Below are 57671 nucleotides of genomic sequence, written 5' to 3'. Positions count from 1 at the left end.
TTATCCCTGTGTATACAGGGAACACTGTCTGAAAATAGAGAACAATTAGAACTCAATCGGTTTATCCCTGTGTATACAGGGAACACTCTAAACATAGCTATTTGTTTTATTTATAATTATATCGACTGATAAATTCCACCAAATTTTTTAAATTTTTAAAGAACTTTAACCTATTGATTTTTAACAGGTAAAAAAGAGACCAACCGTAGTCCATCTAGATCTACCGGAACTCTTCTATTTGTACCATAAGTTTGGAAGTCAAATCCGGATTCGGTATTCGTTGCCCAAGCAAGTACTACATTGCCTTCTTCTGCTAATTCCATTATCTGTTGCCATACCATTTCTCTAATTGGTCTGGAGATATCACCAATGTAAACTCCTGCTCTAACTTCTAGCAACCAAATAGCTAAACGCCCCCTTAGTCTGGGCGGTACATTTTCGGTCACAACCACACACATACTCATAATTAGTGACTCCTAAAGCCACTATCGGCAAGCGATTTAGGTTCAGGGATAGCTGGAGGCTGAACATCATCAGGTGGTAATGGCGGTTCAATTCCTCCGGCTGATAAGACATCTTCAATCAGTGGGATTAATTTAGCTAATGTTTTTTGACTTCTAAAAATTTCACGGCATGCAATACGTACTTCGCGATCAGGATCAGGGATTTTTTTAGCGGCTATTTCAAATGCTTTGGGCACAACCGTATCAAATTTAATAATATCTGCTATGTCATAAACAAAAGAGAGTGGCTTTCCGCTATGCACAAAACCAATCGCTGGCGCATAGCCGGCAGCCAAAACCGCAGCTTCAGTGATACCATATAAGCAAGATGTTGCGGCACTAATGCACTGATTGACTTTATCGCCTTTTTCCCAATCTTTAGGATCATACTTTCGACCATGCCATTTCACATGATAGCGTTTAGCTAATAATGAATAGGTTTCGCGTACACGTGCTCCTTCTATACCTCGGAGCTGATCAACCGAACGTCTAGTTGGTGCCGGCTCGCCAAAACGCAGTTCAAACATCCTTTTGACGACTTTTAAACGTAAATCATCATCTAACGCTAATTTTGCTTGATAAAGTAGTTTATCCGATCTCGCTCCGCCGGGCTGTCCAGATGAATACATTCGAACACCGGCTTCACCAACCCAAACAAGCAATGTTCCTACCGTTGCCGCTAATTTGACAGCAGCATGAGAGACCCTTGTGCCAGGTTCGAGCATAATACAAGCAATAGAACCAACGGGAATATGGGTTCTAACGCCTGTTTTATCAATTAATACAAATGCACCATCTAACACATCAATTTGTCCATATTGTAAAAATATCATTGATGTTCTATTTTTGAGAGGGATGGGATTAAGCGGAACATATACCATGTTATGTTCCCTATTGATGCCGTTTAATCAAGAATAATCCACAACCAAACCCTTTACTTTTACCAATTCCTTGATAGAGCGTATCTAAAAACAGTTCAGGATGAGTAACCGTTAAAACGCCTTGAAAATCAACACTACTAAAAGTAATAGGTTTAGCATCTACTTTCTTTTTAAATCGATGTTGATAATAACCAATAATATTACATTTAGGTTGCTTCCCTGTATTTTGCATAAGTGAAAATCCTCTTTTTTCACCTTGATTAACTAACCAATTTAATGCGGCTTGATTCTGTAAACCGTTTATCTCTATTGCCGAGGATAGTCCTTGCTGTTTTGCCAAAAATTTGGCATTCATCATCACATCACTGCGTTTACCATTTTTAAAAATAATAGGATTAGCGCGCAGTGAAAACATTAAATTCATACCGATGGTTAATTGTGGTGCATAGGGTTTTGTTTCAACAATAAATAATTGATGATCTTTTATCGGTGCAACTTCAGATAACAGATAGTAGTATCTACTTTGTCTTGTTGCTTCTTCGCGAAACAAAAATGTCCGTTTTTCTTGATTAGGAAAAAGTTGCCATAACCATTGATGAATCGCATATTGACCAGCATATTGCATCTTTTGCTGCATGACATAAGGGAGGCGATCTAGTTTTAGGGTAACTCGAGAAAAATACATCTATTCGCTCCTTTTTAAATATCCTGAATATTGCAGGCGTGGTTCAAAATACCAATGATTACGGTTTATTGGTTGATCTTGCCGGCGCTGAATTTTTATTATTTCAAAATCGGCATCTTGATCTTTATGTTCCCAATAATATTCATCAGCAACACTGTTTAACAAATCGCTAATGACAGGATCGCGTTGATGATATTGTTGATAATGTTTATCAGCAAAAATAAATGCATCACAAAGCGTTCCTTCGTAGAGAACAGGGGATAAAGGCAGTGCCAATGGCGAGTTTTTTCTACCTACATATAATGGAAAAACTGGCGTTAATAATGCTTGTTGTATTTGCTGCACACTGTAGGGAGCACCTTTGGTTTCTGTCATCACAATTTGATAATAAATGTCGTTATAATATTCACGCTGTGAAAGTAGGGTTTCTAACTCATTAGGATTACGACGAATTTCATCAAAACGGGTATATAATAACTGCTTTTTATTTGCTCTGGGAACTTGGACGGTTTGAAAATCTCTAAACCAACTGCTGTTTGCTTTAAATGGGCGTATCGCAAAATTATAGTGTTGATTAAACGTATCGAGTTTATTGTCTTCACGCCGAATACCTAATGCTGCCGCCACTAGCCCTAATAAAGCCGAGCGAGAAGGAATATCATTACTATGGCGAACCTCGCCAATAGCATGCTCTCCCCACGATGTCAATGGTGCATAAATCTGAAAGATAAGATGTTTTATCATCTCGACGGCTCCTTATTTTTGGGCAACAAAATCTAATGCAGCGGTTAAGGTTCCTTTTCCTGTTTCAGTATTGAGTACGTAGCGACTATCGGCACATTGACCATATACCTTATCAAATTTATCAAGCTGTTGTTCTAAACGCGCAATCGCATCATTAACCATATCGTCGCTACGAATTGGATTAAAATAAGCAACAGCTAACGAGCGTGGTTGCTGAGCACCTTTTTCAATTAGTAAGTAAGAGGTATAAGCCCGTGATGCAAAACTATTTTGCATACCGGCTGGTGCTACTTTAGCCGCAGCTTCGGTTAAGGCTTTTAATGTTTTTTCAACCAATGCCTCATCGCCATTTAGGTTTTCTAACAATAAGTCACGACTAATACAGATGTAAGTATAAAAAAGAGCTGAAGCAAAACCACGTTCACCTAAATGCGCAGAGCCGGCATCTTCCTCATTATTATTTAAATCATCCACTGCGGTAAAAAAGTCATCTTCAACGGTGACAGTACTAACTCCTAAAGCATGAGATACTTGGCAAGCAGCTTCAATATTAAATGCAGGACTATCAGCTAACATTCGTCCAAATAAAGCAATATCAATGCTGCTATTTTCTTTACGGAGTAATTTCACCTCGGCATCGGTCGGCTCACGATTTTCATTAATTAACACGTCTACTAATTGATCAATGGCTTGTTTTTCATTGCTACTAATATGCACCAATTGTTCAATATCTAAATTAGCCAGAGGATCTTTCGGTGATTTTTCATTTTTTACTTTGCCAAATTGTGCAGCAATTTTAATGGCGCTCGCTTTCGCAATTTTTTCGGAAATGCCTTGATCAAGCATATTTTTATAAACCCAATCTCGCGCAAATCGACGCGAACGCACACCTAGATTGTCACTTAATGATTGATAAAAGTAATCCGAAGTTCGCCATGCTCTTTTTAAACTTTGCGATGAGATACGTAATCGGTCACTGTTGCCCATTTTTGCAGTTTTTGGTCGACCAAGTTCATCACGGTTCAAATTAGATGGCGCATAAGCAGTCAATAAGTGTAATTGAATAAATGTTGTCATTGTCGTTATTCCTTAGGTAATTTATTAGTCGAGTAGTAATCCATCGCCCAACGAACAGAAAGGCGTTCAAACGGATTGATAGTTGGAGATAAATTTTGTAGTCGATTATGCCACTCTCGCACCCACAAAAAAATGCCATCAGCAAGTGAAAAAAGATTTACCCCCTGTTCACCACGTAATTTGATAGCACGAATTAATCGTCGACAAAACTCTTCAGGTGTTTCACTGGTTTGTAATTGCTCAAAACGTAAAGGAGACATAATATTACGCTGTCCGCCTTTTGCCTTTTCGCTTAATTGTGCAGCAAAAGGGGCTTTCTCATTATTAGCGCTCGCAAAAGCAGCAACCGAAACAAATATTGCTAATGCCTGCTGATGAACAGGGGTTAGTGTTAATCTGTGAGTATCGTTAAATAGTACGTTGGCTAAACAACAATACCCTTCATGTAACATAACCCCAAAAGGTAATGTCGCTCGACGTAGTTCAGCTCGTAATTTTCGCCCATTATAAGTACTGCCATAAAAAGGATATGATCTTTGTTGCAGCATTGAAAACCATTCATTAATACATTTTTTGTGGCTTTCATTTAATATAATTGTCTTTTTAATAAGATTGTTTGACATACTGTTCTCCCTATCCAAAAACAAGGCTATTTAGTGTTTTTTATCTTTTTTATATACTTTAGTTTATTAAAATCAGTGAGTAACTTTTCTCTAGCACTGATTTTTTGGGATGCAACCAACTGTTCATCAGGATTAGCAAACGCCGCTTTATCATAGGTTTGAGTAATATAATGTAGTAAAGTATTTGCCCAATTTGCTAACAAATGGAATCGACCTTCGGGATTATCTTTTTGGTCTATTAGTTGTTTTATAAATTGGTAAAATGCTGGTTCGGTCTCTTTCCAATAAGCGATGTCTAACAAATTAGATTGTTTATTTATCACTGTCATAGCTTTACGCAGTATTGGCAAGGTCTCTTTACTTAATTCTAATGCCAGTGCAATAAGCTCTTCTAGGTCGCTGTCAGGATCAGCTAAAGCGGGATATACAGGAAAAGTGTGTTCATACCAGCAACGTGCTTTCATATTGTCAAAATCATAACCAAAGCACCATAAGCGATAGTGTTCGTTATCTTTTAGCCTACGCGCTTCATGGATAAAGACCACTTTTGCCGCTTCAACATTATCATGTTTTGTTAGCATACCTAGCCAATCTCGATAAATTAAACCACCGGGTTGACCTTTAATCGCTAATGGTGCGCCTGATTTACTATCAATTCGATATGGCGTTAAAGGATGTCGCCAATGTTGATATTGAATACCATAATTTTTAGTGTGATATTGCGTAATTAATTGTGACGAAGTTGCGCCACACAGATCACATTTCCCTTGCTTAGTCTGTTCAAAATCAAGTTCTATTCGTCGTGGCATTCCCCAAAAAGCTTGGCAATAACTGGCTTGTTGAGGAAATAGACTCAAATTCTTCGGTGGTTCACTGGTTTTAGTCGTATTGAGCCATGGAAAGACAGATTCATCAAATTGGCGTGGTTTATCATCATCTAATGGTATTACGTTTAACCATAATTTCTTCCATAATGGTGTTGGTTTATTTAGTTCTGGCATAATCAACGTCGTTATCGGCCCACCACCACGCAAACTAACTCGATGTCCTTGTCCACCAGATGGTGCATTAGTTTGTAAAGTAAATAGTGCTATTGCTGCACAGTGTGGGCAAATTTCCTTGACAAAATCACGTTTGATAAAGTGGTCGGTGTTCTTCTTTAATGCGTTTTCACCTGGTGCTTCAACTAATAAACCTGATATTGGTAAAGCATTGCCGTCTAATTTCGTGAAATCTTGCATAAAGGCAGGTTTATTTGCACCAAATTGCATAGCCGATTTAACTTGATCAAATGCTTTATCTAAATCAGATTGCGAAATGCCATCATCCCAGTAGTCAAACCACTCCTCATTATCTTCTGGAGAAAAGGTGGTTTGCAATAAACCGATAAGAAACTGATAGGCAGCACCTTGAAAATCAGATCTAAAATAGGCTAAATCAGAAATAGTTTCATCAGCGATTTGACTAGGTTTAATCTTACTAACATGACCATCAAAATGGATAACCGGAATCCATTTTTCGTCTAACAGCGAGAAAGAAGACAAACTATACTCCTTATTTAGAATTTTAATGTAAGCGGAAAGTTAGTTGTTCCGCTTATCGGCATTAACTTAAATTATTTAAGTGTTCGGGGGGCTTGTTTATTGATCTCAATACTTAAACAATAAGATCGCGTTTCTTGATCATCTATTTTCTGTTTGATTTCAACAGCCCAAACTTTTTTGCATTGCTCTTTGTAAATGAATAAAATAATTGATAAAATTCAAAGTTAATTCTTATAAAAACTAATTTAAATTAGCATAAAAAAAAACCAGCATCAATAAAAAGTCTGTAGATAACATAAAAAATTTAGCGATATGTTAAACTGGTACGGTTTAATATGATCGTTCTTTATTTTATAGGGTTAAACCGTCTGTCGACAAAATGTAGTGTAGTTCCCCACACTGAGTGGAGTTTGCCTTCAAAGCATGCTAGTTAAACAAAACTTTTTATTTTTGGCTACTATTTATTGTCAAAAATGAGATCTGCATTTACTCTTTTTCAAGATATAAAAACAATTTAGCAAAATAGCCTATATTTAAAGCTTGATAGATACTGTTCTTCCTGGCACATTATGCGAAACATTATATTAACAATATCCTATATCATAACCAGCCATAAATGAGCGACATAGCACTGGTTAGCCAGTATAATAACGAAATAAAGATTAATCCTACCAAATCATTACCAATATAATGCAATCTAGAGAGATTTATGAATCAACAAAATAACAATAATTACCTTGGTGCTGTTCAAACTGATGTAAAGCCCCCTTTTATAATTGCTATAATGCATAAATTAGTTCCCTTTTCAATGATTTGGATAAGCTTAGTGTTAATGTACGGTGTCGTTTGTATGTACACTAATGCCGTTGGGCAAGATGAGTTTTACCGTTTTATCTTCTTTTTGCGTAGTCCTTTTGTTGTGGTGCTTAATTGTATTGCGTTATTGGTTAGCGTTTTCCATTCAATAAGTTGGTTCAATTTAGTGCCTAAAACGATATTTTCATACCGTACCGATAAAAAAACAAAATCTTATTTATTCATTTTAGGGTCATGGCTGGTAACCATTTTTGTTTCAGCTGGTTTATTATTATTTATATTAAAATAAGTGGTCTTTAATCAATGCAAAATCAACACATGCAAGCTGCAAGGTCTCATGGAAAAATCGCAAAGGGGTTATTTGCCTTAGGTGGCACATGGGCGGCTGTTTTTTCACCCATTGTACTGGCGATTATCACATTTATCATTCCTTTTGGTGACGCAGCAACACGTTCTCATATTCTAAAAATAGCCAATACTGAAATGGGTAAATTGTTTTTATTTTTGGTGATTTCATTACCTATCTGGTGTGGGCTGCAACAAATTTTAACGCTTTTGCACGAGCATAAAATCTATCCAAAACGCGAAAAGTTACTGACTTTTGGCTTAGCATTAGCATGGACACTACATGCTATTTATATATTGTTTATTCGGGTATAGCTGGCATTTTTGGTTATAAGAATATAAAAAGCGTCATAAACAAAATAACGCTTTTTATATTTTCAAAAACTAATAATATGTGAGTTCGCGAGTGATATTAGTTTGTTTATTCTCTTGATTATTTTTAACTTTACTTGCCGTAAGCCAATCATTTTTTTCATTAAACGTTAAAAATTTAGTTAAATAATGTGAAACTTCTTTTCCTGATGATAAGTAAGAAGATTCAATGGTAATTAATCGATGATGATTGTTATCATATTGATACGAAAAATCACTTTCGTTTGTCATATTGTTGCTAAATTGGTACGACACTTTAGCAAGCTGTTGCTCTTGATATCCAAACGTATAGACAGAAGCCCCTTTTTGCTCTGCTCCAGTATATTTACCATTTTCATCAATTTCTTTAAGCTGCCATTGTACATTTTTATTGATAAGACAATAATTACTATCGTATACGTAATTATCAGTTTCGAAAAAAACAAAATCGATAGCTTTTTTAGTCTGCTGTGATACGACAATTTTACCTTGTTCATCAGTATTAAATTGGATGATGCTATTGGTTTTATCTTCTACATCCTCAATAATATTTTCCCAACCAGATTTATTTTTTTGTAAGTGTTCGGAATAAATTCGAAAGTTTTTATCCGAATAAAGATCATAATGGCTTTGTGTGATAAGCCCATTAGGATCATATTCTAACGTGTGCTTAGCTAGCGAACTATTCGCATCAGTACCCAATTTGGTAGTTGAGGTCCGAATCTCTTGCTTTATACCTTTTATAGGTGAATCAATATAATCGAGGATTTGAAAAATATAGTTATTTGCCTCAACGATATTTTGGTTTGGATTATCACTACAGGTTATCGCCATCGCATTTATTGAAATGAGAGATAAACAGGGGGTTAATAAAAAAGGAAGTATTCGTTTTTGCATAATGAAACCTGCTAACTAGATTGATATATTGATTTATTAACAATGGCCTATAGTATAGACCATTGTTATCTATTGCTTTATAAATTTATTTTTTGCGCATTAACAAAGCCTCTTCCCAATTGACCTTTTTGTCTTGCTGTTGCACTTGCTCAGTATCATCTTTATGAGCAAATTTTTCTGTTTTTTCAACTTTATCGACGTGTATTAATGTTTTATTTACTTTACGAGGTGGTTTATCTAAAAATGAGAGTAATGTTTTGGTATACTCAGTTTCGGGGGAATAGAAGATCTTTTCCCGTGAGCCTTGCTCAATAATGCTCCCTTCTTTCATAACAACCACTTGATGACACAGAGAATAAACCAAAGCTAAATCATGGCTAATAAACAAATAACTAAGCTGATACTTTTCTTGTAATGACTTAAGTAAATCAATAATTTGTTTTTGAATAGTATGATCTAATGACGAAGTTGGTTCATCTAAAATCAATAATTCAGGCTTCAAAATTAAGGCACGGGCAATGGCTATTCGCTGGCGTTGCCCCCCTGAAAACTCGCTTGGATAGCGATAACGCATATCAGGATCAAGACCAACTTCTTGCATAATGTCAACAACGGCTTGCTCTCGCTCTGATTGCCTGAGTTTTTTGTGAGTGATTAATCCTTCACTAATAATCTGTTCAACATTAAAACGCGGATTAAGAGATGAAAATGGATCTTGAAACACCACTTGGATACGGCTGCGAAATGGTAACAGCTTTTTGCTGGTGAGATTTTGTATCGGATGGCTGTCAAATACAATGTTACCTTGTGATTTAATCAAACGTAAAATAGCTAAAGCTGTAGTACTTTTGCCCGATCCTGACTCACCAACAATCCCAACTGTTTCGCCTTGATGTACGGCAAAGCCAGTATTGTTGACGATCTTCTTCTTTTGACTACAAAATAAACGTTTTTTGACAATAACTTCAACATTAAGGTGGTTAACATTAAGCAGGATTCCAGGTGTATCAGGCAATGGCACTGGCTCACCATTTGGCTGAGAATTTAATAGTGTTTGTGTATATTTATGCTCTGGACGTAAAAAGATGCGCTGCTTATTATTATATTCAACAATTTCGCCTTGTTGCATCACCGCCACTTTATCGGCAAGTTTTTTAACAATACTAAGATTATGCGAAATAAATAGCATGCTCATATTCAGTTCGTTCTTTAACTCTTTTAATAACTGAATAATTTGTGCCTGCACTGATACATCTAAAGCAGTGGTGGGTTCGTCTGCTATTAATAATTTAGGATGAGTTAAAATTGCCATAGCAATCATCACTCGCTGCCTTTCACCGCCTGATAACTGATGAGGATAAGCCGATAATTTATTTTTTGGATCTTTAATACCCACCCGATCAAGATATTGCAAAATCTCGCAACGCGCATCGTGTCGATGCATGCCTCGATGTAATGCTAGTACTTCATAAAGCTGTTTTTCAACCGTATGTAGAGGGTTTAATGACACCATTGGTTCTTGGAAAATCATGCTAATTTGATTACCGCGTACCTGTCGAAGTTCTTTATCTGGCGCAGATAATAAAGATTTTTCTTCAAATAAAATATCGCCAGTGGGATAAACTACTTGCTCTTTATGTAGCAAACGCAGAATGGACAAAGCGGTAACACTTTTACCTGAACCTGACTCACCAACGAGTGCCAATGTTTCTTGCTCATCAATATCAAAACTGATATTACTCACGACTTGTGATATTGTTTGTGTACCACATTTAAACGCAATACTTAAATCCTGAACGGATAATAAAGGAGAACTCATCGATACACTCCTTTGTTTGGATCGAATGCATCCCTTACTGCCTCACCAATAAAAATAAGTAATGAAAGCAAAGTTGCAATAATTAAAAACGAACTAAGACCAAGCCAAGGGGCTTGCAAATTGTTTTTACCTTGTAGCAACAGGCGACCTAAAGACGGTGAATCAATCGGCAAACCAAAGCCCAGAAAATCTAGTGACGTTAAAGTGGTAATTGAACCACATAAAATAAAAGGTAAAAAGGTTAATGTTGCCACCATTGCATTAGGTAAGATGTGGCGAAACATAATTTTACTGTCGCTCACCCCCATTGCTCTGGCCGCACGGATATAATCAAAATTGCGAGTACGCAAAAATTCGGTACGTACAATTCCTGCTAACCCCATCCAACCAAATAAAACAGTAATGCCCAGCAACCACCAAAAATCAAGTGGCAAAATGCTAGCTAATAAAATAATTACAAATAAACCCGGCAAACCACACCAGATTTCAATAAATCGCTGTCCTAACAGGTCGACTGTTCCACCATAATAACCTTGGATTGCCCCGATGATGATACCAATAAATGAAGTAAACAATGTCAAAAAAATAGCAAAAAACATTGAAATACGAAAACCATATAAGATATTGGCCAGTACATCGAAACCCGCATCAGTTGTACCTAACCAATGCGATGCTGAAGGAGGCGTTGGGAACGTATTTTGCGTATCATAGATTAGCGTACTATAGTTATAGCGAAACGGTGGCCATAAAATCCAGCCATTCGTTTCGATTTGATTTTGCACGGCAGGATCAAGATAATTGGTTTGTGTTTCTAATTGCCCACCAAACTCCGTTTCTGGATAAAAATGAAAAATTGGTGAATAGTAATTATCCTGATATTTAATAAAAATGGGCCTATCGTTAACAATAAAATCAGCAAATAGACTCATTACAAAAAAGATCAAAAATAACCAAAGTGAATAATAGCCACGGCGATTATGTTTAAATCGTTGCCAGCGTTGTTGATTAAAAGAATAATGAGTGGTCATCAGTTTCGAGCCTCAAAGTCAATGCGTGGGTCTATTATCATGTAAGATAAATCAGACAGTAGTTTTGTGATGAGTCCAACTAACGTAAAAATATAAAGCGACCCAAAAATTACAGGGTAATCACGTTGAATAATTGCTTCATAGCCCAATAAACCAAGCCCATTAAGCGAAAAGATGATTTCAATTAGTAACGAACCGGTAAATAAAATACCGACAAAAGCAGCGGGAAAACCCGATATAATCAGTAACGTGGCATTACGAAAAACGTGTTTATACACGATCTTTCTTTCACTTAATCCTTTTGCTCGTGCGGTTATGACATACTGTTTGCGAATTTCATCTAAAAATGAGTTCTTGGTCAACATAGTAAGTGAAGCAAAACCACCAATGACCATTGCAATAGTAGGCAAACAAATGTGCCATGCATAGTCTTTCACTTTTCCCCAAAAATCGAGTTGTTCAAAATGATTCGAAATAAGTCCACGAAGTGGAAAAATATCCCAATAACTACCGCCAGCAAACAATACAATTAACAACACTGCTAATAAAAAAGGCGGTATGGCATAACCAATAATAATTAAGGTACTTGACCAAAAATCAAATGCCGAACCATCTTTTACTGCTTTGCGAATACCTAACGGAATTGAAATCAGATAAACAATTAACGTACTCCATAATCCCAATGAAATTGAAACAGGTAAACTTTTGGCAATCAAGCCTAATACCGATTCACTTTTAAAAAAACTATTGCCAAAATCAAATAAAATATAGTGTTTGAGCGTCTCAACATAACGTTCAAATAGGGGTTTATCAAAACCATACTGTTTTTCAATCATCGCGATAACTTGTGGATCAAGCCCGCGCGCTCCACGATAGTTTGACTCATTTTTATACTGCTGTACTGATGTAGATGAACCACTGCTCCCCAGCAATAGCCCTTGCCCTGCTTGCGGTCCATTTTCAATCATAGCAAGCGCCTGATCGACCGGTCCACCTGGCGCGACTTGCACAATAAAAAAGTTAATTGTTAAAATTACAAACAATGTTGGAATAATCAGTAACAATCGACGAATAAAGTAATTTAGCATATTAATGTTCCCGATTTTTAGGCAGGCTAGCTGCTTTGTCTGCATCATACCACCAGCTATCAACCCCGATTGCATAAGTCGGTTGTATAGCTGGTTGCCCAAATTTGTTCCAGTAAGCATAATATGTTTTACTGTTATACCACATAGGAATCATTGGATATTCTTGCGTTAAAATACGATCAAGTGCTCGCCCAAGTGGCACGAGCTCATCTTGATTATCTACATTCTTGGTGATTTCAGCAATTATGCCATCAATAGCCTTGTTATGTAATCCTGAAGCATTCCATGATGAGTTAAGATACTCGCTACCCCAAAGCACCAGCAAATTCGAACTTGGGTAATTTACGGCATAATAATCACGAGCTACCATATCATAATCACGTTCACGAACGCGGCGTAATTGTTGTGCTGAATCTAACAAGGTAATTTTCATGGTGATCCCCAAACGAGCCAAATTTTGTTGAAAGGGAATGGCATATTTAATATCGCTACCAAGATAACTGATCAGTTCAAATTCAAATGGCTGCTGTGTTTTAGTGTTAATAAGTTTGCCGTCTTTGAGCATCCATCCGGCTTGTTTTAATAATTCTGTCGCCTTTAATAAATTATCGCGATTAAAGCCTTTACCATCACTTTTGGGAATAAAATAAGCATTCTTAAAAACGGTTTCTGGAATAATATGTTTATAAGGATTTAACCACTTCAATTCTTGCTCTGTTGGCTTACCTTTTGCCGCATAAATAGTGTTTTCAAAAAAACTATAAGGTCTTTTGTAACTATCATAATAAAATGCATGATTCAACCATTCAAAATCAAATGCCAATGTGATAGCTTCACGCACTTTGATATCTTTAAATAGATCTTTTTGCAAATTAAACGCTAACCACTTAGTATCAGTTGCCGTTTGAATGGGTTGTTCTTGTTTAATAATATGCTTAGAATCAAAATATTTACCTTGGTATTGAGTAAACCAGTTTTTAGGCTGATCTTCCGCGCGCAAATCATATTCACCCGCTTTAAATGCCTCTAACGAAACATTATTATCCATATAGTAATCAATACGTTTTTCGTCAAAATTATCTAAACCTTTATTTATAGGCAAATCGCGCGCCCAATAATTTGGATTACGCCGATAAACAACATATTGTCCTAATTTATATTCACTAATATAGTAAGAACCACTACCAACGGGCGGTGTACTTAATGGTTCAGAAAGATCATGATTTTGCCAAAAATGTCTAGGAATAACTCGCATACTACCAACAAATGAAAACAGTTTTTCACGATCGGAAGCGGGTATATCAACACGCACACGGTGATCATCTATCGCTTTAACTGTGATTCCTTTGTTATAAACACGATATTGAGGTACCCCTTCGGTCATAAATTTATCAAAGGTAAACTCAACATCATAGGCTGTTATGGGTTGATCGTCTTGAAAACGAGCCTTGGGATTAATTATGACTTCTGCCCAGCGATAACTATCAGAATAGGTGATTGATGTCGCAATTAGTGGATAAAAACTGGTAATATCATCAGCCGTATTGGTAAAAAGCGTATCATATAGCAATCCTGAGTTTCGCTCAGGAGCGCCACGGCTAGCAAAACGATTCAAATTATCAAAAGAACCAACTTCAGCCAGTTTAATTACACCACCTTTAGGTGCATTAGGATTGACGTAATCAAGATGCTTAAAATGATCAGGATACTTGGGGCGACCTGACAGTGAAAACACTGTTTTATGATAAATTTTCTCATAATGTTGGCTAGGACCGACAAGATCAATTTGCTGATCTTCAAGTAACTGAGCTGGGCTATTAGTATCTGCTTCTATCTCAGTTTGAGTTTGATGTACAATTTGTTGCTCTTCATCGGCAAAAGCAGGTGCACAGCAAATGACTATGCCACTTAGGCAACTCAAGATGAATAATGTTTTTATAGGTTGTTTAACTCGACTAACTATCCTCATTCCGTTCCTGCTTTTATTTAACAATAGCATGTTTATATTTCTTTTTATTTATTATTAACAAATCCAAATCATTTAAGACTATCATAATCGCCCTGTCAGGGCGTCTATTTTGCCAAACTTCAACTAAATGAGCAAAACCTAATTAATAAAGTTTATATAAAATGATAATATTAGCTAAAAACATACCTTTATTTTTACATTAGAAATGTCTATATTAAATTAATTGTAAACAATAGGTCTCTTTACGTTTTTCAATATAAATAATTCATATTCTTTTAAATAAATATGCGTTGTATAAAGCATATTTTCCCAAAAGTCATAAAGGGATAAAATTTAATGATCGAATCGTTTTATCAATACTGGGGAAAATGTCGTCAAGGCTCTGATAATAATAACTACCATTTACTCCCATATCATAATTTAGACGTAGCCGCTTGTGGATACCAAATAGTTAAACACAACTATTTCAATTCAGCTGAACTATTTATGCAAATCGGCTTTACTCCACAAGACAATGAAAAGGCAGCCCTCTGGTTTGCCTATTTTTTGACTTGGCATGATATAGGAAAATTCGCCAATGGGTTCCAACAGTTGTTTAAGCACAACAATCCGCAACTCGTTGCTGCTGATCCGGCAAAAAGATACATGTCCAGACATGATTCTCTTGGATTTTGGTTATGGGATACTTTTCTTAAGAATAAAACTGAAATTCAGTTATCTAACTATAATAGAAAGATAGAGCATTTTTTGGATATATGGTTACTCATCATGACAGGCCATCATGGCAAGCCACCAGAATTGCGAGTAAATGGCAACTTATCATTTAATCAACAAGATAAACAAGCAGCATTAGATTATATAAAAGCAATTAATGAGTTTTTTATTAGCGAACATAAATTAGCAGACTATTGCTCTTTCTTTTTTGATAAAGCATTGCAAAAAAAACTTAATCAAATAAGTTGGTTAATTGCTGGTTTAACCGTTATTAGTGATTGGCTAGGATCTAACGAATCGTTTTTTCCTTTTTGTTGCCAAGTAATACCGCTTGCTGAATATTGGCATAAGCATGCTATTATTCAAGCAGAAAAAGCGATATCTACTTTACCCAAAACATCGCCTATTGCCCCTTTTATTGATATCAAAAATTTATTTCCATTTATTGAAAAGCCCACACCACTGCAACAACAAGCTCTATCATGCCAATTGTCTAATGACGGTCCAGAATTATTTATTATGGAAGATGTTACAGGAGCAGGAAAAACCGAAGCCTCAATGGTTTTAGCACATAGATTAATGACAGCTAAAAAAGCTCAAGGTATTTATATTGGCTTACCAACCCAAGCAACAGCAAATGCCATTTATCAACGTACAGCGACAATTTATGGGCAACTCTATCAGGCCGATAGTCACCCTTCGCTAGTATTAGCACATGGTGCTAGCTATATGAACCCTCATTTTAATCACTCAATTATCAGCAGCGAGGATAGCTGCGAGCAACAATATCCTACAGGCGAACAGACCATTAGTGCGGAGTGTCAGGAATGGTTTGTTGATACTCGGAAAAAGGCGCTATTGGCTGAAGTTGGTGTCGGTACCTTGGATCAAGCATTAATGGCGGTTATGCCATTTAAACATCAATCATTACGATTATTAGGTCTAAGGCATAAGTTACTCATATTAGATGAAGTTCATGCTTATGATAGTTACATGGTTAAATTATTAGAATCGTTATTGCATTATCACGCCTTACAAGGTGGTAGTGCCATTATTCTTACCGCCACCCTACCCCATTTTTTACGTGAAAAGTTACTCAATGCATTTTATACAGGCTTAACAAATCATCCTCAAGATCTACTTTTAAACCATAACTTACCTTTCCCTCTCATAACACAACTAAATCATAATGGTTTAGTAGAACAAGCAATAGACACTCGAGATGACGTTAAACGTCAAGTAAACATTGAATGGATAGATGATATTGATGCAGGTATAAATAAAATCCGCCACACGATAGCACAAGGTAAAATTATTTGCTGGATCAAAAACAGTGTTGACGATGCAATTAGTTTGTATCAACAATTGCAATTAAAATTAGAGATAGATAGCAATAATATATTACTTTTTCATAGTCGTTTTGCTTTTTGTGATCGCCTTGAAATTGAACAAAAAACACTAAAATGGGCAGGTAAAACATCTAACCGTAATACTCGCCACGCAAAGGTGATTATTGCTACTCAAGTTATTGAACAATCATTAGATCTTGATTTTGACGAGATGATTAGTGATATTGCCCCAATTGATTTATTGATACAACGTGCCGGCCGTTTAAGACGCCATGTACGAGATCAACAAGGTAATGTTAAACCTTTTGATGAAAAAACTCAGCCTTATGATGATCGTGGACAACCCATTTTAACTGTACTTGCGCCACATTGGCAGGACGATCCCCAAAAAGATTGGCTTGATAATCCAACCTTTCGCAATACCAGTTATGTCTACCCTAACCATGCCTATTTATGGTTTACCCAAAAAATATTACTGACTCAACGCGTTATCAAAATGCCTGAAGATGCCCGATTGTTAATTGAGTCAGTTTATGCACAAGACATTGAACCACCAACGGGATTACAAGAAGCCTTTTATTCTGCACAAGGAAAATCACTTGGCCAAGCTTCGATCGCAAATCAAAGTTTATTACAGCTTAATGATGGATATAATCGAACCTCTTGCAACGGATGGGAAAAGAGTATTGAACTATCAACCCGACTATCAGAAGATAACGTCGATCTGTATTTAGCTTATAAGCTAGAAGATAATATAATACCTTATTGCACCAATAGTGAATATGCGTGGGCACAAAGTCGTGTTCCGCTAAGCATTTCAAAATGGGAAAAAATAAAAAAGACTATCCCACAACTTGACCTGCAAAGGTTAGAAAAGATTAGACTGCAAATACATAGACCTCAAGCCATTATTATCTTAATTGAACAAGGTAAAGACTCAACTTTTTACTCAAAAGAGATAGGATTTTATGCAAGTTAATTACGTATATATTTACTAATAATATGATTAAAAATCAAACTAAAAATTTGGTGAAATTTTACTTTTTTATTTTAATTATAGAACCATTAGCGATAATTAGTCTGCTCCCTATATGTGTTGCAATAAACTGAGTTAGAAAACGGTATTTCCATCGAAATGCCGCTGTTCCTTGAACACTAAAGATAATTAATTTTTGTAAAAAAGTTTCAGGTAACTATACGTTTCAGTATAAATATCTTAAAAATAGATAAGAAACAAAAAAATTGATTATCATTGTTCAATTGAACGGTTGGATGCACTTACCGCCTATACAAGGAATATTAAGTATTGTTAACTAAACTCAAAATATTACTTATTGCCGTTTTTGCTTGATGACTGTTTTTCCAACAAGTTGAACCTGTTAATAACGCACCTTTATTAAGGATTTCATCTAAACTAGCATTACGCAATTTATCGAAAGAATCGAAGTTCATCTCTTCAAGTCTTTCAATAATTTTGGCACCCACAAATTTAAGCTCCATCAATTGCTGTCGTTCTGTTTCTGTAAAGGCCATATTATTCTCCTTACATTATATTGAATATAATTTTAAACTGATGCATTTAGCTTTTTCCACTTTCTGATTTTTGCTCTAAACGATTTAAAAGGCGCCACAGAATTAATATGGATAAATCGAGCAACAGTCCAAGATTCAGGATAAGGTTTAGTCCAATTACGGCTATCTTTTATAAACAAAGTGTCTTCGTTCAAAGATTGAATCCAATCATTCCAAATGGTGATTTGCTGATTAAATGCTTGAATTAATGCCTGTAATGATAGGTATTGATATGTTTTATAAAATTGTTGATACAAATTACCCAATTGATTCCATTTGTATCCAGAAGCCGGTAATTCAGGTGTTTTACCAGCAAGTTCATCATCATCCCAAGATTTCACCAAATTAAGCCAACCGAGTTGATAAGCAATCATTTGTGCAGGAGTACGATCAACGCCCTCTACCAAAGAGTCTTTTTGTGATTCAGATAAAACTATAAACTCATCAATAAATAGCTTGGCCGTTTTGTTTATTTCATCTAATAACTGCTGTTTAGTTGCATAAGCCATGTCACCTACTTCTTATGAGATCATTCATATCTTTAAAGATAACATAAAATCAATATATTATCTAAATATTTTTAATGAAATCTCTGTTTTTATTTTTCTTTGTTTTTGAAATATTTCAATTCTTCATCGATAAAATATCGTACTAGATTTGCATATAGATCTTTGATGATTTCGCCATTAAGTCCTAATTCATTCGACCATTGTTTTCGTTGCTCTAGCATACTGTCAAAACGTTCTTTGGCTTGTACATCAGTGGTATTTTTTTTGAACTTACTGGCAGCTTTGACGTATTCAAAGCGTGTAGCAAGCAATTTAATTATGGAATGGTCAATCTGATCTATTTCGGCACGAATGTGGTTCATATTCTCACATTTGTTTGGCGCTTGGGTAGGTTTATAAGTCACGATTTTATACCTTTTGTTTATTTAACTTTTTATATCCTATCACTATTAGATTATGCACAAAAGTATCACTTAGTAGATGTCATCGTTGCACTATATTTATATATACAAAATTGATTGTGCACTTTTAATAGAATTGAGTTTAATATTTGGATATATTCAATAATTAATTGATTTTTTTTTATTTATTAAATCAATTTTGTTTTACATTGATAACCACTGAATAACACAATAATATAACTAAAATTTTTGTTCATGCACTTGTTAACAAATACTTTGAGGATTTTATATACTTTAAGTGGGTTTTAAAGAATCTTATAGAATATTGATTGGTGGAGCCAAGGGGGATCGAACCCCTGACCTCAACGCTGCCAGCGTTGCGCTCTCCCAGCTGAGCTATGGCCCCAAATAGAAAGGGATAAAACTGTGGCTAATAATATGCAACTAAATAATAAGTGTCAATCGATTTGATATTATTTGTTTGAAAAACAGCCAAATAAAACTCTGCCCATTGATGGCAGAGTTTACATAATTAACGCAATATTGAAGGTTGATCAGCGCCTTCTGCTTCAATTTTAGGTGGCATAAAGTGTTCACGTTTTACGCCCAATTTAAGTGACATATACGCAGCCACATAAATTGATGAGATTGTACCAAGTACAATACCAACGCCTAATGTTTCAGAGAAACCTTTTAACATTGAACCACCAAAAATATACAGAATAACGACCACTGCAAGGGTTGTACCTGATGTCATTAAAGTACGATGCAATGTCTGTGTTAACGAGATATTAATAACATCGTAAGGCTCTGCTCGGCGAATTTTTCTAAAATTCTCACGAATTCGGTCGAAAACAACAATGGTATCGTTAAGAGAATAGCCAATAATCGATAACATCGCAGCAATGATAGTTAAATCAAGTTCTCGTTCAAATAGTGATAAATAACCTGCAGTGATGATAACATCATGCGCTAAGGCAACAACTGCACCTGTACCGAATCGCCACTCAAAACGAAAGGCAATATAGATTAAAATACACACTAATGCGGCACAGATTGCCAAAACACCATCTTGCGCAAGTTCAGCTCCAACTGTTGGACCGACAAATTCAATCCGTTTAATTTGAGCTTCTGCATCAATATCTTTATGGATTAAATTGGAAATTTTTGTGCCTAGTGCATTATCAATCGCGGACGTGGCACTACCATCTTCTTGCTTGGCCGAAGGTAATCTAATGATGATATCTTTACTACTGCCGTAATATTGTACTATCGGCTCGTGATAGCCAGCATTGCGTAAGCTGTTACGAAGGTCATCAAGGTTAACGGCTTTTGTTACGGTGAGCTCGACTGTCGTACCGCCAGTGAAATCTTGTCCTAGATTAAATCCTTTAACAAAAATAACCACAAACGATGCGACAACTAATAACATTGAAATAACAAAAGCAATAAAGCCAAATTTCAAAAAGTCGAGGACTCTGCGGCCATGATTTAATTCTCTAACATCATGATTTTGTTGTTTAGTAATACTCACAATAAACCTCTAAATTGATAACTTATTAACGCGACGACCGCCATAAATAAGATTGGCTAATGCACGAGTACCGACAATCGATGTAAACATCGATGTTACAATACCGATGCCTAGTGTAATGGCAAAACCTTTAATTGATCCTGTACCAACTGCATAAAGAATAACAGCAGTAATTAAAGTGGTCAGGTTGGCATCAAAAATACTGCTCCAAGCGCCTGCGTACCCTTCGTTAATTGCATGCTGAACGCCACGTCCATTACTAAGCTCTTCTTTTATTCGTTCGTTAATCAGTACATTGGCATCAACAGCCATACCTACAGTTAACACAATACCTGCGATACCAGGCATGCTTAGCGTTGCCCCAGGAAGTAAAGACATTGCACCAACAATTAAAATTAAGTTTGCAACTAATGCAAGGCTAGCAAACACGCCAAACAGACGATACATCACTAGCATAAAGATGACAGAAATCGCTAAACCCCATGCGCAAGATTCTAGACCTTGGGTGATATTTTCTTGCCCCATTGATGGTCCAACTGTTCGCTCTTCAATAATTTGAATTGGTGCAATTAATGCCCCTGCACGTAATAATAGTGATAAATTTTTAGCTTCATCAATATTACCAATACCGGTTACTTGAAAACGATCACTAAAAATACCCTGAATAGTCGCGACGTTAATAACACGTTCTTGCTTTTCAAGTATTGGTTTGTCGTTTTCATCACGCTTACCGGTGTCTTTGTATTCAACAAATAAAGTTGCCATCGCTTTATGAAGATTTTTTTGGGTAAAATCAAACATCCTTTTACCGCCTGAACCATCAAGTGTAATAGCTACTTCGGGTTGGCCATATTGATTAACCCGATATGAAGAATCGGTAATATGATCCCCTGTTAATACAATACGTTTATACAGTAGTACAGGACGACCACTTTCCATATACTTAATTTCGGAACCATAAGGAATGCGCATATCGCCATTTAGAATAGCAGGCAAATTAGGCGTACTCTCTTCGTTAACTTGTCTAAATTCTAATGTTGCCGTTGCACCCAAAATACGCTTGGCTAATGCGGTGTCTTGTATGCCGGGTAATTCAACAACAATGCGATCTGCCCCTTGACGTTGAACAATTGGTTCAGCAACACCGAGTTGGTTAACACGATTACGTAAAATGGTCGTGTTTTGTTGTACAGCATCATTTTTCGCTTGTTGTAAACGTTGTTCACTGACATTGATGACGATACTGTTGTCGCGTTGAGAGATCACTTTGTAATCTTGTATCCCATTGATCTTGGTAATGGCTTTATTGCGATCTTCAGTATTATCAAATTGCATTACAATTTGCTGATTACTATCTTTGCTTATCGTTTTATAGTTTAACTTGCTATTAGTAAATTCAGCTTTGATGTTTTCGATAGATTGTTCAGTGAGTTTACTTAATGCAGTGGTCATATCGACTTCCATTAAGAAGTGAACACCACCACGCAAATCAAGACCCAGTTTCATCGGTTCTGCACCTAACACAGTAAGCCATGCAGGCGTTGCTGGTGCTAAATTTAATGCAACAGTATACTCTTCACCCAATGCTTCAGATATAAGTTCTTTCGCTTTAAGCTGGGTATCGTTATCGCCAACACGAATCAAAATTGATTTATTTTCATAAACCAATGATTTCGGTTCGATATGATTATCGGCCAAAAGTTTTTTGACCTTATCTTGCATAGCCACATCAATTTCAGCAGTCTTTGAACCTGAAATTTGTATAGCGGGATCTTCACCATAAATATTTGGAAGTGCATAAAGAAGGCCGAGGCAAATAACAACGACCAACATAATGTACTTCCACAAAGGATAGCGGTTTAACACGACATATTCTCTTGTGGGATTAGGTAATTAATACAATGAACGATAATAGATAACAGCCTATTATAGTGATTTCATTGTTCCTTTTGGTAAAACTGATGTAATAAAGTCACGCTTGATCACAACCTCAGTCGTATCGTTTAATTCTAGCGCGATGTAACCATTTTCGTTAACTTTTGCTACACGACCAATAAGCCCGCCATTGGTTAACACTTCATCACCTTTTGAAATTGATGCCATTAAATCACGATGTGCTTTAGCGCGTTTTTGCTGTGGACGCATAATCATAAAATAGAAAAATAAACCAAACACAACTAACATAATTGGCATAAAATAATCGCCACCTGGTTGGCTACCATCGGCTGCATAAGCATTAGAGATTAAAAAATCCATACTGATCCTCTTATTTCAAACTAAATTTTTAAAGGTCGGAATTATAACACAATAAATAAATCTGTTATTAACTATTTCTTGTCAAAAAGTTTCAGGAAAGTATGCGTTTTAGTATAAAAAGTGTTTTAAGCTACTTTGGTTAATATAACTCCGCCAACCAAGCAATGATGGCGGATAAACGTTAATTACGTGGTTAAATATTGCGCCATGCTAACTAAATTAAATAACCATTTAGGGTAAATTCCACAAAGCAATGTCAATAAGGCACATAATACGATGATTAACTCGCTTATTCTAATATCCTTCCATTTTAATTTAATCGAAGCTCCACTTAACATTTGTCCATCACGACAAGGCGGCCTAATATAAAGATTGATAATTAAACGAGCATAAAAATAAAGCCCCAATGCACTACCAATAACCACGGCAGCAACTAACCACCATAATTCAGCAGTTACGCCTAATAACACTAGTAAAAATCGCCCCACGAAACCCGCAGTTAGTGGTGTCCCTGCTAAAGATAAAAACCCAATGCCCATCGCTAATGCAAGAATTGGTCTGCGCCAAAATAGTCCTGAAAGATCAATTTCGTTTTCATGATCTTGCAGTTCATTAGAATGCGAATCTAAACTGATCGCACCTAATATACAGATATTAGCTAAAATATAGCCAACTAAATAAACACCAATCGTTTCTAATGCAAGTACTTGATATTGGACGGCAATTAAAGCCGTAAATAGATAGCCGAAATGCGCTATTGATGAATAGGCAAGTAATCGCTTTAAGCTACTTTGCTTTAACGCCAATAAATTGCCCCATAAAATAGAACAAAAAGCCATAATCACTAAAATAATACGGATAGTTTCATTATTAACGATCGGTGCCAATAGGAATAACCTTGCGATGGCACAGAAAATCGCAACTTTTCCAACTGTTGATAATAATAAGGCGACAACCGTTGGCGCGCCTTGATAAACATCGGGCAACCAAAGTTGAAATGGCACTAGTGATAATTTAAAACCAATACCAACCAACATTAAGCAAACCCCCATCAGTAATAATGTGCTTAGGTGAGGCATCGTTGAGAGTTGATAACTTAAACCACTAAAAGTGAGCTCTCCAGTAGTTGCATAATAAAAGGCAATGCCCATCAATAGAAATACACTGGCAATAGCAGATAAAATCATGTATTTAACTGCGGCTTCTAATGAATGAGTTTGTGTATATTGATAACCAATTAATCCCACAAAGGGGATAGATAATAGTTCAATTCCAACAAAAAATGCGATTAAATGGCTGGCGTATACCAGTGTTACTCCACCTAATGCCATAAAGAGCAGAATCAAATAAAATAATCCATGATGAATCTGCTCTTGTTTAAACCAGCGATAAGCAAAACATGCAACTGCAATGGATATCATTAAAATCAAACTGGTATAAAGTAAGCCGTAGCCATCACAGGTAAAAAGTGCGGTAATATGGCGCGCTTTCCATTCATCCTTTGAACTACCATCAATTTTTGAATTATCATCAATATTAGAATGGGTATCGACATCTGTCGCTGTATTATCAATTTTACTGTTGTCGATATTACTATCAATACTGGTATCTTCACTGCCACTTGATGATTCTATAGTGTCATTAGGTACAGTATCAATTGCGATTGTTTCTTCACTTGATGGATTTGGTTCTTTAGTTGGTTCAGAAACTGATACCGATATTTGCATATTGTCACTGCTGATATCAGTAATAGTCTGAGTACTAAATGAAATTTTATAGCCAATCACTGCAGAACAGATCAAAGCACAAACTAATCCACATACCGTTAAAATAGTGCAACCTCTGGTGCTTATTTTAAAAACAAATAGTGAAAATAACAAAACAATGATCGAAAAGCTTAATACAAAAATTGGCGATAAAGCTATCATAGATTATTACTCTCCCACTCGCTCTGTGGCTATGTATTGTTGTGTTTGATTCACGACAGAATAAGACATATCTAAAACCACTTGAGGATACAAACCAATAAAAATAAGGACAATTAAGATGCTCGATAATAATAAAAGATCTTTTTTGCTTAGCTGATGTTTTGTTGCAACACCTTTATCAATAGCGCCATAAAAAATTGGCTGCATACGTACAATAAATGATATCGACAGTAATAATAAACCAATGACTAATAAAATTGTATAAAATGAAAAAGTGTTATAACTACCAAGTAACATCATATAATTACCAACAAAATTAGCTGTACCTGGAATACCTAATACCGCTAATATAAAATACAGGGTAAACGAAGATAGATAAGGCACCCGCTCTTTAAGCCCAACAAATTGGCTTATATTTCGTGTTGAATAGCATTCAACTAGCAATCCACTAATGATAAACATGCCAACTATTGCTAAATTGATGGCTATCATTTGAATAACCACGCCTTGATAAGCAATAACAGAACCGCTATAAATAATGGCTGTAACAAATCCCATTAATGCGATATGAATATAAGCAATGAGTTTTTTTATATCCGTTTGATTAAATGCAATTAATGCAGCATAAATAACCGTAAGCAGGGCAAAAGCTAACATAAATGGCATAATCATGATTGAAGCATTAGGAAATAGCGGTATAACAAAACGCAGTAAACCAAATGCAGCAGTATTGAGTAATAAACCACTGATCATCATTGAGCCTGTTGTTGAAGATTCGATATTGGCTTCAATAAACCAGCTATGAAAGGGAACAAAAGGAATACGCACAATAAAAGCCGCTAAAAATCCTAGCATGAGCAAAAATTCGGTATCACTTGAAATTGGCGTTTTTGTTAATACCTGATAATCAAACGTCCAATGCCCTGTTAAGTTCCAGTTAGTTAAGGCTAATGACACAATTGAGATTAACATAAGTAAACTACTCAATTGGGTATAAATCAAAAATTTGCTGGCACCATTAAAACGTAATTGTGAGCTTGAATCTCGTCGTCCCCATAGTGAAATTAAAAAATAGATAGGTATTGCGACCGCTTCCCAAAAGAAGAACATTAAAAATAAGTCAGTGATGACAAATAACATCATAATGGCTGATGTCATAAATAATAAACATAAATAAAATAGACCAAGATTGTTTAGGCTTTCTTTACTAGAATAAACAATTGTCAATAACACAATAAAGAGTGTTGAGGTGATAACAACCATCGATAGACCATCTAAAACAAGATGAAAATGAATACCTAACAAAGGGATCCAGTCTAGGTTCACCTCCTGTACCCAATTTGTTCCTTGATTCAACACATCTATGGCATCTATCCAAAATACTATTGCCATCAATAATGTAATACAAATTGTGATAAACGCTACAATTATTGGTAGTTTTGACCAGCGCATTTGTACATCGACAGAAACAACGCCCCTTTGTAAACATACATGGCATAACCAACCAATAAATCCGCCTATTACAGGTAAAAAAACAAGCCATAATAACATGAATGATTACACCTTTATTAAATAAAAATCAGTAACATTAATATGATAATGCTACCTATAACCATCGAGACCATATACCACCGAATTTGCCCATTTTCGAGATCAACGATGAACGAGTTTAATTTTTTGATTCCTCTCATTATCCAATCATCCCATAATGCTAAAGGGTCTTTTTTTAACAAATGGGCTAAATAGACATAAGGCTTAACAAATAGTGTGTTCAACAAATAATCATAATGCCAATCACTATTACATAAACGTAAAAAGTATTTTACCATTGGTGTATTTATAATTTCGTGTACTTCACTATTTGGGCGTACATATAAAATATAGGCAATAAGAAAACTTAATCCTGTCACCGCCGCTAACAGTAACTGAAAGGGTAACTGGCCATTGGTATCTAACTCAGCGATTGGAATGATGCCGCGAATGGGTAATGGAAAATAGATAAACAATGCTGTGCTAAATATCAATAATATAAAAATTGGGCAAAAACTTATCCATTTAGTTTCTGCAAAATCATGTTTTTTGGGTTTATGATAAAATACCATGGCAATTAAACGCCAAATACCTAAGCTGGAAAGTAAAATACCGAGTAAACCAATAGTTCCGGATATCAATTTATCTTGAGCCATTAAGCCCAATATAATATCCCCCTTGATATAAAATGATGATGAAATCCAAGGCATAGCACTCAGTGACAACATAATTAATAAAAAGACCGCGTATAGCATTGGAAATGATTTAATTAAACCACCAATTTTGCTTATATCACGTTCACCCTGACATCTTTTGATTAAAATTGATGAGGCTAAAATCAGCAATGTGCTTGTTATGGAATAATTAATTAAGCAATTAAGAGACAAGCTCCAACTCTTGGTTGAAAAAGCATAAAATAGATAGCTAATTTGCGCTAAATTGATATAGGTGATAATTCGTTTAATATCATACTGCACTAAAGCGATAGTGCTAGCAAACAATATGGTTAATGATGACATTATCGATATAATAGCAAGGACGTCGCTCGACATCATAAACAAATTACTAAGCCTTAAAACTAAATACACTCCAGCTAAAATCACGGTTGAAGATTGTAACAATGCTACCGCAGGCATTGGTGCTAATGTTGTTTCGGCAAACCATGAATGCATAGGAAATAGTGCGGACTTACTCATTGCGCCAAGGAACAACATTAAAGTTATCCAAAATATGATGTCTGAGTCAACGGCCAAGTTATCATGTGCTTGCGCCAATACATCATGAATATTTAATGTTTCTAATGTTTGATACAATAAAAATATGCCAATAATTAAAAAGATATCAGTTAAATGCATCATGATAAATGCCTTTACAGCCGCATAACCATTACGAGCCTGTTTATAGTAGATACCGATAAGTAAGTAAGTACTTAGACTCACTCCTTCCCAGCCAATTAACATAACAAATAGATTATCAACTAATATGATGGTTAATATACTGGCAATTAATAAATTACTATAAGCATAAAAAGTATAAATATCCTTTCTTGACGTTAAATAGCAAGCCGCAAAAAAGTAAATCAAAAAACCAAAGAACGATATTAAAACTAAAAATGTTAGTGATAAACCATCCAATATTAAAGCAATCGGCACCGAAAACTCACCCACAGAAAACCAATTCCACAATGGTCTAGAATAAACTAAGGCCATGTCAGGTACCGTGTTTGAACTAAAATCAATATAAGAAAATAGAGTAATTAATACGATGATCAGCATCGTAGTAATGCCTATAATCATCACATTAATTGTTCGAATATGCCTCCCTAGCAAAACCAATATTAAAAAAGAGAGCAAGGGAACAATAATAGTTAAATAAAGTAAATTCATCCTTTCATTTCACTCAATGAGTCAATATTAAAGATTTTTCGACGGTAGAATAGTTTCATCATTAATGCAAGACCAACACAAACCTCTGCTAAGGTTGTTATTACCGCTAATATTGCCAGTACTTGCCCATCGGATTGTTGCCAATAACTACTTGCCGCAAATAATGCGACTATCGCACCATTGTTCATAATAATCAGGCTAAGTAATAAAAAATAGAGATGACGCCGAATCATTATTCCTAGCAGTCCAATCACAAATAAAATAGAAGCCAAAATAAGACTGTACATAAGTGGTATCATATTATTTCTCCGACATAAGCCGATGCATAAAATGGTAAGCAATCACAGCTGCACCCAATAATAAAAATATCGCTAATTCAGCCATTAAAATGTAAGCATATACAGACATTTCATGCATTAATTCATGAGACTCTTTCAGTTCTGAATAGTTAGCATTTACTACGCCATAAATAAGAGCCACAAGTAAAATAAAAGCTAAAATTAGTGGCCCCAACCAAATTTTAGGGCTGATACCCCGTTTATTGTTTTCTACATTATCAACGCTAATTTTCAGAACAGATGCGACAAGTAAAAAAAGTGTCACCGAGCCACCAATAAATAATAGGATGTATAAAAAAGTAGAAAAATACGTTGCAAGCAGAATAAATATCAATGCTGATGCAAAAAGTGAAATACCAAGGTATAAGATTGCTTTATCAATCCGTAAACTACTAATCACTTTTACACTGGCAAAAACAGCAATAATCGACGCAATATAAAAAACAGCGATCATTAAATAATCCAATATGTATTGATAATGCTTTAGTATATACCCAAATGATATTAAGATACAGTTTACAAACATAGGGTTCATCGAAAATTAAATTCGTTAAACTGCATTGTCTTGAACATTTCACGATTAAAAGAACATTATTATTTCTTGATTTTTTCATAGTAAATATAATTAAAACAACTAAAAAAAATAAAAACCATAAAATTTTATTATTTAAATTCAAAGCAACATTGTTATAAAGTATATAACTTACGCACATTAACCAACAATTATACCTATCCCATTAATTTATCATTTGGGTCATGCAGCTTAAAGATGCTTAGGCATAATAAAATCGAAGACGAGAAAATCATGAATCATAAATATTCCTCAATGCGAAGTAATGTCAATATGTTAGGCACTTTACTGGGCAATGCGATAAAACGCGCTACTGGCAATGAAACCTTTGATTTAGTTGAAAAAATAAGAAAGCTATCAAAATCAGCTCAACAAGGAAATACCCAAGCACATAATGAGCTACTCAAATTAATTGAAAACCTTAATGATGATGATTTATTACATGTTGCACGGGCATTTAATCAGTTTTTAAATTTAGTCAATACGGCTGCTGAATATTATGGGATTTCTCCCCATGGAGAAGCATCTAGTAGCCCGAAAAAAATGACTGAATTATTTAGTACACTTAAAAATCTCAATTTTTCAAATCAAACTATTACAGAAGCGATTAATGAGTTATCGATTGAATTAGTGCTAACTGCACACCCGACCGAAATTAATCGCCGAACCATGATAAATACTTATACGGCTATTAATAACTGTTTATCTCAACTGGATCATGATGATTTAGCCGACTATGAAATAGAACGAATTATGCGCCGCTTAAAACAGTTAGTTTGTCAGGCATGGTATACCGATGAAATCCGCAAAAAACGCCCTACCCCCATTGATGAAGCCAAATGGGGATTTTCGGTCATTGAAGATAGCTTATGGGAAGGTGTCCCTCTATTTTTGCGTGAGCTTAATGACCAGTTAGTCGATGCCTTTGATGAACAATTACCAGTTGATCATGTGCCTATTAAATTTACCTCATGGATGGGCGGAGATCGTGATGGTAATCCAAATGTGACAGCAAAAGTGACCGAAAAGGTCATGCTACAAGCTAGATTAAAAGCTATTGAGTTATTTTTAGCGGATATTCAAATACTTGTTCGTGAACTTTCAATGACAGAATGTAGTGATTCAGTTATTGATCTGTTAGATGAAAAAAACAAAACCATTTCCGAGCCCTATCGAGCGGTAATGAAACAGTTACGAACACGTTTAATTAACACTCATAATTATATTGAAGCTTTGCTGAATAATGAACGAGTATTACCACCTAGTGATATTTTAATTAAAAATGAACAATTATGGATACCGCTTTATACCTGTTATGAGTCATTAATTGATAATGGCATGTCAACCATAGCCCATGGTCCATTACTTGATACTTTACGACGCATTAAAAGTTTTGGTTTACAATTAGTCAGATTAGATATTCGCCAAGACAGCTCTATACACACCGAGGCGCTTGACGCATTAACTACAGAACTTAATTTAGGTAGCTATGCAAAATGGTCAGAGGAAGAAAAACAAGCCTTTTTATTAACAGAGTTACAATCTAATCGACCATTATTACCTTATAACTGGCAACCAGATCAAATGGTCCAAGAAGTATTAGATACTTGTCGTGTAATAAAAAAAGCGGGCGAAGAATCGATTGCCTCTTACGTAATATCAATGGCTAAAGCCCCTTCTGATATATTAGCCGTTTATTTATTATTGAAAATTGTTGATTGTCAAAAATATATTCCAATAGTGCCATTATTTGAAACATTAGAAGATTTAAATAACGCTAAATCGGTGATGCAAAAACTGCTGGATATTCCTTGGTATCGTGACAAAATTCAAGGAAAGCAAATGGTAATGATAGGTTATTCTGATTCGGCTAAAGATGCGGGAACACTCGCAGCATCTTGGGCACAATATCGATCGCAAGAAGAATTAGTTAGCTTATTTGAAAAATATAATACTAATTTAGTGCTATTCCACGGGCGAGGAGGTTCAATAGGTCGAGGTGGAGCACCAGCGCATGCCGCACTACTTTCGCAACCACCAGGATCATTAAAAGGCGGCCTTAGAGTTACCGAACAAGGCGAAATGATTCGTTTCAAACTTGGTCTGCCAGAAGTGGCACTCAGCAGTTTAATGCTGTATACATCAGCGATTTTACAAGCTAACTTATTGCCACCGCCAGCCCCCAAACAAGCGTGGCGCGATATGATGGATAAAATGTCAGAACTTTCATGCAATTGCTATCGCAGTTATGTACGAGAACGAGCTGAGTTTGTTGATTATTTTAGAGCTGTGACGCCAGAAGCCGAGTTAGGTAGATTACCACTTGGTTCCAGACCTCAAAAACGCCGTACGGGCGGTGGTATTGAAAGTTTACGTGCTATTCCATGGATTTTTGCTTGGACACAAAACCGTTTAATGGTACCGTCTTGGCTTGGTGCTGGTAGTGCACTTAGAGCAGCAATTGCAGAAGGTAAACAAAATATTCTTAAAGAGATGTATCACAATTGGCCTTTTTTTAATTCCCGATTAGGTATGCTTGAAATGGTCTATGCCAAAGCAGCACCAAACATCCACGAATATTATGAACAACGTTTAGTTGATCCTGCTTTATGGCCATTAGGCGAAGAGTTAAGAAATCTGTTAACCCAAGATATCAATACCGTGCTAACCATTACCGATGATATTAGCTTAATGGCTGATTTACCGTGGATAGCACAGTCTGTGGCTTTGCGTAATACTTATATTGAACCATTAAATTTATTGCAGGCTGAGTTATTAAGTCGTTCACGAAAATACAGCGATAACGAAAATATCATCGTAGAACAGGGATTAATGATTACTATTTCTGGAATTGCAGCTGGTATGAGAAACTCAGGATAAAAAGATCAATACTTTTTCTGCTGTTAACAAAGAACTCGCTTTTTAACGAGTTCTTTGATCTGTTTGATGTATAAAATAGCCAAAGCTATTGCTTAATACCAAAAAAACTCAAATATTCTAAATCCAACTACATCAAATATAAGTGCGCTCCGTCTAACAAAAAGCGATCTCATTGTCAATAAAAATTTCAAGTTAACATATTTATTTTATTTGATTTTTAGATAAAAACAATTTATTTATGTAATATAAAAAAAACAAGTTTTAATAATAGATTGATATATCAAGAGGGAAACTAAAAAGAAGTGTATTTATAATAGTCCCAAAAGCACCGATATTTTTACTACTAGACAGGTATAAATTGATAAAACAACTATCCCAAAATATCGACATTATTACTAATCAAATACAGTGCATTATTATCACAATGAACAAAAATATATGTTAGCCGATAGCATATTTTTAAGTATTTGTAATAGCATCCCAATAAAAAATAAACCCCAAATGATATCGAGGTTTGTCAACAATCTAAAAAGCACAATGCTTTTTTATTTTTTAGGTAATAGCTGTTCTAAATAAGCTTTAGCGTCTTGATCCCCTTGCTCGCTAGCTTTAGTAAACCAATAGATAGCACGCTCTTGATCTTTATCAATACCTTCACCTTCCAGATATTTAACGCCCAAATTATATTGAGCATCAACACTGCCTTGCTCTGCCGCTTTTAGATACCATTCAACGGCTTTTTCCTCGTCTTTAACAACACCACCGCCGACATCATACATCACACCAATATTATATTGAGCATCAGCATTGCCAGCTTGTGCAGCTTTAGTAAACCAATAGGCTGCTTGCGTATTATCGGGTTTAGTTCCCGTTCCTGTTGCATACATAATGGCTAAATTATACATAGCTAGCACATGTCCACGTTCTGCCGCTTGTGTATAAAAATAGCTGGCCGCCATATAATCTTGAGTCAAACCATCGCCATTTTCTGACATGAGTCCTAAATAATATTGTGCTTCTGAAATATTATTTTTCGCAGCTTTACTAAACCAGTCCGCCGCGGTCATGCGATCCGCAGAGACGCCATCACCGAAAAAATAGATCATACCCAGATTTAAATAAGCGTCATAAATACCTTCATCACCTGCTTGTGTAAAATAGTCAATTGCAGTTAATGTGTTTTTTTCTACGCCCTCACCTTCTTGATACATTAAAGCTAAATTATATTTAGCCAATGCATAATTTTGATCTGCCGCCAATTTAAAATATTTAACCGCTTCATTTAAATCACGATTGGTTCCCAATCCGCTTTGATACATAAACGCTAAATTATTTTGTGCTTTGGCAAGTCCTTGTTCTGCTGCTTTTTTATACCAAAAAAAAGCACGCACATCACTAGCTTCAACCCCAAACCCTTGTTTATAAACGCCCCCTAATGAGTACTGAGCTTCTGCGTTTCCTTTTTCGGCAGACAAACGTAAAGAAGGAAGCAATGACTCTGACTCTTTAAGTTTCAATTGCGTATCATCAGCTTGGGTTTTATAATTTGCAGCCATTGCACCATAAGAAATAGATAATAATAGTACTAATAATATTCGATTTTTTTTCATATTTTTTAATTATAGTGACATTAATAATAATTATACATAAATGCGTTCAAAGGGAATAGTGTTTGTTTAGTACCTATTCAGTTTGAAATTATATTTTTTATATCAAGCTGTATGCGTTTATGTTCACTTTAATAAACAATATATTAAACTATAAACCAAGTTCATCCCAAATTTCATCAATCCGAGCAACAATTTTAGGGTCTTTCTTGATAATTGTTCCCCATTCACGATTGGTTTCACCTGGCCATTTATTGGTCGCATCCAAGCCCATTTTAGAGCCCAATCCAGAAACCGGCGAAGCAAAGTCTAAATAGTCGATAGGTGTATTATCAATAAAAGTGGTATCACGCTGTGGATCCATGCGTGTTGAAATAGCCCACATAACATCTTTCCAGTCACGGGCATTAATATCATCATCACAGACAATCACAAATTTTGTATACATAAATTGTCTTAGATAAGACCAAACCCCCATCATGACGCGTTTAGCATGGCCTGGATACTGTTTTTTAATTGTCACAATCGCAATACGGTATGAGCATCCTTCGGGGGGTAAATAAAAATCGACAATTTCAGGAAATTGTTTTTGCAAAATTGGTATAAAGACCTCATTCAACGCAAGTCCCATTACCGCGGGTTCATCTGGTGGCCTACCGGTATAGGTTGAATGATAAATCGCATCTTTACGACGAGTTAAATGTGTCACGGTAAATACGGCAAATTGCTCAACTTCATTATAATAACCGGTGTGATCACCATACGGCCCCTCTGATGCTAATTCATTAGGATCGATATAACCTTCAAGCACGATTTCTGCACTAGCTGGAACCTCTAAATCATTTGATAACGATTTCACCACTTCGGTTCGACTACCGCGTAATAATCCAGAAAAAGCATATTCGGGTAAGGTGTCTGGCACGGGTGTCACTGCACCTAAAATAGTTGCCGGATCAGCGCCAATCACAACACTAACGGGGAATTTTTGGTTAGGATTTGCTTGTTGCCACTCGGCAAAATCAAGTGCCCCACCACGATGTGAAAGCCAGCGCATAATTAATTTATTTTTGCCTAAAAGCTGCAAGCGATAAATACCCACATTTTGTCGATCTTTATAAGGACCTTTAGTAATAGTCAGTCCCCAAGATAACAGCGGTGCCACATCATCGGGCCAGCAATGCATAATAGGTAAACGCGTCAAATCCACTTCATCATCCTTAAAAATCACCTCTTGGCAAGGGGCTGATGAACGATGTTTGACAGGCATATTTAGTACTTGTTTATATTTAGGCAATACATTAAAAAATTGCCGTATGCCTTTGGGTGGTTCGGGTTCACGCAAAAATGCCAATAACTCACCAATTTCACGCAAAGCTAAAGTATCTTCACGCCCCATCCCCATCGCAACGCGCTTAGCGGTGCCAAATAGATTACATAAAACAGGCATATCATAACCAATCGGGTTTTCAAATAATAAGGCAGGACCTTCGTTGCGTAATACGCGATCAGCAATTTCGGTCATTTCAAGATAAGGATTAACAGGAAAAGTAATTCGTTTTAATTCACCTTGCTGTTCAAGATAATCTAAAAAATCTCTAAAATTTGAAAAATGCATATATTATTACTCCCTGTTATTGACTGATCTTGGGTTAACCAAATCTAAAAGTCTTTTAATCCTTAATGAAAACCTATCATGCAATTGAATTAGTCAGCATCAAAGTTTTCACTGTAAATAGGTACTTGTTTATTTTGATTACACTCAACAATTTTAGGTAATAGGGTTTCAAACTGTTTTTTGTCGATTTCAATAAATTCATCTTGCTCAACTTGATAAAATAAATATTGTTCAGATTCATCATCGAATAGGAACGAGGCTAGCCAGTCATTGCGATCATCACTATTTTCATTAGCAAATATCTGAATAATACTATTTTCACGCTTTTCGGGTTGGTCATGTAATTTATAATCAATGATCTTCTCAGCGATTTTAGCGTCATATTCATCAAAAATAATATAATCACTTTGATTGGATTGGCACTTTTTTATACTTATTTCAGCATGACTGATTGGTATAAAAAAACATAAACAGGACAACACAAGAGCAGATAGACTCAATTTCATTTTCGACCTCTTAATTAAGATTTAATCAAACTATGAATTTTACCAATAGCCTCACTGTTATTTGGCGATAAAGTAAGACTGGTAGCCTCATCAATCGTTAGCCATTGATAAGCTAAATGTTCAGTAAGCATAGGTGTTATCTCATTAACAAGAGGCAGATAAAACCAATGTTCTTTATTTATCTTAACTTCTGGCGCATATCTATGTCTAAATTGAGGAAAAATCTCAAACTCAACGGTATGCTTTGCATCTATTAACTTAAGATTTTGCCCTATAATATCAATGCCTGTTTCTTCAAAAACTTCACGAATCGCAGTATCTAATGGCGACTCATTAGCTTCCATGCTACCTGTAACTGATTGCCAAAAACAAGGGTCATCTTGACGCTGCAACATAAGACAACGATTTGTTGTCTGGCAGAAAATCACTACCAGAACAGATTTAGGATTTTTAAATTTTTGCATCAAATATCGCTATTTTTTACTTACTTCAATACCCAGTTCAGTTAATGCCGCCGCATTTGCTGGACTTGGTGCATCGGTTAATAAACATGCAGCCGCAGTTGTTTTAGGAAATGCGATCACATCGCGGATATTATCGGTTCCACTTAATAACATGCTTAATCTATCTAATCCAAATGCTAATCCTGCATGTGGTGGTGTGCCATATTTTAATGCATCAAGTAAAAAGCCAAATTTTTCACGTTGATCATGTTCATCAATACCTAAAATTGAAAAAACCGCTTGCTGCATTTCACTACGATGAATACGAACCGATCCCCCTCCCACTTCATAACCATTTATGACCATATCATAAGCATTCGCAACAGCATTTGCAGGTTTTTTGATAAGCTCTTCTGGTGTATAATCTTTTGGTGAGGTAAATGGATGATGCATCGCCGTTAGTCCTTCGTCGGTTTCTTCAAACATAGGGAAATCAACAACCCAAAGTACCGCCCATTTACTTTCATCAGTTAAGCCTAAATCCTTACCAACTTTTAAACGCAATGCGCCGAGAGCATCACTTACAACTTTATAACTATCAGCACCAAATAATAAAATATCGCCATCTTTAGCATTGGCTCGATTAAGTAAGGCTTCCATTTGTAATTCATTAAAGAATTTTGCTACAGGACTTTGTACGCCTTCTAGCCCTTTATGACGTTCATTAACCTTAATCCATGCCATACCTTTAGCACCATAAACCGAAATGAATTGTGTATATTCATCTAACTGCTTGCGCGTTAATTGAGTGCCATTTGGTACACAAAGTAAAGCTACGCGACCTTTAGGATCATTGGCTGGAGTTGAAAATACTTTAAAATCAACATCTTTAACAATATCAGCCACGTCAATAATTTCGAGCGGATTTCGTAAATCGGGTTTATCGCTACCAAAACGACGCATCGCCTCAGCAAAAGTCATGATAGGGAACTGGCCTAAATCGACATTTTTAACATGCAACCAAAGTTCACGAATCATTTGTTCCATAATCTCACGCACTTGTTCGGCCGTCATAAATGACGTTTCAACATCGATTTGGGTAAATTCAGGTTGACGATCAGCTCTCAAATCTTCATCTCGGAAACATTTTACAATTTGATAATAGCGATCAAATCCTGACATCATCAGCAATTGCTTAAATAACTGTGGTGATTGTGGAAGGGCATAAAATTCACCTTTATGAATTCGGCTTGGCACTAAATAGTCTCGAGCTCCCTCAGGTGTTGCTTTGGTTAACATCGGTGTTTCAATATCTAAAAAACCATGCTCGTTCATAAATGAACGAACAAACGCAGTAATTTTGGCACGAGTTTTAAAAATCGTTGCCATTTCAGGGCGACGTAAATCAATATAACGATATTTTAAACGCTGTTCTTCACTATTGTTTTGATTGAAATCAAGAGGTAAAACATCACTACGGTTAAAGATAGTCAGCTCAGAAGCCAAAATTTCAACCTCACCAGTTGCCATCTCTTTGTTGATTTGACCTTCAGGTCGAGCTCTTACTTTCCCTTTGATTTGAATACAAAATTCATTACGTAACTCACCGGCAAGTTGATACGCTTGTTGATAATCAGGGTCGAAAAACACCTGAACAATGCCTTCACGATCGCGCATATCAATAAAAATCATACCGCCTAAATCTCGACGTTTATTGACCCACCCACACAATGTTACTTCTTGATTAATATGAGATGCCGTTAACTGACCGCAATAAATTGAACGCATAAAATATCCTGTTTAAGTATCAATCTTTAAAAATAGTGTTTATTATAAAACAAATAAAACCCTTATAAAGGCATTTATTGAGATTTCTTCTTTAATTGTTTAAATATTTTGTGTTGTTATTACCATATTGTTTACTAACGCGTAATTGATGGAACTTGTTTGTTGACGTAAGTAAATTAGGTTATGTATATTAAATGCACAATGATAATTGTTGCTTATGATTTTAGTGACTATAACTAATTTTATTAACAATAAAATATTCTATGAGGCCATAAGGATGGAAATTTTAAAAGACTATAGAGTACATGCTCTTGCACTAGTCGTTGTTTTAGTATGTGAGTTCATCGGTAAACAATCGATCTGGACTATCTCAGTGTACCCGATGCTATATGCCATGATTATTGGCGGAATAATTAGCTTTCCCAAATTAAAAATATTAAAACTAAAAAATATGAATCATGCCAGTACCATCATGATTGTTACTTTAATGCTGCTTGTTGCCAAGCTTGGCGTCTCGGTTGGTCCTAAAATTGATATGATTTTAGAAGATGCGAAATTAGCCTTAGTTTTTCAAGAGTTAGGTCATTTTGCCGGCACGATTTTATTAGGTTTACCACTGGCAATGATATTAGGCATGAAACGTGAAGCGGTGGGCGCAACGTATTCAGTTGCTCGCGAACCTAATATCGCGATCGTTGCCGATAAATATGGATTAGATTCTGCTGAAGGTCGAGGCGTTATGGCGATGTATGTTTGTGGCACACTTTATGGCGCTATTTGGATGAGCATACTTGCTAGTGTAATGGCAAAATTAGGTATCCTTCATCCTTATGCGTTAGCGATGGGGGCTGGGGTTGGAAGCGGTAGTATGATGGCGGCTTCACTTGCACCAATAAGTGACCTTTATCCTCAAATGGCTAGTGAAATCAAAGCCTATGCAACAACCGCAAACTTAATGTCGAGTATTGTTGGCATTTATATTTATACGCTATTTTCGTTACCTTTTGCCTCTTTCTTATATAACCTTTTTGCCCGCTTACGACGTAACAAAGAAGGATCGCTATCATGAAATGCCTAGAAACAATATTTTTACTGATCTTAGTTGCCATTATTATGGCTGCCGGCAATACTGTAGGTTACAAAATTGATTTTAATCTGTCATTACAAGCATTATCAATCTTAGTTGCTATATCAATAGCCGGCTATTTTGTTGGTAAAATTCCACTATTAAACAAATTTCCAGTTATTTTATGGGTATCAGTCGTAGCCGCAGTGGCTTCATCACCAATATTTCCTTATCACGAACAAGTTGTTTCAATGACTGATCAGGTTTCTTTATTAGCTGTTTGTACCCCAGTACTTGCTTATGCAGGACTAGCTATTGGCAAAGATTTAGCATTATTTAAAAGTATCTCTTGGCGAATCATTCCTGTTTCGTTAGCCGTGTTTTCAGGTACCTTTATTTTTGCGGCAATCATTGCACAAATCACCTTACATTGGGAAGGTGTTATCTAATTTGAATTAGGATTTTACATATGACAAAAGAAGAACTTAAAAAAAAGGTTTGTAACGCAATAGCAAACCGTAAAGCTGACATCAAAGCGATTGCTCAGTCAATTTGGGCAGAACCTGAACTTGGTTATAAAGAACACAAGACTGCTAAAAAAGTCGAAGAAGCCTTTGAAAAATTAGGTGTACCATTTAAAAATAAATTAGCTATAACTGGCGTAAAAGGTCGCTTAAAAGGCGGAAAAGGTAGTCAGTACAGCATTGCTGTTATTGGTGAACTTGATGCCATTATTTGTGCAGATCACCCTGCTGCTGACGAAATATCTGGCGCTGCACACTGTTGTGGGCATAATGCGCAAATTGCCAATATGATGGCAGTTACGATGGGATTAATTGAGGCAGGGGCTATGCAGTTTTTAGCGGGCGATGTCGTACCTTTTGCGGTACCTGCTGAAGAATATGTTGAAATCACTTATCGAAATCGCTTAATTGAAGAAGGTAAAATCAAATATATTGGTGGCAAACCAGAGCTAATTTCGCGGGGTGAATTTGACGATGTTGATATGGCACTGCAAATACACTTAACTAGCGTACCCAATGACCGCCAAGATGGTTTTATCGAAATATCAACCACCAGTAATGGTTTTATCGGTAAACTGATTAAATATAAAGGCGAAGCGTCACACGCGGCGGCTGCGCCACATGCGGGTGTCAATGCTTTAAATGCAGCAATGATGGGAATGATGGGTGTGCATGCTATTCGCGAAACATTTCAAGAAAAAGACTATATTAGATTCCACCCGATTATTACCCAAGGTGGTGATCTAGTTAATGTGATTCCAAGCGATGTAAGAATGGAAAGCTATGTGCGAGCTGGCAATGTGCCCGCCATGATTGATGCCAATGAACGAATTAATCAAGCACTAAAAGCAGGCGCTATGGCGGTTGGTGCCACCTGTGAAATTAAGGACTTGCCTGGCTATTTACCATTAAATAACAATCCAACGCTTAACGAGCTTTTAAAACGTAATGCCGAAGCGTTAATTGGTGAAGAAAATGTTTCAGTTGCCCCTCATATGACAGGAAGCACGGATACTGGCGATCTATCCCACATTATGCCTGTTAGCCACCCATGGATTGGTTCGGTTCGGGGTGTTTTACACGGTAAAGATTATACCGTATTTGATGAAGATATGGCTTATATCCGTCCTGCGCAAATGATGGCCTGTACAATTATCGATTTACTTTATGACGACGCCAAAGCTGCACAAACGCTGATGTCAGAATATAAGCCACTTATGACCAAAGAAGAATATTTAATATTCCTATCTGGCTTTGACAAATAATCTTAATCGCTTGGCACATTGTTGTGCCAAGTTTCTGTTATAATGCTTTTTCATAATTAACCCAATAATCATCCACTATGCAAGAACTGACTGATCAAGAACTGTTTCGTTATGATAGACAAATCACATTGCGTGGTTTTGATATTGATAAACAACAAATATTGAAAAACAGTTCAGCACTGATCATCGGTTTAGGTGGACTCGGCTGTGCGGCATCACTCTATTTGGCTGCATCAGGTTTAGGCAAATTAACGTTAGTTGATTTTGACACCATATCAAAATCCAACTTAAATCGACAAATCTTATATACCGAAACAGCCATCAATCAATACAAAGTCGAGGTCGCAAAAAAAACCTTAACCAATATCAATGCCAATACGTTAATTGAAACTGTGCATCAGCAACTTGACGATGATAAGCTCATCTCGCTTATCAAACAGCATAATATTGTCATCGACTGTACTGATAACTTAGTGACACGAGAGCAAATTAACCGTTGCTGTTTTCATGTAAAAAGACCACTCGTTTCTGGCGCTGCTATCCGTATGGAGGGGTTATTAAGCGTATTTACTTATCAGCCTGATGAACCTTGTTATCACTGTTTGAGCCGCTTATTTGGTCAAGATCAACTCACATGTGTTGAAGCGGGTGTCATGGCGCCACTTGTTGGCATGTTTGGCACCATGCAAGCCTTAGAAGCCATCAAAGTGCTAACCCAATATGGAAAACCATTAATTGGTCGTGTACTAATGATTGATACAATGACAATGGAATTTAACCAAGTTAAATTTACCAAACAACTTAACTGTCGCATTTGTGGAAATAGTCATACTAATTAGGTTTCGCAATGAAAATTAACCGAATTATTTTAGCACCCATGGAGGGTGTGCTTGATTATCAAGTCAGACAACTTTTAACTTCAATTAACCAATTTGATTATTGTGTGACTGAATTTATTAGAGTAACCCATCATAAATTATCTAATCGAACCTTTTATCGCCTATGTCCTGAGCTTTACCATAACGGAAAAACTAAATCTGGCACGCCAGTGCGGGTGCAAATCCTTGGCCAGTCTCCAGAGTGGATGGCAGAAAATGCCGTTAAAGCTATTGAATTAGGCTCTTATGGTATTGATATCAATTTTGGTTGCCCAGCCAAAACGGTCGTTGGCAGTCACGGGGGCGCTTATTTATTACAATATCCCGAGCAGATATTTAATATTGTCAGCCAAGTAAGGCAAGCAATAGGGGAAAGCAATAGGTTATCCGTCAAAATTCGCTTAGGATGGGATAATAAATCACATTGTCACGATATCGCCAGCGCGATTGAACTTGCCGGTGCCAATGAAATTGCCATTCATGGTCGAACCAAAGAAGACGGCTATAAAGCCGAAAAAATAGATTGGCAAACAATAGGTCAAATCAAGCAACTTCTAAATATTCCCGTTATTGCTAATGGTGAAATTTTTTCTATTGAGGATGCACAAAATTGCATAAACCAAAGCCAAACTAACGATATTATGCTAGGCCGTGGTATTTTAACGATTCCTAACTTAGCCAATATGATTCGAACTGAACAATCACCATTCAATTGGCAACAAGTGATGGAAATTTTAATCCACTATGCAACATCCTCTATTGATGACGTTAAACCGCTTTATCATTCTGCACGTATCAAACAGTGGCTTGCTTACTTAAAACAGCACTATGCTCAAGCAGCAGACGTCCTACAAAACATTAGAACCCTCAAATCACAGCAAGAAATCTGTGATTTTTTAACTAGTGGCGATAAAAATAATATATCTTTATTCAGCCAATAAATAAGCTATGTTACACATTACTAATAAAATACACTTAGTTGATATTAAAATATTAAGTAACGTTGATTAGCAGTGGTTATAACAATTGGTGTGTTTTCATTGTAAAAATCGCTTAGGTCGCGGTTTGATTTTAATTATTTTATTTAAAATTAAATCAACACGTTATAATTTATTGGGTCAGTTAGATTCTGAGATTTAGTTTAATTCGCCCTTTTTTGAAATAGTTATTGCCGTCAGACTTCTGACGGCTCATTTTCAAGGGTAATATTAGGATCGTTATACACAGCCATATCCATAAGGCCAATTTCACGATCAGTTGCCACAGCCGCTGTCATAGCGCCAGATACATTGGCTAAAGTTCTTGCCATATCAATAATTGGATCCACGGCTAAAACCATTCCAATTAATGGGAAGTATTCAGCCATCCCCATACCAGATAAAACAACGGTTGCAGCAACGGTTGCTGTGCCGGGAATGCCAGCGATGCCGATTGAGCCAATAACTACCACAATGACAAGCATAATATAAAATTGGATATTTGTTTCAATGCCAACCATATGCGCTACCATCACGGCAAGTAAAGCAGGAAAAAAACCAGCACACCCATTCATTCCCATAGTACTGCCAAGTGAGCCGACTAAATTTGCTGTGCCGGTATTGACTCCCATTCGAACGGTTAACGTTGAGATAGTCATTGGTAGTGAGCCAACTGATGAGCGACTAGTAAAGGCTAATAACCACGTTCCTAGTGCTTTTTTGATAAACATAATTGGTGAAATACCATGAATTGAAACAATGGCAATATGCACAATTAGCATAATCAATGTGGCAATATAGATAGCAGCAACAAAGCTAGAAACCTGAATAATGGCCGGTATTCCATTAGAAATAATAGTGCGAGCCAGTAACGCAATGACTGCGTAAGGCATATATTTAATGATTGTCATCGCAATGGACATCACGATTTTGTAAAGCGCTTCGATAAATGTTTTAAAGAGCTCAATAGGCTGTGGATTCTTCTTTTCCATTCTATTGGCAGCAAGCCCCATTAAAGCCGAGAAGATGACTAATCCAACAATGTTTTCATTTACCATTGATGCAATAATATTACTTGGAATTAGATTCACAAAGGTATCAATAATATTGGTGTATTGTTTTGCTTGGGCTTGATGTACAGAGCTTGAGCTTATTTCACCTAAAGCAAATAGATTTGCTAGCAAAATACCAACGACGCAGGCAATGGCTGTTGTAAACAGTAACCAAAAAATCCCTCTAAATGCAATTTGAGGTAGATTTTTTTTGCCCGAAAAGTCGATAATCACTTTAACAATCGATACAAAAATAAGTGGTATCACTAACATTCGGATAAAGGCAATAAATGCTCGACCAAATAACCCATACCATGTTGCGGTTTCTTGCATCCAGAGGGTTGCTGCATCAGGAAATCCAGCCACAGCTTGAATGCCTAGACCAAGCACAGCACCAAGGATTAAGCCAACTAACATACGAACTGAAAAATTGACTTTCTTATCTTGTAACGGTTTCATCACCGCAAAAAAACAGATAAGTAGTAGCCCAATACCAATGAGCGTTTGATAATGAGTAATTGCTAGGAACTTTTCAAAAAAAGTCCCCTGAAAAATGGCATCTGACATAATTAGCCTCTCTTTTGATAATTCAATTATCTGGTTAACAATCTATGTTTAATTACATGATTTGATGTTTAACTATAAATATATTCATGTTGTTTATTTGGCGATTGAGCCGGCAATATTTAAAATATCCCAAGGTCTGGAAAAAGGTGGCGCATACAGAAAATCCATCATGGCCAATTCATCAATTTTCACATTCGCCCATATAGCGGTTGCTAACGTGTTCACTCTTAATACCGCACCTTGCCCACCGGCTATTTGTCCACCTAAAATCATGCGCGTATCGGCATGATAAATAAGTTTTGCTGTTACACTTGTTTGTCCAGCAACATAATTACTGTGATTTTTATCTTTAACTATGACAGTTTTATAGGGGATTGCAGCTTTTTTGGCTTCGTTTTCAGTTAAACCAGTGCGCCCGGCTTCGATATCAAAAACTTTTAACGCTGAAGTGCCAATCGTGCCGGGATATTCACCATGTCCGCCACTTAAATTTTCGCCTACAATTTTGCCAAGCTTGTTTGCTCCTGTGGCGAGCGGGATATATACCATTGAATGGCTCACTTTATGGTAAAGCGCGGTGCAATCGCCAGCGGCATAAATATCGGTAATATTGGTTTGCCCTAAGCTGTTAGTGATTATGGCACCATTTTCAAGTGTGTTGATGTTAAGACCTTTATAGATATCACTATTTGGTTTTACTCCCGTTGCAATAATAACCATATCAGCGAGATATCGTCCTTTATCGGTAATCACATGCGTGACATTGTGTGAGCCTTCAAAGCCAAGTACTCGCTCTTGCAAGTGTAGGTCGCAATGTTGTTTAATATTTTCTTCAATAAGGTCGGTAATTTGTTCATCAAACGCATCGACAAGGATTCTGTCATCCAATTGGATCAATTTAACCTTTTTTTGTAAGGCGACCAGCGATTCAGCGATTTCAAGCCCAATATAGCCAGCACCGACAACAATAACATTTTGGGTATTTTGGTCTGATAATACGTGTTTGATTGCTAATCCATCGTGCAGATCACGTAATGTAAAAATGTTTTTTAGCTGACCATTTTTAAAAGCCGGCATAATAGGACTTGCGCCAACCGCCAGTAATAATTTATCGTAGTTGTCATCAAAGCAATCACCAGTATTGTGATCTTTAATGGTTAATTTTTTTTGATTAACATCAATCGCCATTACTTCATGTAACGTTTTAATTTCAATACCCTCTTTTTGAAATTGTTCTGGTGTTCGAGATATCATTTCATTGGCATCAGTAAAATGGTTACCAATAAAATAGGGTAAACCACAAGCGCCAAACGAGACAATATTCGATTTTTCATAAATACGGATGGTTGCCTCTGGGTTCATTCTTTTGGCTTTTGCGGCAGCACTTGCGCCTGCGGCTTGAGCGCCAATGATGATGATTTTCACTTAATTTTCTCCTCAGTGCTCAGATACTCAATTATTAATAATATCCTATCATACGTCATAAATTATTGGGGAGATAGATAGCTATTTAGCATTAATATTTGTTAATTTAAAATTTTAATCATTTGAACGTTAACAATTATCAACCTTTGTATAATCTTTTTAAGTCAAATGGTTTTTGTCAAAAAGTTTCAGGAAACTATGTGTTTGAGTATAAATTTTTAAATGTAAGCGGTTGAGTATGATTGATTAACGCTATGATTAAACTAATCTGTAAGTCGCTCTCATTTAATGCGGGAATATAATAAAACGTTTTTCCGCCTGCATTAAAAAACAGTTCTCGATTTTCTTCATCAATTTCATAAAGGGTTTCAATACAATCTACCGAGAAACCCGGGCAGATAACGTGCACGTTTTTAACGCCACTTTGCGCTAGTGTTTGTAGTGTGTCACTGGTACTTGGTGTAACCCATTTACCTTTACCAAATTTGGATTGGTACGCCATTTGGATTGGTCGATTTATACCATTTGCTCGACATTTTTCGATTAATAACTGTGTGGTCATTTCACAACGTTTAATATAATCCTCTTTTCGTTTGTGAATATAGCTCTCTGGAATACCATGATAAGAAAGCACGAGCACTTCAGGCTCTCCTTGATCTTCAAAAGCCTGCTTAATTTGTAAATAAAGTGCGTTAATATAACTTGGATGATCAGCATAGTCACGAATATAGCAGATATTATCGATGATTTGATCAGAGGCGATAATTTGTTTAAGTTTGTCAAGTACTGCCAGAGTTGTGGTTGTGGAATACTGTGGAAAGAGTGGTAATACGGTAATTTTTGAGCATGATTGAAGCTTGTTCAACGCAGATTGCATATCCGGTTCGCCATAGGTCATGGCTAATTCGCATTGGATATTAGGTAAATGGCGTTGTAACTTATCACATAATAATTGGCTATAATGTAATAAAGGTGATGCGCTATTTATCCAAATTTTTTGGTAATGGTGAATAATATAAGGTACTCGTTTAGGTATTACAATATACTTTAAAATGGGAGACCAAAACAGCTTAGGTAAATCAACCACATGCCGATCGAGCAAAAACTCGGTTAAATACTGCTTTATTGCATCTGGCGTTGCCGCACTTGGCGTGCCTAAATTAACCAATAATAGACCTTGTTTTTTTTCCACAAGCAATCCTTATTTAGAGTAAAGATAATGGTTGATAATGTTAAGCAGCCGATTTAGTGCCCCTTGATTTTGTTTTAATACTTGATATGCCTGTTCACCAATTTGCTGACTATTACTTTTATTTGCCAAAAGCGTATTAACCGCCGAATAAAGAGCGTCTGCTGAGCTAGTACAAATGATCATTCCGTTAGCTGAAATGAGCTGTTCACAAATAACTTTAAAATTGAAAAAGTGCTCGCCACTAATGATTGGAATGTGGTGAAGTGCTGGCTCTAATGGGTTATGCCCACCATGCTTGACTAAACTACCACCAACAAAAGTAATATCGGCCATGCCATAAAGTTCTATTAACTCGCCCATTGTATCGCCCAAAATGACTTGTGTTTGTTTAGTCGGAACTTGGTTGCTACTGCGGTTGATATAATTTAACCCGCGGTCATTAATTAATTTTTCGACGGTTTTAAAGCGTTCAGGGTGGCGGGGGACAAGAATTAATAACAAATTAGGGTATGTTTGTAATAATCGTTCAAAGGCAGACAAGATGATTTCATCTTCGCCACTATGTGTACTTGCAGCAATAAAAACAGGGCGGTTTAATTGCCACTGTTGTTTTAGCATTGCAATTTTTTGCTGCTGTTGAGTAGTTAAATCAATATCAAATTTAATACTGCCGGTTATTGCTAGATGATCACTTGGCAAACCCAATGACACAAAACGCTCTCCGTCTTGTTTATTTTGTGCGGCAACGGTGCTAATTTTTGATAGTAAATGGCTAATCGCGCGTCCTAGTTTGCGATATCGGTTAGCTGATCGTTCTGATAATCTGGCGTTGGCAAGAATCAGCGGAATATTTCGTTTGTAACACTGACAAATAAAATTAGGCCAAAGCTCAGTTTCCATAATAATCACTAATTTTGGCTGAGTTGTTTTTAAAAAACGATTTATTGCGCAAGGCAAATCATAAGGTAAATAGACATGATGAACGCTATCACCGAATGACGATTTCACTCGCTCAGAGCCTGTTGGCGTCATAGTGGTCACAGTGATAGGTAAATTAGGATATTGTTGTTGCAATGCTTTGATGAGTGGGATAGCGGCAATCGTTTCTCCCACTGATACAGCATGCAGTAAAATACCGTTAGATTCAACTTTATTTTGGCAAAAACCATAGCGTTCAAACCAACGCTTGCGATAAGCTGGCGCTTTACAGCTGCGCCAAAGTAGCCTTAGCCAAACGAAGGGTTGAATCAAATATAATAAAACAGTATATAAAATTTGCATGCTAATTATTTGGTTAGATTAAAAAAGTGCTCGCGGTAATAAACCAGTTCGGCAATCGAATCACGAATATCATCAAGCGCTTGGTGCGAACTCTGTTTACTAATTCCTTTTAGTATTTCCGGTTTCCAACGTTTAGCTAATTCTTTAATTGTGCTGACATCTAAATAACGATAATGGAAATAACTTTCTAAATTAGGCATATAGTTAAATAAAAAACGACGATCTTGCCCAATAGTATTACCACAAATCGGTGAGCAGTTTTCAGGTACCCATTGTTTTAAAAATTCGATGGTTTGTTGTTCGGCTTGTTGTTCGCTAATGGTACTTGTACGAACACGCTCAATGAGTCCTGATTTGCCATGAGTATTTTGATTCCACTCATCCATTAAAGCTAATTGCTCATCAGATTGATGAACGGCAATGACCGGTCCTTCAGCAAGGATATTTAAATTAGAATCGGTAACAATGGTTGCAATTTCAATAATGCGATCAGTGGTTGGATTAAGTCCTGTCATTTCAAGATCGATCCAAATAAGATTACTATTGTTAATTTGTGGTTGTTTGCTCATAATTTGCGATAGAAATTTTCTTTTTGATACTCAGTAGTGTAGCATAACTGACAATCTGTTTTAGTAAAAAATGAGTGCTATGGCAAAAAATCAACTCTCCCAAAATCAAAAAAGGCGCGTAGCGGCAAAACACCAGCAACGATTAGCTATAAAACAAGATGAAAGTCTATCAAATTTTTCATCCCCTCGTGATGGTGTGGTGATAAGTCGTTTTGGTAAATCGGCTGATGTCGAAGATAGTGCTGGTCTTATTTATCGTTGTAGTATTCGGCGCACATTACCGTCGTTAGTCACTGGTGATAAAGTTTTGTGGCGCGAAAGTTTAGAGCCGAACACCAATGGCATCATTGAAGCGGTTCATCCTCGGCACTCTGAGCTTGTTCGCCCTGATTTTTATGATGGTGTTAAACCTGTTGCCGCAAATGTTGATCAAATCGTGATTATTTCGGCTGTCTTGCCAGAACTATCACTAAATATTATCGATCGCTATTTAGTGGCTTGTGAAAGTACTGATATACAACCCATTATTGTTTTAAACAAAATTGATTTACTCAATAATGAGCAACGTAATGAAGTTGAAAAACAATTGGCTATTTATACCAAAATTGGTTATCAAGTGTTGTATGTTTCATGCCAGCATCAACAAGGTATTGCGGTATTGCAAGATGCTTTGCAAGGTAAGATTTCTATCTTAGTTGGGCAATCTGGTGTGGGTAAATCAAGCATTATTAATTTACTGTTACCTGATCAATCACAATCAGCGATGACTGGAGGTATTTCAGAAATATCAGGACTTGGTCAACACACCACAACCTCATCAAAGCTTTACCATTTACCAAATGGCGGCGATATTATTGATTCACCAGGGATCCGTGAATTTGGTTTATGGCACTTAGAGCCGGAGCAAGTGATTAGTGGTTTTAAAGAATTTAATAATTATTTAGGTGGTTGCCACTTTCGTGATTGTAATCATCTTGACACACCAGGATGTTTACTACAAAAAGCCGTGCAAGAGGGTGAAATTGCTCAATCAAGGTTAGATAACTATCATCGAATTTTACAGACAATGCAAGAAGTAAAGGCAAAAACTAATAAAAGCTATAAATAATAAGCTTTAAACAAAATTAAAAAATTTTAATTTTAGTTGGTTTAGTGATGATAGGCTCGAATATAATTTGTTGCTACTCACGACCTGTGAAATTTAAATTGTGAGTAGCAAAATAAAAATATTAGTTATTAACGATTTTTTAGTGCAAAGCCGATAACAACATATGCCCAACCTTGGAAGATAAGATCAATGCCTAAAAACATACCTAATATCCAAAGACTGTCATACGGCCAACCTGCAATAATCATAAATCCTAAAATTAATGTAATAATTCCAGAAGTTAAAACCCATCCCCAACGAGGTAAATTGCGGTTATTTATAGCCGCAAATATTTGGGTAAAGCCACCCATAATTAATAAGAACGACATCACTAATGTTAAGGCAGATGAAACAGCAACGGGTTGGACAAATGACATTAACCCAATAAAAATGTATAAAATCCCCATCACAGCCCATAATGCTGATTGACCAAAACTTTTTATTTTAAAAGAATGTAGTGCTTGAGCAATACCTGCAATGAGAATTAATGCACCAATAAAATAGATAGAAAAAACGGTTGCAATGAACTGATAACCTAATGCTAAGCACCCTAATACAATTAAAATAACACCGACTAAAATAAACCCGCTTGATTTTTCTTTAAGATCGTGGAACTTGTTTTCGTTAGATATCATGTTATTTACCTATTTTATGAGTTAATTTTGGATTTCAAATTAAAACCACTGTTAAGACTTTAGTCTGTTAACAGCGATTAGTAAATGAAAAGAAAGGTAGTGAAGGCATAATTTATTGCACAGTAATTTTATACATAATTACTGTGCATATAAATTATTAAATATAATAAAACTAATTTTAGAATTAATCTTTATCTTTCAGTGCTTCATCTAATGTTGAATAGAACATAAGCTTGTTAGAAATTGGAACAATTTTGGCGCGAGCTAATGTTTTTAATGGTTGAAATTGTAATTCGCAAATTGATAGATCAACATGTTCAGGTAGTTCATCGATAAAATGTATTAAAGCATTGAGTCCACCAGCATCAAGAATAGGTACTGCATCCCATTGTAGCACTATGTGTTCATACCCATTAATCTTTTGATAGATTTCTAAGAATGTACGTTCTGCAGCAGCAAAAAACAGTGGTCCATTAATACGTAACACTAAAGTTTTATCATCACTACGATTTAGCTCAACTAAGCGAGTCATTCGAGCAATACGGCGCATAAATAGAATTGATGCAAGCACAATTCCAAGTGTAATTGCAATCACCATATCAAATAGTACTGTTAGCGACATGCAAATAAGCATAATTAAAATATCATCTTTTGGCGCACATTTGATAATATAAATGACCCGTTGAACCGCACTCATATTCCATGCCACGATAAGTAACAATGCAGCCATTGCCGAAAGTGGGATAAATGATAATGCAGGTGCAAAGCAAATTAGGGCAAGTAACACAATGAGTGAATGCAAAACGGCAGCAATCGGCGATGTGGCCCCAGCTTTGACATTTGCAGCCGACCGCGCGATAGCCGCAGTTGCTGAAATACCACCAAAAAAGGGCGCAATAATATTTCCTAAACCTTGACCAATTAACTCACTATTTGAGTGATGTTTGGTGTGCGTCATTTCATCTAATACTACAGCACACAGTAGTGATTCAATTGCGCATAACATTGCCATGGTTAGCGAAATTGGTAATAGCGCTGTGAGTATTGACCAATCCCAATTAAACTCAGCATGCTGCCAAGGTAAAACGAATTTTGGCAGTACAGCGGGTATACCATGACCTATTGTATTATCAGCCAGCGTATAGGTAAATCGTGAACCAATCGTTTCAATTTGATAGCCAAATTGATTAAAAATAAACATGACAGCAATACCAGCAACCAGTGCGGGTAAGTGCCCTGATATTTTAACGCTAAGCTTTGGCCATATAATTAACACCATCAGTGTTACCACACCAACTATGGTATCAGCTATATTAATAGTTGGTAGCATTTTAGTTAATTCAATAACTTTTCCGATATAACTTTCTGGCATATGCTCAAGCGTCAAGCCAAAAAAATCTTTAATTTGCATGGTGGCAATAGTTATGGCAATACCTGATGTGAACCCTAATACCACGGGTAATGGAATATATTCGATTAATCGACCTAATCGAATCAATCCCATTAATACAAGAAATATACCGGATAGTAATGTTGCAACGAGTAATCCAGATAATCCATATTGTAATGATACAGGATATAAAATCACTACAAATGCAGCAGTAGGACCAGAAACACTAAAACGCGATCCCCCCGTTAATGCAATCACAAAGCCCGCTATAATTGCTGTATATAGACCATACTGTGGTGGCACACCACTAGCGATTGCAAGAGCCATTGCTAATGGTATAGCAATAATACCAACGGTAATTCCGGCTATTAGATCTTTGATAAAACGAGTTGTGTTATAAGGAGTACTTATACATGCTGATATAAATGCACAGCTAATTTTGGTGCCAGAAAGGCCATATAATTTCATTGTTTTTAATCAATTAGAGGGAAGTTATCTTGGGTGCCTAATAAGATAATCTTTTTTACAAAAAATAAAAGGGTGTTATAAAAATAAACACCTTTTTGTAAAGACGTTTATGTCGGTAAGGATTAATCAAATCATTACCTAATCAATATTATAGGATCAATAGTGAAGATAAAAGCCAAGTAGATTCGTGGCGTTGATAGCAATAAAACGTTATAATCTGCTTTTTTATTTACCTAAAATCACATCGACTAAAGATTGTGCAAATTTGTTAACGATCAAACGGTAACAAGTATATACTTAATTCATTGCTCTTTTTAATACATAAAAACACTATCTAGCTTTACAAACAAAACTTTTATTTTTGTTTGCTTGATGGGTTAAACAGTTAAAATTAGTTAGGTAGATCAGTAACGCAAAAGTATGAGGTTTATTTTTTATGTTTTCTTGGTGGACTAAAGTTTATTTTTTTCTTATCCAAATCTTGGTCAAACTTTTTGTTAAAAGTAAACCGATTCCTACCGATCCGATAACAGAATTAGATCTTGATACCGACAGACCAATTTTATATGTGTTACCTTACAACTCTCAAATTGATTTGATGGTAATTCGCTCTCTTTGTTTACAATATAATTTACCTGATCCACTAGTTGGCATTGATATCAATGGTAAAAACATTCCTGCTTATCTCTATATTGATAAAGGGCCAGGTATTTTTGCATCTAATCAACAAAAAAACAAAGCGATTGAAATTTTAAGAGATTATATTTCGGCACATCAACAAAATCATGATCTTGATATCCAAATGTTACCTGTTTCGGTGATGTTTGGCCGTCGTCCCGATACTGAAGGAAAAAGAAAGCTATCACTACAAGTGCTTGGTGCAACCAGTAAGTTTTTTAAAATAATCACGTTAGGCAGAGACTGTTATACGCGCTTTTCTCGTACGGTTTCATTTAAAGATATTCATGTGGATAAACAGCAAGATCTTCCTGTTTTAGCACATAAATTAGCACGTGTTGCACGGATTCATTTTGCAAAACAGCGCATGGCTTCAATTGGCCCTAAACTTCCTGTTCGTCAAGCAATGTTAAATAATTTACTCAAGAAACAAGTACTTTCTGAAGCCATACAAGAAGAAGCCAAAAGTAAAAATGTGAGTCTTGATAAAGCCAAAAAAAATGCATTAGTCATTTTAAATGAAATTGCGGCTAATTTTTCTTATCGTATGCTAAGAATTACAGATTTTGTCCTCACTTGGGCGTGGAATAGGCTTTATCAAGGGTTAAAAGTGACAAATGCCGATCCTGTTCGTGAGTTAGCGCAAAATGGTCATGAAATTGTCTATGCCCCTTGCCACCGTAGCCATATGGACTACTTGTTATTATCTTATGTGCTTTATCGACAAGGACTAGTCCCGCCCCATATTGCAGCTGGCATTAACTTGAACTTTTGGCCCGCAGGTCCTATTTTTAGGCGATTAGGTGCATTTTTTATTCGCCGCTCATTCAGAGGTAATAAACTCTATACTTCGGTTTTTCGAGAATATTTAGCTGAACTTTTTATCCGCGGTTATGCTGTTGAATATTTTGTTGAAGGTGGGCGCTCACGTACCGGTCGGTTACTCGATCCTAAAACAGGTATGTTAATGATGACAATTCAAACATTATTACGTGGTGATGCAAGACCAATTACTGTTGTGCCTGTTTATATTGGTTATGAGCATGTACTAGAAGTTGCTACCTATGCCAATGAATTACGAGGAGCCAAAAAAGAAAAAGAGAGCTTATGGCGTACTATAAAAGCATTTTTAAAGCTAAAAAAATTGGGGTTTGGTTATGTTAATTTTGGTCAACCGATACCGTTAAACCAATTTTTGAACCAACATATACCAGAATGGCGAGATGCTATCGAACCAACCGGCACCCAACGCCCACAATGGTTAACACCAACAACTAACTTACTTGCTAAGCAAATTATGGAGCATATTAATTCATCAGCGGCAATCAACGCGATGAATTTATGTTGTTCAATATTATTAGCGGCAGATCAACGAGCACTAACTAAAGTTAGGTTAATTGAACAGATAGATCATTTGTTAAAATTATTAAAAAGTATTCCTTATTCAGATTTGATAACTATTCCAGATCAAACACCAGAAGAATTGTATGAACATGCTAAAGAAATGGGGAAATTTGTTATCACAACAGATGAAGCTGGCGAAATCGTCGGTCTTACTTCCGAACAAGCTGTTTTAATGACTTATTATCGAAATAACATTCAGCATTTGCTGATTATTCCTGCTATCGTGGCGAGAATTTTACTCAAACATAATCGAATTTCATCTGATGAAGTGCTAGAACAAGTAAAACTACTTTTTCCTTTAATCAAATCAGAACTATTTGTTTATCATAATGCAGAACAACTTACCGAATATGTGAATAAAATTATTAAAACGTATGCCGAATTAAACCTCATCAGCTATTCACCAGATAAATTAACATTGAATTATTTAAAAATGTCGGATTTACAGTTAATTGCGTCATCATCTAAAGATACATTGCAACGTTATGCCATTGCATTTTCTTTATTGCAAAAAGATCCAACGATTAGCCGTGCGACACTAGAAAAAGAGGCGCGACTCATTGCTGAACGGTTATCTGTTTTGCATGGTATTAATGCTCCAGAATTCTTCGACAAAGGTGTCTTTTCAACATTAGTCGCATCACTACGAGAGCAAGGTTATTTAGGCGACCAGAATGATACCAACTTAGCAAAAATTGAAACCATGAATACAATACTTAAGCCTTTAATTACAGCACGAGTAATGCAAACTATCGACGAAATCAATTTATAACTCAAATAATAAAAAGTGCATGATGAAGCTATTAAATAAAAAAATAATAAGTCATGCTTTTTAGTTGATACGGTTTTGGTGAAAAGAAAAAACAAATGGTATTGAAACTCGAAGAAACACAACAACAATTAACTGATGAAGAACTCAACGAATTTAGTCAATTAGTTGGGAATAAAATTCCCGATGATTTTATCAACTTTTACCGCCAATTTAACGGAGGAACTTTTATACAAGTTGATAGTAAAATGAGTAATTATGTTGATGACAAGTTTTTGATTAATTTTTTTAGCATAAAATATGGCCTTACAATAGAAAATATTTATGCGCAGTTTAGGCGAGATTTTCCACAGCTACAAGATATGCTACCTTTTGCTTCTGATCTAAACTTGAATTGTTACCTGCTTTCATTAAGGCCTCAAGATAATGGTTGTATTTACTACTGGTCAGTCGTAGAGCGAGAATTAACACTGCAATTTGAATCATTTAACTGTTTTATTTTATTTTTGGATGAGCTATTACAATCTCTTGACAAAAAATATAAGAAAAATCGCCAGCTAGATATTCTTATATGGAGTTGGGTTATTGTTTCAATTGCGCTTTATATTTATTTCTAAAAATGACCGTTTGTGATAATTATATTCTTGCTAAATAGGTAATTAGCACTATAGCGTTCATTTAACTATGAACTTAATAGAGACATAGCAATATTATGTGTATATCTTTTTTGCGTGATGAGGTTATCAATTTTTTAAGTTATCATGCGTTATTTAGTTTAAGCTTACAAGCTAGAACAACATATTTATTTGAAAATGGCATGATAAACCAGCAATCTTGCGAGCATGCTAAACAAGCAATATTTAATAATGATATTCTTGATAATTATAAACCCTCACCGTTATTCAAAAATTGTTATCTCGAAACAAAAATCGAGCAAATTACTGGAAATAAAATCAAGATTATTGATCATCCAGATAGTGAAATATCAGGGGTAACTTGTGTTTGTTGCCAATTTATGGTGTTCGAAAGCGCTGAAGATGCTATTTTTGAACTATGCCCTGTTTGCAATTGGCTGGTGGATAAATTGGATAAAAATGGTTATAGCAAACTAAACAAAAGTTACTTAACAGATTATAAAAATAATATCGTCACAAAAGAAATGATTGAGCAATTTAGTGATGTATTTATAAGAAGGTAGACACCAACCAAGCTTAAATTAAAGCAAATGTAATTTTCTATGTAAATTGTCCTCCTACGATGGAGTATGTAAGATCTGTCTTTTTTAAACAAAAAAGAATCTTTATAACTCAGTAAAATTTGATAATTTATTATTAAGAAGCCCTTTAAATAAATTGGTACACATATTGAAAAATAACAGAATAACAAATAACTAAATAGGAATCTAAAAATGCAACGTTCGACAGTTAATGTCAAAATTTATTGGCAATCTATACAACAAGGTGGAAAACAAACGCTTCCCATAAATACAAAATACTATCCGATCACTGAACCGCTTAAAGACAAGCAAGGTGATATGACAAGTTGGTCATTGGTAATAAATGTTAAAAATAATGAAAACATTAATACTCACGAAAGAATAGGTTTTGGAGAAGCTCATTTCTTAATGGAAACTGCGCCCAGTTATTTACTCAATAAAGGGTTTAAAATAATTATTTATGAGGGGTCTAAACAAGTAGCAACTGTTGAGGTAATTTAATTATTTTTTAAATAACAAAAGAGATCCCTAAATAAAGCTTTATCATGGCAATATTTAATTGGAAAAAATGCTGGATTATTTACACTTCATAACTAAGTTTACTGTTTTCTTTCATCTTGACCCTGTAAATAAATTTGTGTATTTAACTCTTTTTGAACTGACCTAATGAGTAAAAAAATATTTAGAGCTTGTTATCCACGGGATAGATAAAGCAGTTTGAAATTTGTGAGTTAGAAAGACTACAAAGCGATAACAAAAAATTTGAAAGCAATTTATACCGCCAATACGATAGAAACTTTAAATAGTGTTATTCGTCATACCATTAAGAATCATAAGGTTTCCCCAACCAATAATTCAGTTAAAAAAGTCACCTATTTTGCGATACAACAAGTTTCTAAAAAATGGACTATGTCGTTCCAAAACTAGAAAAACGCAACGAGTCAATTTATTATAGAATTTGGTAAAAGAACAAACCAATCTTGAAGAAAAAATAAACGTTTCGTGTCACTTTGTTGCATCTCATCTTGATAGGTTTTATTATCGTGTTTACTCTACCGCCTTAATTTATTTCCAATGTTTTTTTAATTCTAAGCAAACTTCATGACAGTTATTTCTCAAATTATGGTAAATAACACAAATAATTGCTATCCCTACGGAACGAAATGAGTTCATTAAGAGCCTTTAATAAGCCATTTAATCGTGTAGCTACATTTTTATCTTATTGATTAGGGGCTGTTGATCTTTGCTGTACATAAATTGCTCAACAATACATTGGCAGCCACATCAACATAAATGCCAGTGATACCATACTGGCATAATTCCTTTCTAACTTATCGTATCTAGTTGATATTGAACGATATTGCTTGATTC

The 57671-nt window shown here is 35.8% G+C and carries 49 protein-coding genes, 1 tRNA gene, 2 pseudogenes and 1 CRISPR repeat array (1 of these 53 running past the window's edge); of the genes and pseudogenes, 15 read left to right on the top strand and 37 right to left on the bottom strand.

What is annotated here, in order from left to right:
• Positions 1–86: a CRISPR direct-repeat array (repeat unit 29 nt; unit sequence CGGTTTATCCCTGTGTATACAGGGAACAC) (it extends 1105 nt beyond the left edge of the window).
• An 84-nt stretch (positions 87–170) separates the two neighbouring features.
• The 7 genes from cas2e to casA are packed head-to-tail and all read right to left on the bottom strand — an operon-like array spanning position 171 to position 6057.
• Positions 171–464: a type I-E CRISPR-associated endoribonuclease Cas2e gene (cas2e, locus tag GQ593_RS03720; RefSeq protein WP_160430689.1), complete on the bottom strand. Its 294-nt coding sequence runs from the start codon at positions 462–464 to the stop codon at positions 171–173.
• A gap of 2 nt (positions 465–466) precedes the next feature.
• Positions 467–1384 carry a type I-E CRISPR-associated endonuclease Cas1e gene (gene cas1e, locus GQ593_RS03715; protein WP_160430688.1) on the bottom strand — a complete coding sequence of 306 codons (918 nt, stop codon included), beginning with the start codon at positions 1382–1384 and terminating at the stop codon, positions 467–469.
• Between the two features lie 10 nt (positions 1385–1394).
• Positions 1395–2069 (bottom strand): type I-E CRISPR-associated protein Cas6/Cse3/CasE, encoded by a 675-nt coding sequence (gene cas6e / locus GQ593_RS03710; protein WP_160430687.1) that lies wholly within the window; start codon positions 2067–2069, stop codon positions 1395–1397.
• Positions 2070–2813, bottom strand: coding sequence for a type I-E CRISPR-associated protein Cas5/CasD (gene cas5e / locus GQ593_RS03705; RefSeq protein ID WP_160430686.1), 744 nt, complete (start codon positions 2811–2813; stop codon positions 2070–2072). It abuts the gene before it with no gap.
• A 12-nt stretch (positions 2814–2825) separates the two neighbouring features.
• Positions 2826–3890: a type I-E CRISPR-associated protein Cas7/Cse4/CasC gene (gene cas7e / locus GQ593_RS03700; protein ID WP_160430685.1), complete on the bottom strand. Its 1065-nt coding sequence runs from the start codon at positions 3888–3890 to the stop codon at positions 2826–2828.
• Positions 3891–3895: 5 nt separating this feature from the next.
• Positions 3896–4513 carry a type I-E CRISPR-associated protein Cse2/CasB gene (gene casB / locus GQ593_RS03695; RefSeq protein WP_160430684.1) on the bottom strand — a complete coding sequence of 206 codons (618 nt, stop codon included), beginning with the start codon at positions 4511–4513 and terminating at the stop codon, positions 3896–3898.
• A 26-nt stretch (positions 4514–4539) separates the two neighbouring features.
• Positions 4540–6057, bottom strand: a complete 1518-nt coding sequence (casA, locus tag GQ593_RS03690) for a type I-E CRISPR-associated protein Cse1/CasA (RefSeq protein ID WP_160430683.1) — start codon at positions 6055–6057, stop codon at positions 4540–4542.
• A gap of 709 nt (positions 6058–6766) precedes the next feature.
• Here casA and GQ593_RS03685 point away from each other — a divergent pair.
• The gene (locus tag GQ593_RS03685; RefSeq protein ID WP_160430682.1) at positions 6767–7162 is read left to right on the top strand and encodes a hypothetical protein; all 396 of its coding nucleotides are present in this window, start codon (positions 6767–6769) and stop codon (positions 7160–7162) included.
• Between the two features lie 14 nt (positions 7163–7176).
• Positions 7177–7533: a fumarate reductase subunit FrdD gene (gene frdD, locus GQ593_RS03680; protein ID WP_160430681.1), complete on the top strand. Its 357-nt coding sequence runs from the start codon at positions 7177–7179 to the stop codon at positions 7531–7533.
• Positions 7534–7602: 69 nt separating this feature from the next.
• On the opposite strand, the gene GQ593_RS03675 is transcribed toward frdD, so the two are convergent.
• The 5 genes from GQ593_RS03675 to GQ593_RS03655 form a co-directional block, all read right to left on the bottom strand.
• Entirely contained in the window at positions 7603–8466 is an 864-nt protein-coding gene (locus tag GQ593_RS03675; RefSeq protein WP_160430680.1) for a hypothetical protein, read from the bottom strand.
• Positions 8467–8551: 85 nt separating this feature from the next.
• Positions 8552–10285: a microcin C ABC transporter ATP-binding protein YejF gene (yejF, locus tag GQ593_RS03670; RefSeq protein WP_160430679.1), complete on the bottom strand. Its 1734-nt coding sequence runs from the start codon at positions 10283–10285 to the stop codon at positions 8552–8554.
• Entirely contained in the window at positions 10282–11313 is a 1032-nt protein-coding gene (locus GQ593_RS03665) for an ABC transporter permease (protein ID WP_160430678.1), read from the bottom strand. Before GQ593_RS03665 ends, yejF begins: the two co-directional genes overlap by 4 nt.
• Entirely contained in the window at positions 11313–12401 is a 1089-nt protein-coding gene (locus GQ593_RS03660; protein WP_160430677.1) for a microcin C ABC transporter permease YejB, read from the bottom strand. The genes GQ593_RS03665 and GQ593_RS03660 overlap by 1 nt, the downstream gene beginning before the upstream one ends.
• 1 nt (position 12402) lies before the next feature.
• Positions 12403–14370, bottom strand: coding sequence for an extracellular solute-binding protein (locus GQ593_RS03655; RefSeq protein WP_160430676.1), 1968 nt, complete (start codon positions 14368–14370; stop codon positions 12403–12405).
• A 336-nt stretch (positions 14371–14706) separates the two neighbouring features.
• Here GQ593_RS03655 and cas3 point away from each other — a divergent pair, with 336 nt between their 5' ends.
• Positions 14707–17412 (top strand): CRISPR-associated helicase Cas3', encoded by a 2706-nt coding sequence (gene cas3, locus GQ593_RS03650; RefSeq protein ID WP_160430675.1) that lies wholly within the window; start codon positions 14707–14709, stop codon positions 17410–17412.
• Positions 17413–17732: 320 nt separating this feature from the next.
• Here the strand turns inward: cas3 and GQ593_RS03645 are convergent, their stop codons facing one another.
• The 12 genes from GQ593_RS03645 to GQ593_RS03590 all read right to left on the bottom strand — a co-directional run bounded on the left by GQ593_RS03645 (position 17733) and on the right by GQ593_RS03590 (position 28841).
• A complete protein-coding gene (locus GQ593_RS03645; protein WP_160430674.1) occupies positions 17733–17966 on the bottom strand; it encodes a helix-hairpin-helix domain-containing protein in 234 nt (77 codons plus the stop codon).
• A gap of 32 nt (positions 17967–17998) precedes the next feature.
• Positions 17999–18514 (bottom strand): ClbS/DfsB family four-helix bundle protein, encoded by a 516-nt coding sequence (locus GQ593_RS03640; RefSeq protein ID WP_091348559.1) that lies wholly within the window; start codon positions 18512–18514, stop codon positions 17999–18001.
• 89 nt (positions 18515–18603) lie between these two features.
• On the bottom strand, positions 18604–18918 hold the full coding sequence (locus GQ593_RS03635) for a chorismate mutase (protein ID WP_202115365.1): 315 nt from the start codon (positions 18916–18918) through the stop codon (positions 18604–18606).
• Between the two features lie 327 nt (positions 18919–19245).
• Positions 19246–19321: transfer RNA gene (locus tag GQ593_RS03630), tRNA-Ala, on the bottom strand.
• Positions 19322–19447: 126 nt separating this feature from the next.
• Positions 19448–20443, bottom strand: a complete 996-nt coding sequence (secF, locus tag GQ593_RS03625; protein WP_160430779.1) for a protein translocase subunit SecF — start codon at positions 20441–20443, stop codon at positions 19448–19450.
• 15 nt (positions 20444–20458) lie between these two features.
• Positions 20459–22315 carry a protein translocase subunit SecD gene (gene secD, locus GQ593_RS03620; RefSeq protein WP_160430673.1) on the bottom strand — a complete coding sequence of 619 codons (1857 nt, stop codon included), beginning with the start codon at positions 22313–22315 and terminating at the stop codon, positions 20459–20461.
• Between the two features lie 60 nt (positions 22316–22375).
• A complete protein-coding gene (yajC, locus tag GQ593_RS03615; RefSeq protein WP_160430672.1) occupies positions 22376–22705 on the bottom strand; it encodes a preprotein translocase subunit YajC in 330 nt (109 codons plus the stop codon).
• 185 nt (positions 22706–22890) lie between these two features.
• Positions 22891–24633 carry an NADH-quinone oxidoreductase subunit N gene (locus GQ593_RS03610; protein ID WP_160430671.1) on the bottom strand — a complete coding sequence of 581 codons (1743 nt, stop codon included), beginning with the start codon at positions 24631–24633 and terminating at the stop codon, positions 22891–22893.
• Between the two features lie 6 nt (positions 24634–24639).
• A complete protein-coding gene (locus tag GQ593_RS03605; protein ID WP_160430670.1) occupies positions 24640–26184 on the bottom strand; it encodes a complex I subunit 4 family protein in 1545 nt (514 codons plus the stop codon).
• Between the two features lie 17 nt (positions 26185–26201).
• Complete coding sequence (locus tag GQ593_RS03600; protein ID WP_160430669.1) at positions 26202–28049, bottom strand: NADH-quinone oxidoreductase subunit 5 family protein; 1848 nt, start codon at positions 28047–28049, stop codon at positions 26202–26204.
• Positions 28046–28348, bottom strand: a complete 303-nt coding sequence (gene nuoK / locus GQ593_RS03595; protein WP_160430668.1) for an NADH-quinone oxidoreductase subunit NuoK — start codon at positions 28346–28348, stop codon at positions 28046–28048. The genes GQ593_RS03600 and nuoK overlap by 4 nt, the downstream gene beginning before the upstream one ends.
• 1 nt (position 28349) lies before the next feature.
• On the bottom strand, positions 28350–28841 hold the full coding sequence (locus tag GQ593_RS03590; RefSeq protein ID WP_160430667.1) for an NADH-quinone oxidoreductase subunit J: 492 nt from the start codon (positions 28839–28841) through the stop codon (positions 28350–28352).
• Positions 28842–29192: 351 nt separating this feature from the next.
• On the opposite strand from GQ593_RS03590, the gene ppc reads away from it, so the two are divergent.
• Positions 29193–31838, top strand: coding sequence for a phosphoenolpyruvate carboxylase (gene ppc, locus GQ593_RS03585; protein WP_160430666.1), 2646 nt, complete (start codon positions 29193–29195; stop codon positions 31836–31838).
• A gap of 545 nt (positions 31839–32383) precedes the next feature.
• On the opposite strand, the gene GQ593_RS03580 is transcribed toward ppc, so the two are convergent.
• From GQ593_RS03580 to aspS, 5 genes are all read right to left on the bottom strand, one after another.
• Entirely contained in the window at positions 32384–33448 is a 1065-nt protein-coding gene (locus GQ593_RS03580) for an SEL1-like repeat protein (protein ID WP_160430665.1), read from the bottom strand.
• A 148-nt stretch (positions 33449–33596) separates the two neighbouring features.
• Complete coding sequence (ubiD, locus tag GQ593_RS03575) at positions 33597–35060, bottom strand: 4-hydroxy-3-polyprenylbenzoate decarboxylase (protein WP_160430664.1); 1464 nt, start codon at positions 35058–35060, stop codon at positions 33597–33599.
• A gap of 89 nt (positions 35061–35149) precedes the next feature.
• Positions 35150–35566 carry a hypothetical protein gene (locus tag GQ593_RS03570; protein WP_160430663.1) on the bottom strand — a complete coding sequence of 139 codons (417 nt, stop codon included), beginning with the start codon at positions 35564–35566 and terminating at the stop codon, positions 35150–35152.
• A gap of 14 nt (positions 35567–35580) precedes the next feature.
• Entirely contained in the window at positions 35581–36030 is a 450-nt protein-coding gene (gene nudB, locus GQ593_RS03565; RefSeq protein ID WP_160430662.1) for a dihydroneopterin triphosphate diphosphatase, read from the bottom strand.
• A 9-nt stretch (positions 36031–36039) separates the two neighbouring features.
• On the bottom strand, positions 36040–37797 hold the full coding sequence (aspS, locus tag GQ593_RS03560) for an aspartate--tRNA ligase (RefSeq protein WP_160430661.1): 1758 nt from the start codon (positions 37795–37797) through the stop codon (positions 36040–36042).
• Between the two features lie 277 nt (positions 37798–38074).
• On the opposite strand from aspS, the gene GQ593_RS03555 reads away from it, so the two are divergent.
• From GQ593_RS03555 to dusC, 5 genes are all read left to right on the top strand, one after another.
• Positions 38075–38866: a DUF3100 domain-containing protein gene (locus GQ593_RS03555; RefSeq protein ID WP_160430660.1), complete on the top strand. Its 792-nt coding sequence runs from the start codon at positions 38075–38077 to the stop codon at positions 38864–38866.
• Entirely contained in the window at positions 38863–39312 is a 450-nt protein-coding gene (locus GQ593_RS03550) for a hypothetical protein (protein ID WP_160430659.1), read from the top strand. Before GQ593_RS03555 ends, GQ593_RS03550 begins: the two co-directional genes overlap by 4 nt.
• Positions 39313–39332: 20 nt before the next feature.
• Positions 39333–40652: an amidohydrolase gene (locus tag GQ593_RS03545; RefSeq protein WP_160430658.1), complete on the top strand. Its 1320-nt coding sequence runs from the start codon at positions 39333–39335 to the stop codon at positions 40650–40652.
• A 77-nt stretch (positions 40653–40729) separates the two neighbouring features.
• The gene (locus GQ593_RS03540) at positions 40730–41491 is read left to right on the top strand and encodes a molybdopterin-synthase adenylyltransferase MoeB (RefSeq protein ID WP_160430657.1); all 762 of its coding nucleotides are present in this window, start codon (positions 40730–40732) and stop codon (positions 41489–41491) included.
• 8 nt (positions 41492–41499) lie between these two features.
• Complete coding sequence (gene dusC / locus GQ593_RS03535; RefSeq protein WP_160430656.1) at positions 41500–42471, top strand: tRNA dihydrouridine(16) synthase DusC; 972 nt, start codon at positions 41500–41502, stop codon at positions 42469–42471.
• Between the two features lie 233 nt (positions 42472–42704).
• Here the strand turns inward: dusC and GQ593_RS03530 are convergent, their stop codons facing one another.
• From GQ593_RS03530 to orn, 5 genes are all read right to left on the bottom strand, one after another.
• The gene (locus GQ593_RS03530; protein ID WP_160430655.1) at positions 42705–44126 is read right to left on the bottom strand and encodes a cation:dicarboxylate symporter family transporter; all 1422 of its coding nucleotides are present in this window, start codon (positions 44124–44126) and stop codon (positions 42705–42707) included.
• Positions 44127–44219: 93 nt separating this feature from the next.
• Positions 44220–45551 carry a CoA-disulfide reductase gene (locus GQ593_RS03525; RefSeq protein WP_160430654.1) on the bottom strand — a complete coding sequence of 444 codons (1332 nt, stop codon included), beginning with the start codon at positions 45549–45551 and terminating at the stop codon, positions 44220–44222.
• A gap of 196 nt (positions 45552–45747) precedes the next feature.
• The gene (hemH, locus tag GQ593_RS03520) at positions 45748–46743 is read right to left on the bottom strand and encodes a ferrochelatase (protein WP_160430653.1); all 996 of its coding nucleotides are present in this window, start codon (positions 46741–46743) and stop codon (positions 45748–45750) included.
• Positions 46744–46752: 9 nt separating this feature from the next.
• Positions 46753–48024 (bottom strand): lipid IV(A) 3-deoxy-D-manno-octulosonic acid transferase, encoded by a 1272-nt coding sequence (gene waaA / locus GQ593_RS03515; RefSeq protein ID WP_160430652.1) that lies wholly within the window; start codon positions 48022–48024, stop codon positions 46753–46755.
• A 5-nt stretch (positions 48025–48029) separates the two neighbouring features.
• The gene (orn, locus tag GQ593_RS03510) at positions 48030–48593 is read right to left on the bottom strand and encodes an oligoribonuclease (protein WP_160430651.1); all 564 of its coding nucleotides are present in this window, start codon (positions 48591–48593) and stop codon (positions 48030–48032) included.
• Between the two features lie 79 nt (positions 48594–48672).
• On the opposite strand from orn, the gene rsgA reads away from it, so the two are divergent.
• Positions 48673–49701: a small ribosomal subunit biogenesis GTPase RsgA gene (gene rsgA / locus GQ593_RS03505; protein WP_160430650.1), complete on the top strand. Its 1029-nt coding sequence runs from the start codon at positions 48673–48675 to the stop codon at positions 49699–49701.
• Positions 49702–49829: 128 nt separating this feature from the next.
• On the opposite strand, the gene GQ593_RS03500 is transcribed toward rsgA, so the two are convergent.
• Entirely contained in the window at positions 49830–50375 is a 546-nt protein-coding gene (locus GQ593_RS03500) for an HdeD family acid-resistance protein (protein WP_160430649.1), read from the bottom strand.
• Positions 50376–50559: 184 nt separating this feature from the next.
• Positions 50560–52233: a C4-dicarboxylic acid transporter DauA gene (gene dauA, locus GQ593_RS03495; RefSeq protein WP_160430648.1), complete on the bottom strand. Its 1674-nt coding sequence runs from the start codon at positions 52231–52233 to the stop codon at positions 50560–50562.
• A gap of 436 nt (positions 52234–52669) precedes the next feature.
• Between dauA and plsB the strand changes: the two genes are divergently transcribed.
• The 5 genes and pseudogenes from plsB to GQ593_RS03470 form a co-directional block, all read left to right on the top strand.
• Positions 52670–55087: a glycerol-3-phosphate 1-O-acyltransferase PlsB gene (gene plsB / locus GQ593_RS03490; RefSeq protein ID WP_160430647.1), complete on the top strand. Its 2418-nt coding sequence runs from the start codon at positions 52670–52672 to the stop codon at positions 55085–55087.
• Positions 55088–55182: 95 nt separating this feature from the next.
• Complete coding sequence (locus GQ593_RS03485; RefSeq protein ID WP_160430646.1) at positions 55183–55701, top strand: SMI1/KNR4 family protein; 519 nt, start codon at positions 55183–55185, stop codon at positions 55699–55701.
• Between the two features lie 95 nt (positions 55702–55796).
• Positions 55797–56282 (top strand): CPCC family cysteine-rich protein, encoded by a 486-nt coding sequence (locus tag GQ593_RS03480; protein ID WP_160430645.1) that lies wholly within the window; start codon positions 55797–55799, stop codon positions 56280–56282.
• A gap of 210 nt (positions 56283–56492) precedes the next feature.
• A complete protein-coding gene (locus GQ593_RS03475; protein WP_202115362.1) occupies positions 56493–56801 on the top strand; it encodes a hypothetical protein in 309 nt (102 codons plus the stop codon).
• Positions 56802–57065: 264 nt separating this feature from the next.
• Positions 57066–57227: pseudogene (locus GQ593_RS03470) on the top strand (IS256 family transposase); the annotation flags it as partial.
• Between the two features lie 334 nt (positions 57228–57561).
• Here GQ593_RS03470 and GQ593_RS03465 read toward each other — a convergent pair.
• Positions 57562–57671, bottom strand: a pseudogene (locus GQ593_RS03465) (IS5/IS1182 family transposase); the annotation flags it as partial.

It is taken from the genome of Gilliamella sp. Pas-s25 (genome assembly GCF_009795885.1).
Classification (GTDB): domain Bacteria; phylum Pseudomonadota; class Gammaproteobacteria; order Enterobacterales; family Orbaceae; genus Gilliamella.
Note: the sequence above shows the minus strand (reverse complement) of the source record. Positions and strands in the feature narration are given on the sequence as shown.

Coding starts and splice junctions, on each gene's coding strand:
- cas2e (WP_160430689.1), bottom strand. CDS start 464: ATGAGTATGTGTGTGGTTGTGACCGAAAATGTACCGCCCAGACTAAGG.
- cas1e (WP_160430688.1), bottom strand. CDS start 1,384: ATGGTATATGTTCCGCTTAATCCCATCCCTCTCAAAAATAGAACATCA.
- cas6e (WP_160430687.1), bottom strand. CDS start 2,069: ATGTATTTTTCTCGAGTTACCCTAAAACTAGATCGCCTCCCTTATGTC.
- cas5e (WP_160430686.1), bottom strand. CDS start 2,813: ATGATAAAACATCTTATCTTTCAGATTTATGCACCATTGACATCGTGG.
- cas7e (WP_160430685.1), bottom strand. CDS start 3,890: ATGACAACATTTATTCAATTACACTTATTGACTGCTTATGCGCCATCT.
- casB (WP_160430684.1), bottom strand. CDS start 4,513: ATGTCAAACAATCTTATTAAAAAGACAATTATATTAAATGAAAGCCAC.
- GQ593_RS03685 (WP_160430682.1), top strand. CDS start 6,767: ATGAATCAACAAAATAACAATAATTACCTTGGTGCTGTTCAAACTGAT.
- frdD (WP_160430681.1), top strand. CDS start 7,177: ATGCAAAATCAACACATGCAAGCTGCAAGGTCTCATGGAAAAATCGCA.
- GQ593_RS03675 (WP_160430680.1), bottom strand. CDS start 8,466: ATGCAAAAACGAATACTTCCTTTTTTATTAACCCCCTGTTTATCTCTC.
- yejF (WP_160430679.1), bottom strand. CDS start 10,285: ATGAGTTCTCCTTTATTATCCGTTCAGGATTTAAGTATTGCGTTTAAA.
- GQ593_RS03665 (WP_160430678.1), bottom strand. CDS start 11,313: ATGACCACTCATTATTCTTTTAATCAACAACGCTGGCAACGATTTAAA.
- GQ593_RS03660 (WP_160430677.1), bottom strand. CDS start 12,401: ATGCTAAATTACTTTATTCGTCGATTGTTACTGATTATTCCAACATTG.
- GQ593_RS03655 (WP_160430676.1), bottom strand. CDS start 14,370: ATGAGGATAGTTAGTCGAGTTAAACAACCTATAAAAACATTATTCATC.
- cas3 (WP_160430675.1), top strand. CDS start 14,707: ATGATCGAATCGTTTTATCAATACTGGGGAAAATGTCGTCAAGGCTCT.
- GQ593_RS03645 (WP_160430674.1), bottom strand. CDS start 17,966: ATGGCCTTTACAGAAACAGAACGACAGCAATTGATGGAGCTTAAATTT.
- GQ593_RS03640 (WP_091348559.1), bottom strand. CDS start 18,514: ATGGCTTATGCAACTAAACAGCAGTTATTAGATGAAATAAACAAAACG.
- yajC (WP_160430672.1), bottom strand. CDS start 22,705: ATGGATTTTTTAATCTCTAATGCTTATGCAGCCGATGGTAGCCAACCA.
- GQ593_RS03610 (WP_160430671.1), bottom strand. CDS start 24,633: ATGATAGCTTTATCGCCAATTTTTGTATTAAGCTTTTCGATCATTGTT.
- GQ593_RS03605 (WP_160430670.1), bottom strand. CDS start 26,184: ATGTTATTATGGCTTGTTTTTTTACCTGTAATAGGCGGATTTATTGGT.
- GQ593_RS03600 (WP_160430669.1), bottom strand. CDS start 28,049: ATGAATTTACTTTATTTAACTATTATTGTTCCCTTGCTCTCTTTTTTA.
- nuoK (WP_160430668.1), bottom strand. CDS start 28,348: ATGATACCACTTATGTACAGTCTTATTTTGGCTTCTATTTTATTTGTG.
- GQ593_RS03590 (WP_160430667.1), bottom strand. CDS start 28,841: ATGATCGCTGTTTTTTATATTGCGTCGATTATTGCTGTTTTTGCCAGT.
- ppc (WP_160430666.1), top strand. CDS start 29,193: ATGAATCATAAATATTCCTCAATGCGAAGTAATGTCAATATGTTAGGC.
- GQ593_RS03580 (WP_160430665.1), bottom strand. CDS start 33,448: ATGAAAAAAAATCGAATATTATTAGTACTATTATTATCTATTTCTTAT.
- ubiD (WP_160430664.1), bottom strand. CDS start 35,060: ATGCATTTTTCAAATTTTAGAGATTTTTTAGATTATCTTGAACAGCAA.
- GQ593_RS03570 (WP_160430663.1), bottom strand. CDS start 35,566: ATGAAATTGAGTCTATCTGCTCTTGTGTTGTCCTGTTTATGTTTTTTT.
- nudB (WP_160430662.1), bottom strand. CDS start 36,030: ATGCAAAAATTTAAAAATCCTAAATCTGTTCTGGTAGTGATTTTCTGC.
- aspS (WP_160430661.1), bottom strand. CDS start 37,797: ATGCGTTCAATTTATTGCGGTCAGTTAACGGCATCTCATATTAATCAA.
- GQ593_RS03555 (WP_160430660.1), top strand. CDS start 38,075: ATGGAAATTTTAAAAGACTATAGAGTACATGCTCTTGCACTAGTCGTT.
- GQ593_RS03550 (WP_160430659.1), top strand. CDS start 38,863: ATGAAATGCCTAGAAACAATATTTTTACTGATCTTAGTTGCCATTATT.
- GQ593_RS03545 (WP_160430658.1), top strand. CDS start 39,333: ATGACAAAAGAAGAACTTAAAAAAAAGGTTTGTAACGCAATAGCAAAC.
- GQ593_RS03540 (WP_160430657.1), top strand. CDS start 40,730: ATGCAAGAACTGACTGATCAAGAACTGTTTCGTTATGATAGACAAATC.
- dusC (WP_160430656.1), top strand. CDS start 41,500: ATGAAAATTAACCGAATTATTTTAGCACCCATGGAGGGTGTGCTTGAT.
- GQ593_RS03530 (WP_160430655.1), bottom strand. CDS start 44,126: ATGTCAGATGCCATTTTTCAGGGGACTTTTTTTGAAAAGTTCCTAGCA.
- waaA (WP_160430652.1), bottom strand. CDS start 48,024: ATGCAAATTTTATATACTGTTTTATTATATTTGATTCAACCCTTCGTT.
- orn (WP_160430651.1), bottom strand. CDS start 48,593: ATGAGCAAACAACCACAAATTAACAATAGTAATCTTATTTGGATCGAT.
- rsgA (WP_160430650.1), top strand. CDS start 48,673: ATGGCAAAAAATCAACTCTCCCAAAATCAAAAAAGGCGCGTAGCGGCA.
- GQ593_RS03500 (WP_160430649.1), bottom strand. CDS start 50,375: ATGATATCTAACGAAAACAAGTTCCACGATCTTAAAGAAAAATCAAGC.
- dauA (WP_160430648.1), bottom strand. CDS start 52,233: ATGAAATTATATGGCCTTTCTGGCACCAAAATTAGCTGTGCATTTATA.
- plsB (WP_160430647.1), top strand. CDS start 52,670: ATGTTTTCTTGGTGGACTAAAGTTTATTTTTTTCTTATCCAAATCTTG.
- GQ593_RS03485 (WP_160430646.1), top strand. CDS start 55,183: ATGGTATTGAAACTCGAAGAAACACAACAACAATTAACTGATGAAGAA.
- GQ593_RS03480 (WP_160430645.1), top strand. CDS start 55,797: ATGTGTATATCTTTTTTGCGTGATGAGGTTATCAATTTTTTAAGTTAT.
- GQ593_RS03475 (WP_202115362.1), top strand. CDS start 56,493: ATGCAACGTTCGACAGTTAATGTCAAAATTTATTGGCAATCTATACAA.